Consider the following 56,826-nt stretch of genomic DNA (forward strand, 5'->3'; position numbering starts at 1 on the left):
CATCCACGGTCTGCGCGGCCCCGAAGCGGCCCGGCGCGCCACCGAGTGGCTCGAACGTTTTGGGGCGGCGGGGGGCCCGCCCGTTCGCGGCCGCCGGCCCCGGGCCGCAGCAACGCCCCCCCCCGCCCCCTCAACAGGCGCCGCCCCCACCCCCCTCAGCAAGTCCCGCCCGCCCTCACCTCAGTCGTGCCAGGGCCCCGTCACCGCGAACGTCGTCCCCGGCGTATAGCAGTTCACGTACATCGTCCGGTGGTCGGGCGAGAAGGTCACTCCGGCGAACTCGCCCCACTCCGGCTTCTCCGGGGTGCCGATGTTCTGCCGGCCGCGGGCCATCGCGTAGACCTGTCCGCGCCGGGTGAGGCCGAAGACGTGCTGCGCGCCGTCGCCGTCCTCGCACACCATCAGGCCGCCGCCGGGGGCGAGGCAGATGTTGTCGGGGGACTCACCGGGCAGCTGGAGGTCGGTGTCCGGGCCGAAGACGACGACCTGGGTGAGCCGCCGCCTCTTCGGGTCGTACTTCCAGACCTGGCCGTAGTGGTCGGCCGCCGAGCCGTCCTTGCGGTGCGCGAAGCTGGAGATGAAGTACACGCAGGAGCCGCCCCAGTAGCAGCCCTCCAGTTTCTGGGCGTGGGTGATGCCCTGGGAGCCGAAGTCCTGGAAGCGGATCGGGGTCTCGCGGGCGAGCGGGTCGGGGACGTCCACCCAGGTGACGTGGTCGAAGGTGGTGCCCGGTTGCTGGATGGTGGAGAGGTCGGGCACCCCGGGGACGCGCAGCGCCTGGAGGCGGCCGCCGGCCCGCAGTGAACCGCGGCCCCCCATCGGCTTGTTGGGCAGAAAGCGGTAGAAGAGGCCGAACGGCTTCTCGAAGGCGTCCTCGGTCTCGTAGACGACGCCGGTGCCGGGGTCCACGGCGATCGCCTCGTGCTGGAAGCGGCCCATCGCGGTCAGCGGGACGGCTCCGGTGCGCCGCGGGTCGTACGGGTCGACCTCGAAGATGAAGCCGTGGTCCTTGGTGTAGTTCTCCTCGCCGGCCCGGAACTCGGTCTCCTCGCAGGTCAGCCAGGTGTTCCAAGGGGTGGGGCCGCCCGCGCAGTTGGTGGAGGTACCGGCGATGGCGACCCGCTCCGAGAGCACCTTGTTGTCCCGGTCCAGTTCGAGGGCGGTACAGCCGCCCTCGCCACCGGGGTCGTAGGTCAGCTCGCGGACCCGGGGGACGGCCTGGCGGGAGTTCGTACGGTTCTCGTGGTTGCGGACCAGATGGGTGGTGCCGCGGCGGCCGGGCGAACCGGGGAAGGCCGACATGCCGTCACAGTTGCTGGGCACCTTGCCCTCGCCCGAGCGCAGCGGGTCGCCCTCCCGGGACAGGACCCGGTAGCGGAAGCCCCGGGGGAGGTCGAGCAGGCCGTCCGGGTCGGGGACCAGCGGGCCGTAGCCGCGCTGTCCCATGCTCTGGGCGGTCGCGGTGCCCGTGAACAGTTCCGTGAGGCTTCCGGAGAAGGCGATTCCGGCCCCCAGCGCACCGGTTCTTGCCAGGATCTGACGTCGTGTCGCGGACATGGGCAACTCCCTGTTGGCGGACAGGTGATGTGACCCGCTCGTGTGTACCACGCAGTCGGCCCGCCGGGAACCAGCCGGCGGGCATCAACCGGGTGGTGCCCCGTTTCCGCCTACCGGCCGTCGGTCACCAGGGAGCCCGCGTCACGCGCCAGCGCCGTCAGCCGGGAAATCGCCCGGAAGTACTTCTTGCGGTAGCCGCCGCGCAGCATCTCGTCGCTGAACAGCTCGTCGAAGGCCTTGCCGGAGGTCACCACCGGCACCTCGCGGTCGTAGAGCCGGTCCGCGAGGACGACCAGCCGCAGCGCCGTGGACTGGTCGGGCACCGCCTGGACATCGGTGAGGCAGACCGCCTCGATGCCGTCGCACATGGCGCCGTAGCGGCTGGGGTGCACCTTGGACAGGTGGTCCAGCAGGGAGGGGAAGTCGTCGAGCGAGGCGCCGGGCGTGCGGTACGCGGTGCGGGTGACGGTCTCGTCGTCGTACGGGGGCGGGGCCTCGGGCAGGCCGCGGTGGCGGTAGTCCTCGCCGTCGATCCGCAGCGGGCGGAAGTGGGCGCTCAGCCCCTGGATCTCGCGCAGGAAGTCGGCGGAGGCGAACCGGCCCTCGCCGAGCTTGCCGGGCAGGGTGTTGGAGGTGGCGGCCAGCGCCACCCCGGCGTCCACCAGCTTGCCGAGCAGGGTGGAGACCAGGACCGTGTCACCGGGATCGTCGAGCTCGAACTCGTCGATGCACAGCAGCTTGTGTTCGCCGAGCGTCTTGACGGTCTGCTGGAAGCCGAGCGCGCCGACGAGGTTGGTCAGCTCGACGAAGGTGCCGAAGGCCTTGCGCTCGGCCGGGGCGGGGGTGGCGTGCCACAGGGAGGCGAGCAGATGGGTCTTGCCGACGCCGTAGCCGCCGTCCAGGTAGACCCCGCGCGGGCCGGTGGGGGCCGCCGGCTTCCTGGCGAACCAGCGCCGCTTCCCGCCGCCCGCCGGGGCGCCGCCGATGCCGTCCGCGAAGTCTCTCAGGACCTGTACGGCCTCGGCCTGGCTGGGCTGCTGCGCGTCCGGGATGTAGGTGTCGAAGCGGGCGCCCTGGAAGCGCGGCGGCGGCACCATCTCGGCGACCAGGCGGTCGGCCGGGACCTGCGGGGCGCGGGCGGTGAGCGCGGCGGGCACCGCGTCCCCGTCGGCCGGCGGGCCGGCGGTCGGGTCGGGCTGCGGGGCGGAGGGCTGGGAAGGCGACACAGCCGTCCAGCCTATCTCGTGTGCGGCACCCGCCGGTCCGGTGAGCGAGGCATGTCACACTGCCGCCATGCGACGCCTGTTCCCGCTCCCCGCCCCGTCCGTACCCGCCCCTGACCTCGACAGCGGGGGGACGGGACCGGACGGTTCCACGGACCGCGAGTGGACGCTGGACGAGCTGGCCGACGCCTACGCGTACCCGGCCGAGGACGATCCGGCGCGCTCGGGGCGCAGCGGCTGGCTGCGGGCGAACATGGTGTCCTCGCTGGACGGCGCGGCCCATCACGAGGGCCGCTCGCAGCCGCTGTCCGGCGCCGCCGACATGCGGATCTTCGGGGTGCTGCGGGGGCTCGCGGACGCCGTGGTGGTGGGCGCGGAGACGGTGCGGCAGGAGGGCTACCGGCCGGGCCGTGCCCGGGAGGCGTTCGCCGCCCGCCGGGCCGCCGCCGGCCAGGGCCCGGCCCCCGCCATCGCCGTGGTGACCGCCGGTCTCGGGCTGGACTTCACCCTGCCGCTGTTCACCGAGCCGCTGGTCCCCACCGTGCTGCTGACCGGTGCGGGCGCCCCGGCCGACCGGGTGGCCGAGGCCCGTGCGGCGGGCGCCGAGGTGCTGTTCGCCGGTGAGGGGCTGGGGGTCGACCCGGCCCGGGTGGCCGGGGTGCTGGCCGGGCGGGGGCACCAACGGCTGCTGTCGGAGGGCGGGCCCCGGCTGCTGGGGCAGCTGGCGGCGGCCGACGCGCTGGACGAGATGTGTCTGTCGCTGGCGCCGGTGGTCGCCGTGGGGGACGCGCCGCGGATCATGAACGGTCCGGCCGTCGCGGTGCCGGAGCGGTTCGCCCTGGCCTCGGTGCTGGAAGAGGCCGGGTTCCTGTTCACTCGCTACCGTCGGTCCTGACGATCGGCGGAACTATCTGTTCCGCTTAGCTTCCGTTGGGCACACTAAAAGCCAACAGGTCCCGTGTGGCGACGGGGCAGGATGGTGTCTGTCGGGCGCCGCGGCATGCGGCGCCCCCAAGAGAAGAAGGGCGTCCGTCGTGTTCACGAGCGTATTGATGATCGAGAAGCCTCTGACGCCCGCCGACGTGGAGTTTGTGACCACCCTGCACGGCGATGACCGGATCTCGTTCGTCGTGCTCATGCAGCCGCGGGGCAAGCAGGACGTGCTGCTGCGGGCCATCGACGACGTTGCTCTCGGCGAGTTCGACGACGCCGTACGGGAGGGCGGGGAGCCGGGCGGCGCCCAGGCGGAGGCGCCCGCCGAGCTGGCTCTGGCGCACACCCTGCAGGCGCTGCGCGACGCCGGTTCGGAGGCCGTCGGGCAGGTGGTCGAGGACCATCCGCTGGATCTGCTGCGGTCCATGGTCGACGAGACCGGCGCGGACGAGGTGATCGTGCTGACCACCCCGCACTTCGTCGAGGAGTTCTTCCACCGCGACTGGGCCTCCCGGGCCCGGCACAAGGTCGGCGTCCCGGTCCTCAAACTCTTCTCGCACGCGGCGGACGACCAGCCCCAGGGCTCCGCCGACGGCTGAGGCCCCGCCCGCGGAGCCGGGTCCCGCCCCGTAAGGCCGCGCCGCGACCGGGTGGGTACCCGGCCGCGGCGCGGGTCAGCGGCGGGCGTCCAGGCGCGGGCGGAGCCGGCCGTCCCGCACCTCGGCGACCTCGTCCGCCACGTCCAGATGCGCCGGATCGTGGGTGACCAGCACCGTCGCGGTGGCGCGCTCCCGGGTGAGGGTGCGCAGCAGCGTGAGCACAGCGGCGCCCCGTTCCTGGTCCAGCGCGCTGGTCGGCTCGTCCACCAGCAGCACAGCGGGCTCGTTCATCAGCGCCCGCGCGATGTTGATCCGCTGCCGCTGGCCGCCCGACAGCTGATGTGGCCGCCGGTCCGCCAGCCCCTCCAGGCCGACCGCCGCCAGCAGTTCCCGCGCCCGGGCACGCGCCTTACGGGGCGGACGGCCGTCCAGATGGGCCATCACCTGCAGCTGTTCGGCCGCGGTCAGCGACGGCAGCAGGTTCGGCTGCTGGAAGACCGTGCCGAGGGTGGTGCGGCGCAGCGTCGTCAGCGCGGCGCGGCCGAGGCCGGTGGTGTCCGTGCCGTCGATCACCACCCGTCCGCGGTCCGGGCGGATCAGGGTGGCGGCGACCGCGAGCAGGCTGGACTTGCCGGACCCGGACGGCCCGATCACCGCCGTCAGACCGCCCGCGGGCACGGTCAGCGAGACCCGGTCCAGTGCGGTCAGCCGGGTGTCGCCGTCGGGGTAGGTGAGGGTGACATCGGTCAGTTCGAGGCTCATCGGGCACTTCCCAGGGCGGTCAGCGGGTCCACGGAGGTGAGGCGGCGGACGGCGAGCGCGGCGCCGGCGGCGCCCAGCGCGATCATGATCAGGGCCGGTAGCAGCACGGTCGGCGGATCGAGGACGAACGGCACGGCGCCACCGATCGACGCGCCCACCAGCGCCACCACGGCGGTGCCCAGCCCGGTCCCGGCCACCAGCAGCACGACGGCCTGGCCGAGCGCGTCCCGCAGCAGCGCACCGGTCGAGGCGCCCAGCGCCTTGAGGACCGCGACATCGCCGCTGCGCTGGATCGTCCACACCGTGAAGAACGCGCCGATGACCAGCGCCGAGATGGCGAACAGAAAGCCGCGCATCAGCTGCAGCGAACCGTTCTCGGCGGTGAACGAGCCGATGGCCCGCACGGCGTCGTCGGTGGTGACGGTCTTCGTGCCGAGCTCCTCGTCGGCGGCCGGCAGTGCGGCCGTGCCCGTCGTGGACAGCGCGAGCACCGTCGCTCCCATGGAGCCGTGGTCGGTGCCGCTCCCGCCGGAACCGGGGCCCGCCGCGCCGGCCCGCCCGGAGTCGCCCACGAGCCGCTGCCAGTCGCGCAGCGACGTCCAGACCACCGGCGTGTGGCTGTACATCGCCGGGCCCGACACCGCCGCGACCCGGAACGTCCGGCCGCCCAGCGTCAGCCGCCCGCCGGCCCGTACACCCCCGAGGGACGCGGCGGCCTTCTCGGACAGCACCACCGCACCGTCAGCGACCCCCTCCGGCGCCGGCCCGGACCCGGGCCGCACCCCGAACGCCGAGACCGCGGCGGTCCGGTCCGCCTCGGCCCGGGTCGTCGTGATGCCCAGCGGCTCGGCGTGCCGTACGCCCGGCACCCGCGACCAGGCCCGCACGGTCCGCTCCGGCAGCCGGGAATCGGTGAAGGCGAGCTTGCCGCCCTCGGCGGGCGCCGAGAACACCAGGTGGTCGGCGGGCAGCCCGGTGACCGCCGAGGTGTTCTCCCGGCCCAGGCCCGCCGTCAGGCCCGACAGCAGGCCCACCAGCACCGTGATAAGCACGATGACGGTGCCCATCAGGGCGAACCGCCCCTTGGCGAATCTCAGGTCTCTCCAGGCGACGAACAACGGCTCCGCCCTCTCGTATCGGGGGGCCGGGCCCGCTGCCCGGCGGCTGGTCCCCACCGTCGCCTCCCGTACGGGCCCGCGGCATCGCGCCGGGGAGTGGTCCGCCGGCGCCGAAAGGTGCGCCCCGTGATCAATCCTTCGGTTGATGGCGCGGGGAACGGCGGCCCGTAGCCTGGAGGGGCCGTGACCCAAGAAGACGTGACCGCTCCCTCCCTCACCCCCGTCCTGCGGGCGCTGCGCAGCTGCCTGCATCTGATGGTGGCCGCGCTGCTCGTGCTCGCCGTCGTCCGGGCGGTGGCCGACCGTGATCCGCACGCGCCCGCCGTTTTCGCCGCCGCGGCTGCGCTGTGCGCGCTCTACCTCACCGGCCCCCGGCTGCCCCGTCTGCGCACCTCCACCGGCGCCGCCGGCCTCTGGCTCGCCGCCCTGGCCCTGCTCTGGCTGGTCCTGCTGGCCCTCACCCCGGACGGCGTCTGGGTGGCCTTCCCGCTCTTCTTCGTCCAGCTGCATCTGCTGCCGCCGCGCTGGGGCCTGCCCGCGGTCGCCGCCACCACCCTCGCCGCCGTCACCGGATACGCCTGGCACACCCACGCCCTCAACGTCGGCATGGTGCTGGGCCCCGTGCTGGGCGCCGCCGTCGCGGTCGCCGTCGTCCTCGGCTACGAGGCCCTCTACCGGGAGAGCGAACAGCGCCGCCGCCTCATCGAGGAGCTCACCGCGACCCGCGGCGAACTGGCCGACGCCGAGCACGCCGCCGGAGTGCTCGCCGAACGCGAACGGCTGGCCCGCGAGATCCACGACACCCTCGCCCAGGGCCTGTCCAGCATCCAACTGCTGCTGCGGGCCGCCGAGCGCGCCCTGCCCCAGCGGCCCGGCACCGCCCTCGGTCACGTCCGGCAGGCCCGTACCACCGCCGTCGACAACCTCGCCGAGGCGCGCCGTTTCGTACGGGCGCTCAGCCCGCCCGACCTGGAGGCCGGGTCGCTGCCCGCCGCCCTGGAACGGCTCTGCGCCACCACGGCCCGTGCCTCCGGTCTCGCCGTGCACTGCCAGGTCTCCGGCACGCCCACCGCGCTGCCCACCCCGCACGAGGTCGCCCTGCTGCGCATCGCCCAGTCCGCGCTCGCCAACACGGTCCGGCACGCCGCGGCGGGCCGCGCCGAGCTGACCCTCAGCTACATGGACACCGAGGTCGCGCTGGACATCGTCGACGACGGCGCGGGTTTCGTGCCCACCGAGGTGCCCGCCCCCGGCGCCGCCGCGGTCCCCGGCACCGGCTTCGGCCTCGCCGCGATGCGTGCCCGGGCGCGTGCCCTCCAGGGCACCCTCGCCGTCGAGTCCGCCCCGGGGGAGGGCACCGCGGTCGCCGTCACCCTGCCGTGCGCCGTCGCCGCACCCGAGGCCGCCTCATGACCGGTCCCATGAAGCGCTCGGCCCCGCCCGTCTCCTCCCGGCCGGGCGCACAGCGTGAGCACCGCCACGAGCAGGGCGGCTCCCCGGAAATCCGGCTGCTGCTGGCCGACGACCACCCCGTCGTCCGGGCCGGACTGCGCGCCGTCCTGGAGACCGAGGAGGACTTCGAGATCGTCGCGGACGTCCCCACCGCCGAAGAGGCCGTCGGCCTCGCCGCACGCCTCGACGTGGACGTGGTCCTCATGGACCTCCAGTTCGGTGGCCGGATGCTCGGCTCACAGGCCACCGCCGCGATCACCGCCGCCCCCGGGGCCCCGCGCGTCCTCGTGCTGACCACGTACGACACCGACGCCGACATCCTCGCGGCCATCGAGGCGGGCGCCACCGGCTACCTCCTCAAGGACGCCCCGCCGGAGGAGCTGGCCGCCGCGGTGCGCACCGCCGCCGCCGGGAAGTCGGCGCTCGCCCCCACCGTCGCGCTGCGCCTCATGGACCGGATGCGCGCCCCCGCCACCGCGCTCTCCCGGCGCGAGACCGAGGTCCTCCAGCTCGTCGCCGACGGCCTGTCGAACGCGGCGATCAGCAAACAGCTCTTCCTCAGCCAGGCGACCGTCAAGTCCCACCTCGTCCACATCTACGCCAAGCTGGAGGTGGACTCCCGTACGTCCGCGGTCGCCGCCGCCACCGCACAGGGCCTGATCCGCCGCTGAGCCCCGCGCCGCGCCCGGTGCGGCACCAGGCCGGGGTCCGTGGACCGGCGCTGTCGGTGCCGGGTGCGAGAATCATCCCCAGCACGACGCACGACCAGCACGACCCGCACCACCGCTCGCGACGATCGACATCAGGGAGACCCGCCCATGGCACCCGCCATCCCAGCCTCGATGGACCGGCCGCACTTCATCGGCATCGGCGGAGCCGGTATGTCGGGCATCGCCAAGATCCTCGCGCAGCGCGGCGCGCAGGTGGCGGGCAGCGACGCGAAGGACTCCGCGACCGCCCAGGCCCTGCGCGCCCTCGGCGCCACGGTCCACATCGGCCATGCCGCCGGGCACCTCGCCGAGGACGCCACCGCCGTCGTTGTCTCCTCCGCGATCCGCGAGGACAACCCCGAGCTGGCCGCCGCCCATGAGCGCGGCATCCCCGTCGTGCACCGCTCCGACGCCCTCGCCTCCCTCATGGACGGCCTGCGCCCCATCGCCGTGGCGGGCACCCACGGCAAGACGACGACGACCTCCATGCTCGCCGTCTCCCTCGGCGCCCTCGGCATCGAGCCGTCCTACGCCATCGGCGGCGACCTCGACGCCCCCGGCTCCAACGCGCAGCACGGCACCGGCGAGATCTTCGTCGCCGAGGCCGACGAGAGCGACCGCAGCTTCCACAAGTACGCCCCCGAGGTCGCCATCGTCCTCAACGTGGAGCTGGACCACCACGCCAACTACGCCTCGATGGACGAGATCTACGAGTCCTTCGAGACCTTCGTCGGCCGCATCCGCCCCGGCGGCACCCTGGTCATCGCCGCCGACCAGTCCGGCGCCCGCGAGCTGACCGAGCGGATCTCCGGCCGCTACGACATCGAGGTCGTCACCTACGGCGAGTCCGAGGACGCCGACGTCCGCGTCCTCAAGGTCAACCCCCGCGGCCTGACCAGCGAGGTCACCGTCACCCTGACCAGCGGCAAGATCCTTACCTTCACGGTCTCCGTCCCGGGCCGGCACTACGCCCACAACGCCGTCGCCGCGCTGGCCGCCGGCGTCGCCCTGGGCCTCCCGCCGCACAACCTCGCCTCCGCGCTCGGCAAGTACACCGGCGTCAAGCGCCGCCTCCAGCTCAAGGGCGAGGCGGCCGGTGTGCAGGTCATCGACTCCTACGCCCACCACCCCACGGAGATGACCGCCGACCTGGAGGCCATCCGCGGCGCCGCCGAGGGCGCCCGCGTCCTGGTCGTCTTCCAGCCGCACCTCTTCTCCCGCACCCAGGAGCTGGGCACGGAGATGGGCCAGGCGCTCACCCTCGCCGACGCCTCCGTCGTCCTGGACATCTACCCGGCGCGTGAGGACCCGATCCCGGGCGTCACCAGCGCCCTGATCCTCGACGCGGCGCGTGCCGCGGGCGCCGACGTCACCCCCGAGCACGACCAGGCCGCGGTCCCGGACGTCATCGCCGGAATGGCGAAGCCCGGTGACCTTGTTCTCACCATGGGCGCGGGCGATGTGACCGACCTCGGCCCCGCCATCCTGTCCCGCCTGGGCAGCTGAGCTGAGGAGACCCGGATGCCGTACGAGATCGACAAGCCCGACGAGCAGTGGCGCGCCGAGCTGAGCCCCGCGGAGTACCAGGTGCTCCGCCAGGCCGGCACCGAGCCCGCCTTCGTCGGCGAGTACACCGACACCAAGACGGCGGGCGTCTACTCCTGCCGTGCCTGCGGCGCCGAGCTCTTCCGCTCCGGCACCAAGTTCGAGAGCCACTGCGGCTGGCCGTCCTTCTACGACCCGAAGGACTCCGACGCCGTCGAGCTCATCGAGGACCGCTCCCACGGCATGGCGCGGACCGAAGTGCGGTGCGCCCGCTGCGGCTCGCACCTCGGGCACGTCTTCGAGGGCGAGGGCTACCCCACCCCCACCGACCAGCGCTACTGCATCAACTCGATCTCGCTGCGGCTGGTGGCCGACGAGGAGTGAGCGGCGGGCCGGACGGTCCGCCGCCGGCCCCCGCCCGCGGGCGCCGAGCCGGCGGTCCGTGGGCGGGCGGCCCTGATCCGGCCGCCGCGGGCGGCCGGATCAGCGGCAGGTGAGGACGGGGTTGCCCCAGTCGGCGTGGTCGGAGTCGTTCCCGTTGCCGCCGTCGGTGACCACGAGCCGCAGCCGGCTGCCGCCGGTGAGGTCGGCGGTGAGGCGCTGGGCGGCCTGGTCGACCGTCATCAGCCCGCTGTCGGCGACCTTGGTGCCGTCCCGGTAGACCTGGAAGACCACGGAGCCGTTGGCGCCCACCTCGTCGTCGAGGCCCACGTCCACGTTCAGGGCGGTGCAGTCGCCGCCGAGTTCGTAGGTGATCTCGCTGTAGGCGTGCGCGCCCAGCCCCTGGGAGTAGGGGGTTCCCTGGATGGTGAGGGGGTGTCCGTCGATGCTGCTGTCCGGCCTGATCGGCGCGAAGCTGTACTTCTGGGAGGTCCACGGCCGGGCGGCCAGCGGCACGGCGTGGCCGGCCGGCGGCTTGTCGTCGGGAGCGGGGCGGGTCGGGTGCGACGGCTTCGCCGGTGACGGAGGCCGGGCGCTCGGGTGCTTCGAGGCCTTGCTGTGGCTGGGGGAGGGGGACTCCGAGGGCGAGGCGGAAGCGGTCGCGGAACGCCCGGGGGACGCCGTCGGCGGCTTGCCCGGGGCGGGGGCCGAGGCGTGGCCGGAGCGTCCGGGAGCGCCGTCCGCGGCCTCGTCGCGCGTCGGGCCGAGCAGCGGGCCGACGGTCAGGGCGGTGCCGGCCAGGACGGCCACGCCGGCCGCGAGGAGTCCGACACGGGCGGGGGAGAACCAGGACCGCCGGGCCCCGTCCCCGTCGGCGGCCGGGGCCGTCCCCAACGGGGGTGTGGCGGCGGTGGGTTCGCCACCGGTGGGCCGCTGCGCGCCGTCGGCGGGAAGGGGGATCTCGCCGGGCTGGCGGGCCAGCCAGGACGCGAAGTCGTCGCGCAGCTCGGTGTTACGGGACGTGCGGTGCCAGGCGACGGCGGTGTCGCGGACGGCCGCCAGCAGGCTGTGCCGCCAGACCGGATCGGCACCCCTTCCCGACGCCGGGGAGCCTTCCCCCGGCTCCGAGCCCTCTCGCAGCACCCGGTCGATGGCCTCCTTCGCCAGATCCGCCGAGGCCTGGGAGGAGCGGCAGCAGTTCCGGGCGTAGGCCAGAACCGCCGCGTAGTGCCGCTGGTGGAACTCGTTGAGGGCCTCCTCGGCCACCCGGGCCGGGCCGTCCGGAGCCGGTGTGCCGAACGGGCCGCCCGCCGCCCGGCCACCGCCCGGGGCTGCCGCACGAATGCGCCGCACCAGCTCGGAATCGGACGGTGCGGTCCCACCGACGGTCTCGAATTGCTCTTGCATGGTGGGCTTCAGACCCTTCAACGTCCTGACGGGCCATGAAAATATCGCACGACCCGGACGGTTCCGGCGGCCGGTCCACCGCCGGCCCGCGGGGACGGGCGGCCCCCGCGGGCCCGCCCGTCACCCCGGCACCACGATCGCCGTCACCACCAGCCCCGCCCCGATGAGCCACCGGCCGTTGAAGGAGGTGAGCTCCGTACCGTCCACCACCGGCCCGGGGACCAGGAGTTGGGCGGTGAACGAGGCGTCCGTCGGGTCGAGGGTGAGCAGCGCCTCCTCGAAGTCGAGCCAGCGGTGGGTGAGCGGGTACCACGCCTTGTAGACGCTCTCCTTCGCGCTGAACACCAGACGGTCCCAGCAGACATCGGGCTGCAGGGCGGCCAGCCGGCGGAGCTGGACACGCTCCTCGGGGAGGGTGACGAGATCGACCACCCCGGGGTCGTTCACGGGGAGATGGGGCTCCGCGTCCAGGCCCACCGTCCGTACCTCCGACGCGCGGGCCACCGCCGCCGCGCGGTACCCGGCGCAGTGCGTCATGGCGCCGACCACGCCGGCCGGCCACTGCGGCTCCCGGTGGGGGCCGGGGAGCAGCGGCGCGGGGGCGAAGCCCAGCTCGGCCAGGGCCCGGCGGGCGCAGCCGCGTACGGTACCGAACTCCCGTTGGCGCTTGGGCACGGCGTCGGCCACCTGCGCCCACTCCTCGGGGAACATCTCGGACAGCGGTGCGTCGTCGAAGGCCTCGGCGGTCCGGACCGGGGCCGGCAGCAGCTTGTCGATCATGCGGGGCTCCCGGTGGTGCCGGAGGCGGCGGTGGCCGGCAGGGGGAGGATCTGGACCGGGCGGCCCGGCACGGCGGAACGGCGCTGCCATTCCCGTGGATAGCCGAGCGACACCTCCTGGTGCGGGACGCCGTCCAGCGTCAGCAGCCGCGGGATGTGGAGGTGGCCGTAGACCACGGAGGCGGCACGGAAGCGGCGGGGCCAGTCGGCGGTCGTCTCCGTACCGCACCAGAGCGCGAAATCCGGGTACCAGAGGGGGTCGGTGGGCTCGCGCACCACCGGCCAGTGGTTGATCAGCACGGTCGGCAACTCCTCCGGCAGGGCCGCGAGCCGGGCCTCGGTGGCGGACACCCGGGCCCGGCACCACGCCTCCCGGGTCGGATACGGGTCCGGATGCAGGAAGTGCTCGTCGGTGCACACCACCCCGGCCTTCTCGGCCCGGCGGAGCGCCTCCTCCTTGGACGCCGTCCCCGGCTGCCGGAAGGTGTAGTCGTAGAGGAGGAACAGCGGGGCGATGACGGCCGGACCGCCGGCGCCCTCCCAGACCGGATACGGGTCCTCGGGCGTCAGGACCCCCAACTCCCGGCAGATGTCCACCAGATGCTCATAGCGCTCCACCCCGCGCAGCTGCACCGGGTCCTGGGCCGGGGTCCACAGCTCGTGATTGCCGGGCACCCACACCACCTGGGCGAACCGGCTGCTGAGCAGCGACAGCGCCCAGCGGATGTCGGAGACGAACTCCCCGACGTCCCCGGCGACCAGCAGCCAGTCGTCGTCGGACTCGGGCCGCAGGCCCTCGACGATGTCGCGGTTCTCCTTGTAGCGGACGTGCAGATCGCTGACGGCCACCAGGCGGCCGCGTCCGCCGCCGGACGGGGTGCCGGTGGCGGCGGGTCCGGCGGTGCCGGGCGCGAGGGCGCGGATCTCGTAGCTCATCGTCGAAGTAAAGACGGTGCGGGCGCGAGAGTGAAGCGCGGACCGCGGGCGGAGGTGCGGCGCGTCACCGGCCCGGCGGCGGGGGCGCCGGCCGGCTGTCGGCCCCGGAGGCGGCGCCGCCGCGGCGGATGCGGGTGGCCAGCCACAGGTCGAAGCGGTCGTCGGGGTCGTCGAGGCGGCGGCCGGTGAGGTCCATGGCCTTGTCCAGGCGGTTGCGCACGGTGTGCCGGTGGACGCCGAGCCGACGGCTGGTGGCGTCCCAGGCGCCGCCGGTCTCCAGCCAGGCCGCGAGGGTGGCGAGCAACTCCTCGCCGTGGTCCGCGAGATCGAGCGGGCCGAGCACGGTGTCGGCGTAGCCGTGCAGCGTACGGCGGTCGCCCAGGCCGAGCAGCAGCCGGCTGGCCTGGCTCTGCCGGGCCTCGGCGGGCTCGCCGCTCGACCGGCTGACGGCGAGCAGCCCGGTCGCCTGGCGCAGCGACACCCGTACCGCCTCGGGAGCGGTGGCCGGGCCGATGCCGGCCGGGCGGTGCGGCGCGAAGCGGGCGAGCACATCGCGGATGTCCAGATCCTCGCCGACCACCGCCTCGATCACCGCCTCCGGTGCCCCGTCCACGACCCGGACCAGGCCACCGGGCATCGCCAGCGCCAGATCGGCGGCCATCTCCTGCGCGGCGCCGTCCGCCGCCCCGGCCCCGGTGCCCGGCGCGGCCGAGCCCGTACGGCCGCCCGCGTCGTCCCCCGCCGCCACCACGACGCCCCGCACCCGCTCGGCCGTCAGCCCCACCGCACGCAGCATGTCCCGGGCCGGTTCGGGGGCCGGGTCCTCGTCCGCCAGCAGCTCCGAGAGCAGCACCGACCTGCGGCGGCGCTCCGGTTCGTCGCGGAGGTGCCGGCGCTCCAGTTCCAGGGAGAGCAGCGAGACCAGCCCGGGGACGACCGAACGGGCGGCGTCGTCCGGGCGGCCGGTGAGCAGCAGCAGCCCCCGCAGCCGGCGCGCCCCCAGCGGCTGTACCTCCAGCTGCCGCCCGGCGGCGGTGCTGGAGGCGCTGCCGCGCAGTCCGCGCGCGGCGACCCGTTCCAGCAGGTCCCTGGCGTGGTCCGGCGGCGATTGGGGCGCCCGCTCACTGGCCGCGAGCAGCCGCCCCAGCGGGTCGAACACCGCCGCGCCGACCCCGGTCGCGGCCGTCCACTCCGCCAGCATCGGCCGCAGCCCGTCGCCGGTCGCCGCGGCCGTCAGCCGCCGCTGGGTCGCGAAGGCCCGCTGGAGCAGCTCGCGCTGTTCCTCGGCCCGTGCGTCGAAGACCGCCTTGGTGACGGCGATGAACGGCACCCCGTCCGGCACCGTCAGCAGCGGCAGCCCCGCCTCCTCGGCCGCGGTCACCAGCGGTTCCGGCGCCTCCTGGTAGGGCAGCCCCCGCCCCAGCCCGAGCGCCAGACAGACCGCCCCGCCCTCGGCCACGTCCCGGACGTACGCCCGGCAGGCGGCCGGTTCCTCCGGCAGCAACAGGCCGATGGTCATGAGGAGTTCGCCGCCCTGCAGCCACTTTCCCGGCGACGGCAGATCCGAGACCGTCGCCGCCTCGACCGTGCGGGCCAGCAGCGGCGGCGGCACGTCGTAGGTGGCCGACAGCGCGAGATCGGGCCGGGCGAGCAGGTCGGAGAGGTGCAGGGGCATAGACACAGTGTCCAGCAGATGGTCCCGCGGTGGACGGTCGGGCGAGCGTCGCTGTGCCCCGTTATGGTCGAGGAGTGTGGGAGCGGGGGACCGCCCCGCTCCTCGACCCGACGAAGGGACGTGAGCGCGGTATGCAGGCGGCGTTTCTGGTGGCGTCCGAGGGCACCGAAGAGGTCGAGCTGACCCGGCCGTGGCGGGCGGTGACCGAAGCGGGCGGCGGCCCGACCCTGGTCTCCCCGAGCGCGGGCAAGGTACAGGCGTTCCACCATCTGGACAGGGCGGACACCTTCCCCGTCGATCTGACCGTGGACGAGGCCACCGCCGCGGACTTCGACGGTCTGGTGCTGCCCGGCGGGGTGGCCAACCCGGACGCGCTGCGGCTGGACCGGCGGGCCGTGGCGTTCATCAGGTCCTTCTTCGACGCCGGGAAGCCGGTGGCCGCGATCTGCCACGCGCCGTGGACGCTGATCGAGGCCGGCGTGGTGCGGGGCCGCACGCTGACGTCCTGGCCGAGCCTGCGGACCGACATCCGCAACGCGGGCGGCACCTGGGTCGACGAGCAGGTCCGGATCTGCACCGCCGGACCGAACACCCTGATCACCAGCCGGCGGCCGGGCGACCTGGAGGCGTTCTGCGCGGCCTTCGTCGCGGAGTTCTCGCACTGACGGGGTGACGTCGTGACGCGGTGACGTCGTGACGCCCCCGCGACCGGCGGGCGGACCGGGGACCGAGGCCCCCGGTCCGGGCGACCGCCCCGCGCCGGCCCCCGCGCCGCACACGCTGTCCCTCAGCCCTGCTACGGCCCGAGGACGACCGCCGACTCCGGGGGCAGACGCAGCACCCCGTCGGCATCGGGCAGCGTGGCCGCGGGCCAGCCCGCCAGCGCCGTCAGGTCCGCCCCGCCGTCGACCGGGACCGCGGCCGTGGTGTCGTGCGCGAGGTTGACCGCCACCCGCAGCGGGCCGCGCCGCAGCAGGAGCCAGCGGGCCTCCTCGTCGTAGTGGACGGCGGTGTGCCGCGGGTCCGGATCGGTCAGCGGGGGCAGTTCACGGCGCAGCGCCAGCAGGGTGCGGTGCCAGGCCAGCAGGGCGGTGTGCGGCTCCCGGGCCGGTTCGGTCCAGTCCAGGACGCAGCGGTCGCGGGTCGCCGGGTCCTGCGGGTCGGGCCAGTCACCGGCGTCCCCGGTCCACTCGTGCGCGGCGAACTCCCGCCACCGCCCTTCCCGGACCGCCGCCGCCAGCTCCGGGTCCGGGTGATCGGTGAAGTACTGCCACGGCGTGGTCGCGCCCCACTCCTCGCCCATGAACAGCATCGGGGTGAACGGCGCGCACAGCACCAGCGTGGCGGCGCAGGCGAGCAGACCGGGGGAGAGCCCCGCGGCGAGCCGGTCGCCGAGCGCGCGGTTGCCGATCTGGTCGTGCGTCTGCGCGTAGGCCAGCAGCCGGTACGCGGGGGTCACCCGCAGGTCGAGGGGTGCGCCGTGCCGGCGGCCGCGGAACGCGGAGTGCGTACCGTCATGGAAGAAGCCGCCGGTCAGCGTCTTGGCGAGAGCGGTGAGCGGGGCCCGTGCGAAGTCGCCGTAGTAGCCCTGGGATTCGCCGGTGAGCGCGGTGTGCAGGGCGTGGTGGAAGTCGTCGTTCCACTGGGCGTGCACCCCGTGTCCGTCGTGCGCCCTGGGCGCGGTGGTGCGCGGATCGTTGAGATCGGACTCGGCGACCAGGAACAGCGGGCGCCCCAGTCGCCCGGCCAGCGCGTCGACGGCGGCGGACAGCGCGGCCAGGAAGTGCGGGGAGCGGTCGTCGTGCAGGGTGTGGACGGCGTCCAGCCGTAGTCCGTCGAGCCGGTAGTCGCGCAGCCAGGAGAGCGCACTGCCGAGGAGGTAGCCGCGCACCTCGTCGGAACCGGGGGCGTCGAGATTGACCGCCGCGCCCCACGGGGTGTGATGGGTGTCGGTGAAGTACGGCCCGAACGCCGGGAGATGGTTGCCGGACGGGCCGAGGTGGTTGTGCACCACGTCGAGGACGACGCCCAGCCCGTGCCCGTGCGCCGCGTCCACGAACCGCTTCAGCCCGTCCGGCCCGCCGTACGGTTCGTGCACCGCCCAGGGCGCGACCCCGTCGTACCCCCACCCATGGGTGCCGGGGAACGGGCAGACCGGCATCAGGGAGACATGGGTGACGCCCAGGTCGGCGAGGTGGCGCAGCCGTGCGGCGGCGGCGTCGAAGGTGCCCTCGGGGGTGTAGGTCCCGATGTGCAGTTCGTAGAGGACCGCACCGGGCAGGGGGCGGCCGGGCCACGGATGCCGCCAGGCGAACCGGTCGTGCGCGACGACCGCGCCGGGCCCGCCGGGACCCTCCGGCAGCCGCACGGCCCGCGGATCGGGCAGCGGCGGCCCGCCGTCCAGCCGGAAGGCGTACCGGTCCCCGTCGCGGGCCGGTGCCTCGGCCCGCCACCAGCCCGCGCGCACGGGGTCACGCTCCATCGGGACGGCCGGCTCGGCCGCCCGGCCGCCCGCCCACTGGAGCGCGACCCGCCCGGCCTCCGGCGCCCACACCTCGAACAGCACGGCCGTCCTCCTTCGTTCGGTCCGGTGCCCCGACGAAAGCACGCCGGCGCACCGCCCGACACCCCGACGTGGCGAGTCGGGCCGACATCGCGCCATGCGCTGGGCCGTTCCGGCGAGGCGGCCCACCCGGCCGCGGCGTCCCCGTGCACCCACCTCGCCTGGACAGCGGCTCGCGGTGGCCCGAGAATCACGGCATGACTTCGCTCGAGTTCCCTGCGCGCCCGGCGCGGCCGTCGGACGCCGACCGGGAACGTGCCCTTGATCTGCTGCGCGACGGCGCGGCGCAGGGACGCCTGTCCCAGGACACCTTCCTGCGGCGCCTGGAACTCGTCCTGACCGCCCAGCAGCAGTCCGAACTCGACCTGGTCACCGCTGACTTGGACGACCGCGGCAAGGTCCAGGGCACACTGCTGCGAGTGGTGGGCCGGGTGTCGGCCTTCCACCTCCGGGTGCGCCGCGCCTGGCGTACCGAGCGCCTGCCGAAGCTGCTGCTGCCCGAACCGGGCCCGCTCCCGCTGCTGATAGGGCGGGCCCCCGGCTCCGGCCTGCGCCTCAACCACGAGACGGTCTCCCGCGCCCACGCCGAACTCCGCAGCGCCGGCAACGGCTGGCTGCTGCGCGACCTCGGCTCCACCAACGGGACCTGCGTCAACGGCCGCCGCGTGGTCGGCGAGGTGCCGGTCGGCCCCGGGGACCACATCACCTTCGGACAGGTGGACTACGTCCTGACCCAGCGCTGAGGCGAGCGGCGGGGCCGGGATCTCGGCCCGCCCGGAACCGTGGCCGGATACCGGCGCCCGGACCCGCCCCGCTCAGTGCTGATGCAGCCCCCGCCCCGCCAGCGTCAGAAACGTCTCGCCGACCGCCTCCGACAGGGTGGGGTGGGCGTGGATGTGGTGGGCGACATCGGCGGGTTCGGCGTCCCAGCCCACGATCAGCTGGCTCTCCGCGATCATCTCCGAGACGTGCGGCCCGACGAGATGGACCCCGAGGACCGTGCCGGCTGCCCCGCCGCCCGCGCCGTCCGCCGCCGCGATCACCTTCACCATGCCGCCCTGACCGTGCACCATGCCCTTGGCGGTGGCGGCCAGCGGCAGGGTGTTCACCTTGATGTCCAGGCCGCACGCGCGCGCCTCGGCCTCGGTCCGGCCGACCGAGGCGGTCTGCGGCGAGGAGTACGTCACCCGCGGCACGGTCGCGTAGTCCACCGGCCGCGACGGCAGCCCGGCCAAGGTCTCGGCGACCAACAGGCCCTCCGCGAACGAGGCATGGGCCAGTCCCGGGGAGGGCGGCGGCAGCAGATCGCCGACCACATGGATGCCCGGCACGGCGGTCTCCAGCCGTGACCAGTCCGCCGGGGCGACGAACCCCCGCTCATCCGGCGTCAGCCCGGCCGCCGCCAGGTCCAGCCCGTCCGTCACCGGGGCCCGTCCCACCGCGACCAGTAGCCGCTCGGCCTCGACCACCGTCTCCTCGCCCTTCGGGGTGCGCACGGTGGCCCGCACGCCGTCCGGCAGCAGCTCGGTGCCGGTCAGCGTCGAGCCCGTACGGACCGTGATCCCGCGCTTCTTCAGCCCGCGCGCCAGATGGCGGCCGACGTCCTCGTCCTCCATCGGGAGCAGCCGGCCGGCCGCCTCGACCAGGGTGACCTCCGCCCCCATGGAGCGGTGGAAGGACGCGTACTCGACGCCGATCGCCCCGCCGCCCAGGACCAGGACGGATGCCGGAAGCGCGGCAGCGAACAGCGCGTCGTCGCTGGTCACCACCCGTCGGCCGTCCGCGGCCAGACCCGGCAGCAGCCGCGGCCGGGAGCCGGTGGCCAGCACGATGCCGCGCCGGGCGGTGAACTCCCCGGCGCCCTCGATCCGGACCGTACGGGGCCCGGTCAGCCGCGCCGTGCCCTTGACGACCCGTACGCCCGCCGTCCGCAAGTGCCCGGCCACGCCCTGGTGGTTGCGTTCGACGAGGGTGTCGCGGGTGGCCACCAGGGCCGGCCAGTCCAGGGAGTCGACGGTGGCCTTGACGCCCCACCGTTCACGGGCCTCCGCGATGCCGTCCACCAACTCCGCGGCGTGCAGCATGGCCTTGCTGGGCACGCAGCCGCGGTGCAGACAGGTGCCGCCGATCAGGTCGCGTTCGGCCAGCACCACCCGCAGTCCCAGGGACGCGGCGCGCAGCGCGGTGCTGTAGCCCCCGGTGCCGCCGCCGACGACAAGGACGTCCGTCGTGTTCACGTCTGTCTCGCTCATGCGGTCAGACTCCGCCCACCTGCGGTGATGAGTCCAAGGCAATGTTTCCATGGAGGTGATGAAGAACCTTCATACGGTGAGGTCTGCGGCGATGCCCGGTGGCGTCGCGGCAAGAGGGGGCCGAGTGCGCCGGGAGGGGCGGGCATGAGTCTGCGGCAGATGGAGTACCTCGTGGCGGTCGTCGAGGAGGAGTCCTTCACCCGCGCCGCCGAGGCGCTGCACGTCACCCAGTCCGCGCTCTCGCACCAGATCAAGGCGCTGGAGCGGACGGTCGGCGGCCCGCTGCTGGAGCGGATGGCGCGCGGGGTGCGGCTGACCGCGATGGGCCGCGCCTACTTCCCGCACGCCCAACTCGCCGTCCGCAGCGCCCGGCAGGCCCGCCGGGCCGCCCTCGCGGCGGGCGGCGCGGAGAGCGGAGAACTGCACCTCGCCACGGTGCACGCCCAGGCGGTCGGGGTGCTCCCGGAGGTCTGCGCCCGCTGGGCCCGCGCCCGTCCCGGCGTCCGTCTGGTGCTCCATGAGTACGCCACCACGGAGGAGTTGGAGGACCAGATGGCCCGCGGGGTCGCCGATCTGGCGCTCGGGCCGCGCCCCCGGGACTGGCCGGGGCCGGTCACCGTCGTGGGGGAGGAGCGGATGGTGCTGGTCGTACCGCACGGTGACCCGCTCGCGGCCCGGGAGTCGGTCCGCCTCGCGGAGCTGGCGGACCGCCCGTGGGTGCGGTGCAGCCTGGAACCGGTGGTCGAGGGGCGGCGCTGGCTGGACCGGGAGTGCGAACGGGCCGGTTTCACCCCACGCACCGCGGTCCGCACCCAGCACAGCTCCACGGCCGTCCGGATGGCGGCGGCGGGCGTCGGGGTGCTGCTCACGGCGGCCCATGAACTCCGCGGCGCCGACTGTGCGGCGGTGCCCACCGATCCGCCCTGGCGCCGCGAGATCACGGCCTTCTCCCGGGTCGAACCGACCGGCGCGGCCGCGGAGTTCACCGAGCTGCTGCGCACGGCGGGGAGCGCCGAGCCGAGCCGCGGCACCTGAAACCGGCAGTCCGTCACTCGCGGACGAGCAGTGCCACCGGCGACTCCGCCAGCAGCTCGCTCAGCCGCACCACCGCGCCGCCCGGCAGCTCGCGCCCGGTCAGCCGCTCGTGCCAGGGGCCCTCCGGCGGCAGCCGCAGCCGGGTGTCCCACCAGCCGCCGGTCTCCACCAGCCGCAGCGACAGCCGGGTCACCACCGTCAGCACCCGCCCGCCGCGGCAGAACGCCACACAGTGCTCGGCCGCCGGGCCCTCTCCGTACACCGGCTCGTACGACGCCGTGGCGCCGAACCACCGCGGACGGTCGCGCCGCAGCCGCAGCGCCGCCGCGGTCAGCCGGAGCTTCTCACCGGACAGGTCGCGCGGCGGACTCCCGCCGTCCAGCGCGGTGAGCAGCTCGGGGCGGAAGCGGGCCGGCCGCCGGTTGTCCGGGTCCACCAGCGCGGCATAGCCGGCTTCGGTGCCCTGATAGAGGTCGGGCACGCCCGGCATGGTGAGCTGCAGCAGCGCCGCGCCCAGCACGTTCGCCCGGACGAACGGGGCGAGTTCACCGTCCAGCACGGCCAGCGGCGCGGCCAGGGGACCACAGGGCCCGGTGCGGACGAACTCCTCGACCGACTCCTCGTAGCCCGCGTTCCGCTCCGTCCACGAGGTGCGCAGCCCGGCCTCCCGCGCGGCCTTGAGGACCGCGGGCACCACCCGCTCCGCCGTGTCGCCGCCGTCCGCCGCCCCCAGGCCGAACGCGGTCTGCCAGGCCAGCCACGACACCATCGGGTCCGGCGGGCCGATGCCGTCCGCCCCGCCCGCAGTGGGGCCGCAGACCGCCTCCTCGGCCAGCGCGCCGAGCACGTCCCGCCAGCGGTCCGGGCACTCCGACAGCACCGCGATCCGCGCCCGCACATCGGCGCTGCGCTTGGTGTCGTGGGTGGAGAGCACCGTGCCGGCCAGCGGCCGGTCGCGCTGCAGCCGGGCGCAGTACGCGTGGAACGCCTCCGGGGGGAGCGCCGGTTCCCCCGGGTCACCGCCCACCTCGCAGGCCGACAGCAGCACCGGATAGCGGTAGAAGGCGGTGTCCTCCACGGATTTGGCGTGCAGCGCGGACGCGGTCTGGGCGAACCGCGCGGTGAAGTCCGCGCAGTCCGTGCCGTCGTCGTCCGGGCCGTCGGTCAGCCGGCCGAGCGCCAGGTCGCGGAGCAGATCCACCGCGCGCGCCTCCTCGGGCACCCGGAAGGCGGTACGCGCCTGGGCCGCCGCAGCGTCCAGCATCTCCGCGTCCCGCCCGGCCCGCGCCGGATCGGCGGCGTAGGGACGGTAGACCGGCAGCCGCACCAGCAGCTCACGGAGCGCGTGCCGCAGCGCCCAGGTGGCGTGGTCGCCCGGCTCGGGGGCGCGTGCGCTGATCCGCGCCGCGGTCCGCACCAGCCGCTCGACCTCCGCCGCCAGGTCGTGGGTGACGACCTCGTACGCGGCGCGGCGCACCGTCTCCTCCCAGTCGCCGCCCTCGTCGGCCAGCGGCGTGACGAAGTCCCGGTAGTGGGAGAACAGCCGTGCGGAGCCCTGCGGACAGACGAACAGTCCGTCGATGTGCCGCAGGGCGTCATAGCCGGTGGTGCCCGCGCAGGCCCAGCTGTCCGGGAGCCGCTCGCCGTCGGAGAGGATCTTCTCCACGACCGTCCAGCGGCCGCCGGTCCGCTCGTGCAGCCGGGCCAGATAGCCGCCGGGGTCCACCAGACCGTCCGGGTGGTCGATGCGCAGCCCGTCGATGACGCCCTCACGGATCAGCCGCAGCACCGTGCCATGGGTCGCCTCGAACACCTCGGGGTCCTCGACGCGCACCCCGATCAGCTCCGAAATGGTGAAGAAGCGGCGGTAGTTCAGCTCGCTGCGGGCCAGCCGCCACCAGGCGAGGCGGTACCACTGGGCGTCCAGGAGGCGGGCCGGCGGCAGCTTCTCCGTACCGGGGCGCAGCGGGAAGACGTGCCCGTGATAGCGCAGCACCTCGCCCTCGACACGGAAGTGCCGCATCTCCTCGCCGATCCGCCCGCCGAGCACCGGCAGCAGCAGCCGTCCGCCGTGCCCGGCACCCCAGTCGATGTCGAACCACCGTGCGTACGGGGACGCCGGGCCGTCGCGCAGCACCTGCCACAGCGGCCCGTTCAGCGACAGCGGCTCCGGCACCGCCATGTGGTTCGGCACCAGGTCGACGACGAGCCCGAGGCCGTGCGCACGGGCGGTGGCCGCCAGGGCCCGCAGCCCCGTCTCACCGCCCAGCTCGGCCCGTACCGCCGTGTGATCGACCACGTCGTAGCCGTGGGTGGAGCCCGGCACCGCCTCCAGTACGGGCGAGAGGTGGAGATGGGAGATGCCGAGCGCGGCCAGGTGCGGGACGGCCCGCTCGGCGGCGGCGAACGGGAAGTCCGGCTGGAGTTGCAGCCGGTAGGTGGCGGTCGGTGACGGACTCGAGGGCTGCCTCATGGGAACACCCGTACCCCGCTGACGGCCCGCTCCCGCATGGGTGTGGTGGTTTCCTCCGACGGAGTGGGTTCCGGGCGTGCTGACGTTCGTATGTCCGGCCCGTGGGGCGCGCGGCGGACCGCCGGATAGCGTCGGCCGATGACCGCTGCCACCGCCGCCCTGGGCCGGGTGCTCGCGCTGGGCGGGCCGCTGCTGCCCGTCGTCTCCTTCCTCGGCCGGCTCCCCACCGCCATGTGCCAGTTCGGCAGTCTGCTGCTGGTGGCGGAGACCAGTGGCTCGCTGACCACAGCGGGCCTGGTGGGCGGTGCGCTGGCGGCGGGTCAGACGGCGGGCGGCCCGCTGCTGGGCCGGCTCGCCGACCGGCACGGACAGCGGACGGTGGTGCTGGCCGCCTGCTGGTTCGACGCCCTCGCCGTGACCGCACTGGTGCTCGCCGCCCTCGCCAGGACCGGGACGCTGCCGCTCGCCCTGATCGCGCTGCTCGCCGGTGCCGGGGTGCCGCAGATCGGGCCGCTGGCCCGCACCCGGCTGGTGGCGCTCGCCCGTCGCGCACGGGCCGACGACCGCCTGGTCCACACCGCGCTGTCCTTCGAAGGCACTCTGGACGAGGTGTCGTTCGTGCTCGGTCCGGCGCTGGTCGGGCTGTCCGCAACGGTGGCCCACCCGGCCGTGGCGCTCGCCTTGGCCGCGCTGCTGCTCGCGGTCTGCGGTTCGGCCTTCGCGCTGCATCCCACGGCCGTGGCGGCGCGGCCCACGGATGCCGGGGCCGGGCCGTCCCCGGACCCGTCCGTTCCGGCCGCCGTCCCCGAGGGCCGCCGTGGCCGCCGCCGCGTCACCGGGCGCGCCCGGCTGCCCCGCGCGGTGCACGCCATGCGCGCCTCGATGGCGTTGCAGGGCGCCCTCTTCGGCGCCTGCCAGTCCGGCATCACCGCGCTGACCGCGGACCTCCACCGGCCCGCCCAGGCCGGGCTGGTCTATGCCGCGATGGGGGTGATGAGCGCGGCCGCCGGGCTGTCGCTGGCGCTGGTGCCCGCCCGGATCGGGCTGCCCGCACGCTGGCGGGCGGCCGCCGTGGCGCTGATCGTGCTCTCCGTGCCGCTGCTGTTCGTCCGGTCCCTGGGGGCGCTCTACCTGGCCGTCGTGGTCCTGGGCGCGGCCTTCGCCCCGCATCTGATCACCCTGTTCGGCCTCACCGAACGGCTGGTGCCGGCCGGCCGGCTCGCCGAGTCGATGGCCTTCCTGACGAGCGCGGTGGTCGGCGGCCAGGCGCTGTCCCTGGCCGCCTCCGGCCGCCTCGCCGAGGCGTACGGCCCGTCCGCCGCCTTCGCGGTGGCGGTCGGCGCCGCCGTCCTGATCCTCGGCCTCGCCCTGACCACCCGGCGCACGGAGCCCTCGTCCGCGCCGCTCAGGCCGGCCGCTGCAACACCATGAGGCTCCGCCCGATGAGCGTCAGCCGGTCGCCGGCCTTCACCTTGGCGCCGCCGCCGTCCGCCACCGCCCGCGGCCGGTCGGTGTCCACCACGACCTGCCACTGCCGGCCGAGGTGCTCGGGAACCCTGAACTCCTTCTCCTGGTCGTGGGCGTTGAACATCAGCAGGAACGAGTCGTCGGTGACCGGCTCGCCCCGCGGGCCCGGCTCGGAGATCGAGCTGCCGTTGAGGAACACCGTCAGCGAGTTGGCGTGCACCGACTGCCAGTCGCGCGGCCCCATCTCCTCGCCGCCCGCGGTGAACCAGGCGATGTCGGACAGCTCGTCACGGGCGCCCTCCACCGGGTGCCCCTGGAAGAACCGCCGCCGCCGGAACACCGGATGGTCGCGCCGCAGCCACACCATCTGCCGGACGAACGCCAGCAGCGCCCGCTGCTCCGCGTCCTCGTCCGCCGCCGCGTCCGCACCGTCCGGCCCGTCCGCTTCCGTGCCGTCGGGCTCCCCGGCGCCCCCGCCCCGCCCCGGCTCCGGCCAGCGCACCCACGACAGCTCGTTGTCCTGGCAGTAGGCGTTGTTGTTGCCGCCCTGGCTGCGCCCGAACTCGTCCCCGTGGCTGAGCATCGGCACGCCCTGCGACAGCATCAGCGTGGCCACGAAGTTGCGCATCTGCCGGGCCCGCAGCCGCCGCACCCCGGGATCGTCGGTCGGCCCCTCGGCACCGCAGTTCCAGGACCGGTTGTGGCGCTCACCGTCCCGGTTGTCCTCGCCGTTGGCCTCGTTGTGCTTGTCGTTGTACGCCACGAGATCGCCCAGCGTGAAGCCGTCGTGGCAGGTCACGAAGTTCACCGACGCCAGCGGCCGGCGCCCGTCCTCCTGGTAGAGGTCCGAGGAACCCGTCAGCCGGGACCCGAACTCCGCCAGGGTGCGCGGCTCGCCCCGCCACAGGTCCCGCACGGTGTCCCGGTACTTCCCGTTCCACTCGGTCCACAGCGGCGGGAAGTTCCCCACCTGGTAGCCGCCCTCACCGACGTCCCACGGCTCGGCGATCAGCTTCACCTGGCTGACCACCGGGTCCTGGTGCACCAGGTCGAAGAACGACGACAGCCGGTCCACCTCGTGGAACTGCCGGGCCAGCGTCGCCGCCAGATCGAAGCGGAAGCCGTCCACCCGCATCTCCTGCACCCAGTAGCGCAGCGAGTCCATCACCAGCTGGAGCACATGGGGGCTGCGCATCAGCAGCGAGTTCCCGGTGCCGGTGGTGTCCATGTAGTACTGCCGGTCCTCCGACAGCCGGTAGTAGGAGGCGTTGTCCAGCCCCCGGAACGACAGCGTCGGGCCCAGATGGCTGCCCTCGGCCGTGTGGTTGTAGACCACGTCGAGGATCACCTCGATCCCGGCCTGGTGCAGCGCCCGCACCGCCGTCTTGAACTCCAGCACCTGCTGCCCGCGGTCACCCCAGGACGCGTAGGCGTTGTGCGGGGCGAAGAAGCCGATGGTGTTGTAGCCCCAGTAGTTCGTCAGCCCCGCGTCCACCAGCCGGTGGTCCTGGACGAACTGATGCACCGGCATCAGCTCCAGCGCGGTCACCCCGAGCTTGGTGAGGTGGTCGATGACCGCCGGGTGCGCCAGCGCCGCATAGGTGCCGCGCAGCTCCTCGGGAAGCTCCGGGTGGCGCATCGTCAGGCCCTTCACATGGGCCTCGTAGAGCACCGTCTCGTGGTACGCGGTGCGCGGCGGGCGGTCGTCGCCCCAGTCGAAGTACGGGTTGACCACCACCGACGCCATGGTGTGCGGCGCCGAGTCCAGGTCGTTGCGGACCTCGGGGCGCCCGAAGTGGTAGCCGTAGACGGCCTCGTTCCAGTCGATCCGGCCGCTCATGGCGCGGGCGTACGGGTCGAGCAGCAGCTTCGCCGAATTGCAGCGCTGCCCCTGCTCCGGCTCGTACGGACCGTGCGCCCGGAAGCCGTAGCGCTGCCCCGGCATCACCCCCGGAAGATACGCGTGCCGCACAAAGGCGTCGCTCTCGCGCAGCTCGACGGCGGTCTCCGAACCGTCGTCGTGCAGCAGACACAGTTCGATGCGGTGCGCGGCTTCGGAGAACACCGCGAAGTTGGTGCCCGCCCCGTCATAGGTGGCACCCAGCGGATACATCTGTCCCGGCCAGACCTGCATGGGTAGACTCTTCCACTTTCTCGTCGGGCGCTGCGGCGACTCCACGGCACACATCCGCGGAACGGCTTCGACATCCTTCCCCCCGTTCGCCGTAACGTGTCGCACACCCAGGGTTTTACGCGAGATTGCCGCTGAATGGTGGCAACTGTCGCGATGTCGGATCGTCCTACCGGTCGTGCCGCCGGGTCCCCGGCGCCGGTGCGTCACCGGCACAGGCACCGGGCGCAAATACACCACACATGACGCCTATGTGCCCGAGTACAACAAATGCGCCCGGTTCGCCAGCGACAACCCGGCCAACCACGGAGCCCGAGGCCGTCGGCACCCGTCGGCACCCGGGTCAACGGCCGGCCGCCGGAACACCCCATCGCGTGGGCCGGCCCCGGGGTCCCTCACCCCGCCCCGGACGAGGACCGGGAGGCGGCGCCCCCGCGCGGCGGGGTCTCCCGCTGGTCCGAGGCGGTGTCATGGCTATGAATCCGCTCACTCCGCCCGCGCGCTCCGGCGACAACCGGCAGTATGGACAAGGGGAGTTGGCAACCGACTCGATCCATCCTGCTGCACCGCCTCCCGCGCCGCAGTAGTCTGCCTTGATCGTTGGCACGGGGGTTCGGAAGGCGGTGGCAGGTGAGCGGCGGGCTGGAGTTGCCCCCTGGTGACGAGAGTCATGAGGGCCATGAGGGCGGCTCCGTCGACGCACCGCCCGGCGCGGTGTCCCTGGCACGGCCGCTGGAGATCGGTGCTGAGCTGGACTGGGGCGCCGATGCCTGGAGCGAGGTGCGCACCCGCGCCCGCCGGGCCGGCCGCGCCTACATCTGGCTGAATCTCGTCGAGCAGCGGCTGCGGGCCGTCGTCGCCGCCGTCCTGCGGCCCATCTACGAGCCGGTGCACGGCGACGAATGGGTGGTCGCGGCGGCCGGCCCGGCCGGTCAGGAGTGGGTGCAGCGCGCGGTCGCCGTCCGCGAGGTCAGCCGCCGCAAGGGCTACCTCCTCGATCCCGCCGACGACAACATCGTCAGCTTTCTGACCCTTCCGCAGCTGCGCGAACTGATGGTCCAGCACTGGCCCTGCTTCGAGCCGTACTTCGACGACCGCCGCGACGTCGAGCTGGCCCTCGACGAACTGGAGGTCGCCCGCAACATCGTCTCCCGCAACCGCGCCCTGTCCGAGACGGTGCTCGCCCAGGCCGAGCGGGCCTCCGCCCGCCTCCTGGACATACTCGGCTCCGGCGTCGGCACCCGGATCTCCGGGCGGCTGCCCATCGACGCGGTGGAGGACCTGGTCGGCGACCGCTACGCCGACGTCATCGGGGTGCACTCCGACCGGGTGCGCCTGCAGCGCCAGCTCCCCGCCGAGGACCTCTTCGGCGACGCCCGCCGGCTCGACGCCGTGGGGATAGGGCTCAACCTCCTGGTGCAGAACTACTCGGGCCGCCGCCTGGTCCGGCTCGCCGAGTCCGGCTGCCGCGTCCGGCTGCTCTTCCTCAACCCGGCCAGCAGCGCGGTCCGCCGCAGGGAGCGCGAGATCGGCCTGAAGAAGGGCGAGATGAGCCGCTCCATCGAGATGAACATCCTCCATATGCGGCGGGTGCGGGCCCGGCTGCGCGACCCCGGCGCCTTCGAGATCCAGGTCTTCGACGAGACCCCCCGCTTCACCGCCTACCTCGTCGACGGCGACGGCCCCGACGGCGTGGCCGTCATCCAGCCCTACCTGCGCAAGAGCCGCGGGATGGAGTCGCCCGTCCTCGTCCTCCGCGGCGGCGGCCGGGAGATCGTCCGCCAGGACGCCCGGGACACCCGTGACGGTGACCACGGTCTCTTCGAGACCTACCGGGAGGAGTTCGAGAGCATGTGGGCGGATTCGCGGCCGGTGTCCTGAACGGGGCGCCGTCCCCACTCCGTCCACGGGGCGCCGCCCCCGCCCGGGACCGTGCGGACCGTGCGGCCGGTCGATTGTCAGTGGTGCGTGCGACAGTGGGCGGGCAACGGGGAAGTACCACCGAAGGAGGCCGCATGAGCGGGCGGAGCGAGTTCCTCACCGAGAGGTGCGCGCCGGGCGAGTGCGAGGCCGAGCGAAGCGAGGTATCGGCATGAGCTGGCATCAGGAGCTGCTGGTCAGCTTTGACCTGGAGACGACGGGCACCGACGTCGAGCGGGACCGCATCGTCACCGCGGCGCTGCTCCGTCTGGAGGGGGACGGCCGCGCCGCGGCGAAGCTGACCTGGCTGCTCGACCCGGGGGTGTCGATCCCTGACGAGGCGGCGGCCATTCACGGCATTTCCACCGCATATGTCCGGGAGCACGGCCGTCCGCCGGCGACCGCGATAGAGGAGATCACCGAGGCGCTGGCCGATGCCCTGCGCGCGGAGATCCCGCTGGTGGTGATGAACGCGCGCTATGACCTCTCGCTCCTGGACCGCGAGTGCCGGCGCCACGGCCTGCGGACCCTGACCGAACGCCTCGGACACGCCCCCGCGCCGGTCCTCGACCCCCTCGTCCTGGACAAGCACGTGGACCGCTACCGCAAGGGGAAGCGCGCCCTCCAGGCGCTCTGCGCCCACTACGGCGTCCGGCTGGACGGCGCCCACGAGGCGGGCGCCGACGCGGCGGCCGCGGCCGGGGTCGTCCGGCGCATAGGGGAGAAGTATCCGTCCGTCGCCCTCCCGTCGCCCCGCGCGCTGCACGCCCTCCAGGAGCAGGCGGCCGCCGAGCAAGCCGCGTCGTTCCAGGAGTATTTGCGGCGCTCCGGCGACCCGCGGGCGATAGTCGAGCCGGCCTGGCCGCTGATCCCGCACCAGGCCGGCGCCTGAGCGGGAGCGAGCCGGTCCGGCCCGTTGGGGCCCGGTCCGTCAGGCCGCCCCGTTCAGAAGGGATACCACCGCACCGTCGCGTCCTTGTCGCGCAGTGAGGCGATCCTCCGCCGGAACTCCCTGAGTGCCGCCGGGTTTCCGGGCGCGTGCTGGGACACCCAGGCGCAGCTCGCCGTCTCCCGGGACCCGCGCAGCACGGCGCAGCCCTCCCAGTCCCGTACGTCCCAGCCGTAGACCGACACGAAGCTGTCGTAGGCGGCGGCGGGCAGCCCGTAGCGGTCGCGGCTCAGCGCCATCACGACCAGGTCGTGTTCGCGCAGATCGGAGGAGAAGGTCTCCAGGTCGACCAGCACCGGTCCGTCCGGCCCGACATGCACGTTACGGGCCAGCGCGTCGCCGTGGACGGGACCGCGCGGCAGATGCGGCTCCAGGGCCGTCGCGGCCGCCGCGAAGGCGTCCCGCCGCCCGCGCAGATACTCCGCGTCGGGCGCCGACACGGCGTCGCCCGCCAGCCGCAGCCAGCGCTCGACGCCGCCGAGCAGTTCGCGCCGGGGGAGTGCGAACGGCGGCTCGGGCAGTGCGTGCACGAGCTTCAGCAGCGCGGCGAGATCCTCCGGCCCCGCGGGGCGGACGGCCTCCGGCAGCCGGCGCCAGTAGGTCACGGGATGGCCGTCCGCCAGCGTCGCCACGGGCTCCGCGGCCCGTACGGCCGGCACGCCCTCGGCGGCCAGCCACTGTGCCACGCGCAGTTCCCGCTCGGCCCGCTCCAGGAGTTCGGCGCTGCGGCCCACCCGTACGACCGGCCCGTGGTCGCCGAGGGCGAAGACGGCGTTCTCGCCGAGTGAGAGCAGCGCGGCCTCGGCCGCCGCCTCCGGGTGCCCGGCCGCGGCCAGCACGTCCCGGGCGCGCGCCTCCGTGAAGGCGGCGGGGCTCGGTTCGGTCATCGGAGTGCCTCCTGCGGTGCCGGTGAGCGACCAGTGTCGCAGGTCGGCCCCGGGGGCCCGGCGGCGTTCCCGGGGCGGGAACGCCGCCGCGGAATCGGCCGGGGACCTTGACGGGGATGCCGGTCGTCACCACGATGACGGCGGCCGGGCACGGCCGGCCGGGGGAGAGGGGGAGCGATGGCAGCAGTGCCGACGGCGGGGACCCACGGCGCCAGACCGTCCGGAACGCGTCGCGGGGAACGTCTCCGATGACCCTGGCGACCGCACCCCGGCGGTCCACCGCACCGGCCGCCGGCCGCCCGGCCCGGCCGCGGCGTGACCTGGGCGCCTGGTTCCTCGTGCTGCCCGCGCTGCTGCCGATCCTGCTGCTGAGCGTGGGCCCGCTGCTGTACGGGATCGGGCTGGCGTTCACCGACGCCCAGTCGGGCCGGACCCAGGCCACGCGGTTCGTGGGGCTGCTGAACTTCTCCGACCTCTTCCAGGACGCGCTGTTCTGGGACTCGTTCCGGATCGGCCTCCTCTGGGCCTTCGGTGTCACCGTCCCGCAGTTCCTGCTCGCCCTCGGCCTGGCCCTGCTGCTCCATCTCGATCTGCGGCTGCGCTGGCTGGCCCGGGCGCTGGCGATCATCCCGTGGGCGATGCCCGAGGTCGTCGTCGGCATCATGTGGCGGCTGGTCTACCACCCCGACGCCGGTGTCCTGAACGAGACCCTGCGCGGCCTGGGCCTGTCCGGGGCCGGTGACGGCCGGGACTGGCTGAGCGGACTGGCGACCGCCCTGCCCGCGGTCATCGTCGTCGGCGTCTGGGCCGGGATGCCGCAGACCACGGTCACCCTGCTGGCCGGTCTCCAGAACGTGCCGCGCGAACTGCACGAGGCCGCGTCCATGGACGGCGCGGGCGCCTGGCGCCGCTTCCGCACCGTCACCTGGCCCGCCCTCCGCCCGGTCGCCCTCGCCGTCACCGCCCTCAACTTCATCTGGAACTTCAACTCCTTCGCCCTGGTCTTCGTGCTGACCGACGGCGGCCCCGGCGGCCGGACCAGACTGCCGATGCTGTTCGCCTACGAAGAGGCCTTCCGCTACGGGCAGTTCGGATACGCCGCCACGATGGGCCTGGCGATGGTCGCGGTGATCTCGGTGCTGCTGGCCGTCTATCTGGCCGGCCGGCTGAAGGGGGACGACGACCGGTGAACGCCATCCACGGGGCCGGCGGTGGCCGGCACGGCACCGCCCCACACGGCGCGGAGAGCACCGGCCGCCCCCGCAGCAGGCCACGGCGCACGGCCACCCCACGGCGCACCGCCACCCGCGCCGCCCAGTACGCCGCGCTCCTCGGCTATCTCGTCTTCCTCGCGTTCCCCTTCCTGTGGCTGCTCTCCACCGCCTTCAAGCCACCACGGGAACTGGGCAGCATCCACCCCACCTGGATTCCCGAGGCGCCGACCCTGGAGAACTTCCGGCAGGCCTTCGCCCAGCAGCCACTGCCGGCGGCCGCGGCCAACAGCCTGCTGGCCGCGGCGGTCTCCGCGCTGCTCGCGGTCCTGCTGGCGACCCCTCTGGCGTATGTCCTGGCCCGCTTCCGCGGCCGCCTCGCACGGGCGGCCACCGGCTGGGTCGTGGTCAGCCAGGCCTTCCCGCTGGTGCTGGTGATCATCCCGTTGTTCCTGATCCTGAAGGGGCTGCACCTGGTGGACTCCCGGACCGGTTTGATCATGGTCTATGTGGTGTGGTCGCTGCCCTTCGCCCTGTGGATGCTGACCGGCTACGTCCGCGCCGTGCCAAGGGAGTTGGAGGAGGCGGCGGCGGTGGACGGCGCGGGCAGGCTCCGTACGCTCGTCTCGGTCACCGCTCCGCTGCTCGCGCCCGGCATCGTCGCCACCGCGCTGTTCGCCTTCATCACCGCCTGGAACGAGTTCTTCTTCGCCCTGGTCCTGCTCAAGTCCCCCGAGAAGCAGACGCTGCCGGTCGTGCTGACCCACTTCCTCGGTGCCGAGGGCGCCGCCGACCTCGGTCCGCTCGCCGCCGCCGCGCTCCTCGCCACCCTCCCGAGCCTGCTGCTCTTCGCCGTCATCCAGCGGCGCATCACCGGCGGGATGCTCGCCGGGGCGGTGAAGGGCTGATGCGCCACGACCACGGGAACGGGCGCCGCCTGACCCGGCGGGGGCTGCTCACGGCGGCGGCCGCGCTGCCGGCCGGGGCCCTGCTGCCGGGCTGTTCCGGCCCCCGCCGCCGGACGGCCGGCGGCCCGGTCACCCTGCGCTTCCAGTCGCCGGCCTGGCAGCAGGACTCCGTCAGGGCCAACAAGCAGCTGGTCGCCGCCTGGAACGGACAACACCCCGACGTCCGGGTGCGGTACGTCCAGGGCGCCTGGCCCACCGTCCACGACCAGCTGCTGACCTCCTTCGAGGGCGGCGAGGCCCCGGACATCATCCACGACGCCTCCGACGACCTCGCGGACTTCGCCTACGGCGGCGACCTCGCCGACCTCACCGCCCTCCTGCCGGCGCGGCTCCGGCGCGACATCCCGCAGCGGAGCTGGGAGACCGGCACCTTCGACGGCCGGATCTACGGCATCCCGTTCCTCCAGGAGCCCCGGGTGCTGATCGCCAACCGCGCGAAGCTGCACCGGTCCGGCGTCCGCGTCCCCACCCCCGAACACCCCTGGACCTGGGACGAGTTCGCGGAGGCCGCCCAGCGGCTGACCCGCGGCAGCACCTACGGGGTCGCCTGGCCGCTCAAGGAACCCGTCTCCGCCACCCTCAACCTCGCCCTGTCCACGGGCGGCCGGATCTTCCACCGCCGCCGCGACGGCAGGGTGGAGGTGCGCTTCGACGCCGCCGACCAGGTGGTCCCGCGCACCCTCCACGACCAGGTCAACGTCGACCGCAGCGCCTCCCGTACGACCCTGGGCATGGGCGGCTCCGACCTCCTCCCGGGCTTCTTCGCCGGGCGCAGCGCGATGGTGCCGCTCGGCTTCTCCTACCGCCAGCAGATCGCCCAGCAGGCGCCCAGGGGCTTCGACTGGACGGTGCTGCCCGCTCCCCGGGGCACCGTTCTGGAGCAGGGGGTGAGCCCGCAGACCCTGTCGATCGCCGCGGACTGCCCGTACAAGGACGAGGCGATGGCCTTCATCGACTTCTTCCTCAGCCCGCCGAACATGGTCCGGCTCGCTCTGGGCGACTGGATGCTGCCGACGGGCCGGGAGGCGCTGCGGGACCCGGCGCTGCGGACCGCCGGACACGACTGGGCGACGGGCACCGCATTGGCCGGCACGCTGCGTTCCGCCCCGGCCCGGTCCGTCCGCGGATACCCGGAGTGGAAGGACAAGATCGCCACCCCGGGTCTCCAGGAGTACTACAGCGGGGCCATTGGCCTGGACACCTTGCGGAAGCGGCTCGTCGAGGACGGCAATCTGGTCCTGGCCCGCTATCAGCGCTGAAGCGCACGGCATGCAGGGGGCGGCCGAGAACGGCGGGCCCGCCTTCCGGGACGTTATGGGATGCCTCTTCGGTATACCCAACTGGCCCTGTTTCCTTGCTTATTGAAGGCAGCCGAACACGTTGCGCGACCGGAAGTGCGAGGCCGGACGCTTCCCTCGTCCGGCCCCTCGTTCACCGTCGCATCACCGTCCATTGCGGGTGTGTAAACGGAGTTGAGTCACCCGGGTTCAACTCCGGGGTCGCTTTGACCACTTCTGAAACATTTCCCATTTCAGGGGCCTTGTTGCTTATCTCACACGACCGGGCTGGCCTTGAATTGAACTCATCAATCAGACAGGGTTTCGAGCCAGCCCGACGCAGATCTTCCGGTCTGTGCGGGCTATTGCGCAACGCTTTCCCCCCACACCACGAACGAGGAGAATCCTCGCAATGGCTCACAAGCGTTCCAGCAAGAAGCGGCTCATCACGGCGATATCCGCCGCCGTCGCCGCCACTGGTATCGCCGCCGTCACCGCGGTCACCGCGGGCGCGTCCCCGGCCGCCGAAGGCAAGATCTACGGAGCCGAGGCCAAGGGCGCCGTCAACGGCAGCTACATCGTCATGATGAAGAAGTCGATCCGTACGACGCAGAGCGGCGACCTGGCCGACAAGTACGGCGGCGAGGTCAAGCGGAACTACTCCTCCGCCATCGACGGCTTCTCGGCGACCGGCCTGAGCACCGAGGAGGCCAAGCAGCTCGCGGCCGACCCGGCCGTCGACAAGGTCGTCCAGAACAAGAAGTTCCACATCAGTGAGGCCCAGGCCAACCCGCCGTCGTGGGGCCTGGACCGCATTGACCAGGAAGACACCAAGGGCGACAAGAAGTACAACTACCCCGCCAGCGCGGGTGAGGGTGTCACCACCTACGTCATCGACACCGGTGTCCACATCAAGCACAAGGACTTCGGCGGCCGCGCGTCGTACGGCTTCAACGCCATCGACGGCAGTGACAAGGCCGAGGACGACAACGGTCACGGCACGCACGTCGCGGGCACCATCGGCGGTACCGAGCACGGTGTCGCCAAGAAGGCCAAGATCGTCGGCGTGAAGGTCCTCGACGGTGAGGGCTCCGGCACCACCGAGCAGGTCGTCGCGGGCATCGACTGGGTCACCAAGAACCACAAGGGCCCCTCGGTCGCCAACATGTCGCTCGGCGGCGGCGCGGACGAGGCCCTCGACGCGGCCGTGAAGAAGGCCATCGACGCCGGCGTCACCTTCGCCGTCGCGGCGGGCAACGAGTCCTCCGACGCGGGCCAGGGCTCCCCGTCGCGGGTCAAGGAAGCCATCACCGTGGCCTCCAGCACCGAGGACGACAAGCAGTCCGACTTCTCCAACTTCGGCAAGGTCGTGGACCTCTACGCCCCCGGCTCCGAGATCACCTCGGACTGGAACGACGGCGCCACCAAGACCATCTCCGGTACGTCCATGGCCACCCCGCATGTCGTCGGTGCCGCCGCGGTCTACCTGGCCGGTCACAAGGACGCCAAGCCGGCCGAGGTCGCCAAGGCCCTGACCGACGGTGCCACGCCCGACAAGATCTCGAACCCGAGCGAGGGCACGCCCAACAAGCTGCTGAAGGTCGTCGAGTAAGCACCTCACGTCCTCAGCTTTACCCGCCGGCCGCCGCGCTCGCCCCCACGGGGCGCGGCGGCCGGCGTCGTTGTGCGCTCTGCGCCCCGTCCGCATTCCTTGTCCGCGGCCGGCGGGCGGCCACGCGTAGACACTGTCTACTCCCATGCGGTAGACAGGGTCCATGAGCGATCAAGAGGCGGGCCTGCGCGCCCGTTTGGTCCAGGCCGGCATCGACCTGCTGACCGAAGAGGGCGTACAGGCACTGTCGTTGCGGGAGATCGCCCGCCGGGCCGGGGTCTCCCACGGCGCTCCGCGGCGCCACTTCCCCACCCATCTGTCCCTGCTGTCCGCCATCGCCCGCCAGGGGTTCGCCGACCTGTCCGACACGGTCGCGGCGCACCTCGACGACCACCGGGACGACCCCCGCGCCCAGCTGATGGCGCTGGGCCGCGGCTACCTCGACTTCGCGCTGAACCACCCCGGCATGTTCGAGCTGATGTTCCGTCACGACCTGCTGGAGAGCAACCAGCTCGGCCTGCGGGAGACCAGCCTGCCGCTCTTCCGGGTACTCGTCGGTCTCGTCTCCCGGGTGCGGCCGGGGTCCGACGTGCCGCCACCGGTCGTCGCGGGCGCCCTGTGGAGCAACCTGCACGGCATCGCCCAGCTGTGGCGCTGGGGCAGCCTGCAACTCGCCACCGGGACCGACGAGGTCGAGCCGCTGCTCCGGGCCGCGCTGGACGCCCATCTCGGACCGGAGGGCCGATGACCACCCGACGCCGCCAACGCCTCGTCCTCACCGGCAGTGTCACCGGGGCCGTGATCGTCGCCCTGGACGGCACCGTGCTGACCGTGGCGCAGCCCGCCCTCCAGCGGGACCTGCACGCCTCGTTCGGGCAGGTCCAGTGGACCAGCACCGGCTATCTCATCGCCGTGGCCAGTCTGTTGGTGTTCGCCGGACGGCTCGGTGACCGCTACGGGCACCAACGGCTCTTCGCCCTCGGCATCCTGGGCTTCGGCGCCACGTCGGCGGGCATCGGCCTGGCCTCCGGCGCCGGCTGGGTGATCGGACTGCGGGTGGCCCAGGGCGTCTTCGGCGCGCTGCTGCAGCCGGCCACCCTGGGGATGCTGCGCGCCGCCTATCCTCCCGACCGGCTCGGTATGCCGCTCGCCCTGCGGACCAGCGCCATCGGGCTGGCGGCCGCGGCCGGCCCGGTACTCGGCGGCGCGCTGGTCGCCCAGTGGGGCTGGCGGTCCGTCTTCTTCCTCAACGTGGTGCCCGCATGCCTGACCGGCGTACTGGCACTGGCCGTTCGCCTCCCCGCCCCGGAATCACCGACGACCTCCGCGAGCACGGCCGGCGCCACCGGCACCGACGCGACCACGGGGACCACCGGCGGCAGTCGTATCACCACCACCCGACTCGACCTGCCGGGCGCCTGCCTCCTGGCGCTGACCCTGGTGGGTCTCGTCCACACCCTCGTCGCCCTCCCGGAAGCGGGCTGGACACCGGCGACCGCACTGGGCGCGGTGGCGGCCGTGGTCGCCTGCGGGGTCTTCGTCCGGCACGAACGCCGCACCACGAGTCCGCTGCTCCCGCCCTCCGTGATCGGCTCGACGGCCCTCGCCCCGGCCCTCGCCGTGCTCCTCTCCGCATCGGCGGCCCTGTTCGGCGCGCTGTTCATCAGCACCTACTTCCTCCAGGACGTCCTCGCGATGGACCCGTTGCAGTGTGGTCTGCGCGTGCTGCCCCTGGCCGTGCTGATGGTGCTGAGCGCCCCGGCCTCGGCCGTACTGCAGCGCCGGTTCGGCCCCCGCCGGACGACCGTCGTGGCGATGGCCCTCCTCGCCCTCGGTGTCCTCGTGCTGTCCCAGCTCGACCGGACCTCGACGGCACCGGCCATCAGCGGCGGATTCCTCCTGCTGGGCGCCGGCTTCGGCACGGTCATGGTCACGGCGACCGCGGTCATCGTGCGCCACGCCGCCGCGGAGCACGCCGGAGTGGCGGGCGGCCTCCAGCAGACCGCCATGAACGTCGGCCCGACCCTGGGCGTCGCGATGGCCACCATGCTCATGACCCTCATGGCCCCCACCTCCGGCGGCCACGCACCTGGCGGCGGACCGCACTGGAACGGCGCTGCCTTCCTCTCCGCGATGAGCCCCACCCTCCTGACCCTCGCGGCCCTCGCCGCGACGGGCGCCCTGGCCGCGGCCGCGCTCCCCGGCCGCACGGCCGACACCGGCTCACCACGGCAACGGGTGACGGGCGGCCACGACCCCGAAACCACCGAAGCGGGGGCCGGGAAGGCCTCCTGACGGGCACTCCGGAAGGGAGCTGCACGTGCGAGTCGCCGCATGCGTGCGTCACCTCAGGTGTTCGTCATCCCGGGCGCGAGCCATCCCATGCGCGAGTCGAGCCACCCGCATTCGAGTTATCCACAGGAGGAATCCTCCGGAACCACGCCGGGCGCCACCTCCCCTACCGTCGGCGACATGCACGGAGGACTGCCGTTCATCGGCATCAGCACCATCGTCTACGGCCTGATCGGACTGCTCACCGTCATGGTCAGCGCCATCCGCAAGACAGGGGGAGACCGACTTGCACACCATCACCGTCATCGTGCCCGCACACAACGAGGAGGAGGGACTGCCGGCGACACTGGAGTCCCTCGCCTCTCAAACGGTCCGGCCTGACCGGATTCTGGTCGTGGACGACGCCTCCACCGACCGTACGGGGGAGGTGGCGGCGGCACACGGAGTGACCGTGCTCCGCCCGCCCCGCAACCTCGGCAGCAAGGCCAAGGCGCAGAACTACGCCCTGCCCCGGTGCACCACCGACCTCGTCCTGGCCGTCGACGCGGACACCGTCCTCGCGCCGGACTACATCGAGACCGTCCTGCCCGTCTTCGACGACCCCGGCGTCGCGGTCGCCGCGGGCACGGTCCGCACCCGCCACACCCGCACACTGTGGGAACGCGGCCGCTCCACCGAGTACCTCTTCGGCTTCCACTGGCACCGCCCCATCCAGGCCCGCGCCAACAGCCCCATGGTGTGCTCGGGTTGCTGCTCGGTCTTCCGCCGAGACGACCTGATGGCCTTCGGCGGCTTTCCCGAACGGACCATCGTCGAGGACATGGACTACACCTGGTCCCAGCAGATCGCGGGCAGACGCGCGGTCTACGTCTCGGACGCCGTCGCCCTGGCCGCCGACCCGGAAGACCTCACCTACCTCCGCAAACAGGTCTGGCGCTGGATGGCCGGCTTCTGCCAGAACGTCCGCCTCCACCTCGGACAACTCATCCTCCACAAACCCCTGCTGGCGCTCTGGGTCCTCCTCGCCCTCCTGGAGATCCTCACCGCGCCCCTGTGGTGGGCGACGCCCTTCCTGGTCGCCGCCACCACCGGCGCCTCACCTGCCCTCGCCGTCGCCTGGTGGGCCGGCGCCGAACTCCTGCTGACCCTGCCACCCCTCCTCTACGCCGCCCACCGCCGCAAACTCCCGCTGCCCACCGTCCTGTTGAACATCCCCTGCGTCTACGCCACCAAGGCCGTCAACCTCGTCTACGCCTGGAAGGCCCTCATCGTCGAACTGCTTCTGGTCCCTCTCCACCTGGCACGGGGACTCACGGTGTACGAGAAGGGCCGGGCCGATACCGCGCCGGCCCGGACGGCGCTCGCAGGCGGCTGACACACCACACGACCAGGACGGACGTTCCGGAGCGGCCCCACCCGGCATCCCGCCGTGGCAGGAGGGGAGGGGCCGCCTCGCCCGGCAGCGCCGCTGTCACCGCGACCCTGATCAGCCTCCGTCGTCCACGCAGGAGTCGATCCAGGTGCACAGTTCGTCGAGGGCGGCCTCGGCGCGTTCCCTGTCCCCGGTGATGAGGTAGTCGCTCTGCAGGCTTGAGAAGCCGCTGTTGAGCAGCGTCGCCTTGATCAGGGCGCTGCCTTCGGGCAGGCCGCGGCGGACCAGGCACGAGGCGACGAATTCGGCACGGCCTCGTACGAACGCTGCCCCGGGAAGCGGCAGACGGCCCGCGGCGCCGAGCCCTTCGATCTCCCGGAAGAGCCGGGTCATGGCCATCTCGTCGGGGCCGAGGGTGCGTTCCCACGCCGACCGCACGAGGTGGCCGACCCTGACGCCGGGGTCATGCCAGCCCGGCGTCGACCGCAGTGCCACCTGCTGGCGTTCGTCGAGCCGCTCGAGTACGGCCGTGAGAAGGGTGTTCTTGTCGGCGAAGTGATGGGTCAGTACGCGGGTGCTCTGCCCGATCCCCGCTGACAGCGTGCGCAGCGAGAAGCTCCCGATCCCCGTGGCCGCGAGCTGGTCGATCACGGCATCGGTCACCTCGCGCCGACGCTCCGGGCTGGCCGGTCTGGGCACTCCCACGCACCTCCCTCTCCACGTCGTCACACTCTGACACACCATTAGGGAAACGAATGTTACCTTCATTCCATGGAGTTCTTACCCCGAGCCGGGCCGGTGTGGCTGTGGGCTCTGACGCTCGCGGCCTTCGCCGTGCAGACGGACGACTACATCGTCATCGGCGTTCTCCCCGCGGTATCGCACACCCTCCAACTGTCCGAGACCGCCACCGGCCAGCTGGTGACGGTGTACTCGCTCGCCTACGCGCTCGCCGCCCCGATATGGGCGCTGCTGCCGCTCCGGATGCCCCGCAGGCGCGCCCTGTGCGGCGGGCTCGCCGTGTTCGGAGCCGCGAACTTCGCGGTCCTGTTCGTGGACGGGTACCTGCCACTCATGGCCCTGCGCGTCCTGGCCGCGCTTGCCGCCGCCCTCGTCCTTCCCACCGCCCTGGCCGTGGCCGGCGCCGAGGCGCCACCGCAGCGTCAGGGCCGCTGTCTGGCAACCGTCATGACCGGCCTGACCGGTGCGGTCCTGCTGGGTGTGCCCGCCGGCACATGGATCGGTGCACTCTTCGGCTGGCGGGCGACCTTCCTGTTCGGTGGGCTGCTGGGGGTGGGCGCGCTTCTCCTGCTCCTCCGCACCCTCCCGCGCGCCGAGGCGCACGCGGTCTCGGTGCACAGAAGCCTTCGGGGCATGGTTCGTCCGCTGCTGAACGGTGCCGTAGCGGTGCTCCTCGCCGTCACGGTCCTGACCGTCGCGGGCAATCTGGCGTTCCAGACGTACCTCGCGCCCTTCCTCTCCGGCGTCTCCGGGGTGTCACCGACGGACCTCGCCGTGCTGCTGGTCTGCGCGGGGATCGGGGGCCTGCTCGGTACGCAGGCTTCCGGACGCCTCATCGACCGCTGCACACCGGGGCGGGTCTTCACCCTCGTGAGCGTGGTGTTCTGCGGGACGATGCTCGCCTTCGCGGGCCTCTGGCTCGTCAGGCCGGTCCCCGTCGCGCTCACCGCCGTGCTGCTGGTTGTCTGGTCGGCCGCCGCGTGGGCGGTGCCGCCCAGCATCCAGTCCCTGATGCTCACCCGGGCGGGGACGGAGGCGGCCGCGCAGGCGATGGCCGTCCAGAGCAGTGCCGTCTATGTCGGTGCGGCACTCGGTGGGGCGGTGGGCGGCGGTTTCCTCGCTGCCGACCGGGGCTTGATTCCGGCCGCCGCCGCGGGGCCGGCACTCCTGAGCCTCGTGATCATGGTCCCGGCCATGCGGCGCCATACTCCCGACCTGAGGTCGAAAGCGAACCGGGAGGTGGAGGCGGAAACGACGTAGACGGCTCACTGAACTCCGGCGGCCCCGCCCCTCCCCGCAGACAGACGAGGCGATCGCCTTCGCTGCGGTCGGGCGCGCCTCGACGCGGGGCCGCGGCATCGTAGGACCGAGACGATGGCGAGGCCGCGGGCGCATGGGCGCGCCGACCGTTCGTCCCCGGGGCACGGTGAGGTGGTGGAGCGGGGGTGAGCGCGCGCCGCCGGAATCGGCGGTCGGCGAACCTTCCGGGGCCAGGCCAGGCCAGGCCAGGCCAGGCCAGGCCAAGGCGTGGGCACCCCTCCGTAACCAGCCTGCCGGAAGGGAAAGGTGCCTGGAACAACTCTCTGTCCCTGGCTCGCCGAACGTCGGACAGCACATCGAGACGATCCACAAGCATCAACGGAGGCCGCTGTGACGCAACTTGAACCGCCGCCGCACCTCCCCCCCCCGGGACTTCTGCCCCTCTCCAGGAAAGGAAGCATCCGAGCCCGGAGCCGCCCGCCGCGGCACTCCCGAAGAGACACGGAACCGGCAGGGCGGCATCGCGCCCGCCGCTGACCGGAGCCGCGACGCACACCGCTGGTGAGCGCCGGGGCCGTGTACCCCGGCTCGTGCCCCGGCGCCCGCCCGCCCGGCCGTCGGCCCGTAGGCCACTCCCGTTGCGTTCCTACACCGGCGGGCCGGTCGATCCGCGAACTACCAGGGAGACGGGAACGGGGGCCGGGCCACGGGGCCGGCCGCCGTCCAGTACCGAGAGGAGTGCGCCCATTCCCTGCTCGCCGACCTCCTCGGCGGGAAGCCGCACCGTGGTCAGTTCGGGCTCCACCGCCATCGCGATGGTCAGATCATCGAAGCCGGTCACCGAGACGTCCTCCGGGACCCGCAGACCCAGCCGGCGAGCGGCCTTGAGGGCTCCGACGGCCAGGAAGTCGAAGTCGCACACCAGCGCCGTGGGCCGGTCCGCTCCGCCGCGCAGCGCCCGCTCAGCGGCCCGCCATCCCGCGTCCATGGTGAGCTCCGCGTACTCCGTGCGGAGTTCCGCACCCGTCCCGTCCAGAGCGGCCGCCAGCGCCCGGGACCGCATGGAGAAGGTCCAGGAGTCCAACCCGGCCGCGATATGACCGATGCGGCGGTGGCCGAGCGACAGCAGATGCGACGCCACCTGGTGGATGCCGTCCACGACATCGAGGTTGACGACCGCGGCGGCCCGGGAGTTCGCGGGATCGCTGTCGAGCATCACCAGCGGCAGCCCGTCCCCGTCGAAGGCGGCCAGCACCTCCGAGGCCATCGACGAGGCGATCACTCCGTCCAGAGTGGCGCGTGCCGAGACGAAGGGGTCGCGCGCCGGCCCGCCGTCCGACGGGGAGGAGTACAGCACCACGCCGAAGCCGTGCTCGGCCGCCACCCGTGCGACACCGCTGTGCAGGCGGGCGAAGTACTCGTTCGTGAGGGCCGGGACGACGAGCATCACGGTCTTCGTCCGCCCCGTCCGCAGGGTCCTGGCCGCGGGGTTCGGCTGGTACCCGAGCCTCAGTGCGGCGTCCCGCACCGTCTCGACGACCCGCTCCGACACCCGGCCGTGCCACTTCCCGCCGAACACGAGCGACACCGTCGACTGGGACACGCCCGCTTCCCTGGCCACGTCCCGTGAGGTGGGCCGTGCTCTGTTCGCCACGGAGGCGCATCCTCTCTCGGAGCCTTGGCGGTGGACCCGCTTGCTCCCAACATGGTAGACATCACTGGAGAGTTATACGTACTACGGTCGCGGGTCCGACTGCCGGCCGAGGGGTGGGGAACATGGCGAACGGCTACAGGAGCCTGCTGGGCACCCGGCATGCCGCTCGATTACTCGGCGGCACCCTCATCGGACGGTTGCCGCACGGGATGTCCGCGCTGGGCATCATGATGTTCCTCCGTTCGGAGGGTGCCGGATACGGGCTCTCCGGGGCGCTGACCGCGCTCTTCGGTGCCTCGGTCGCGGTAGGGCAGCCGCTGCTCGGCAGGGCCGTCGACCGGCGTGGTCAGACCTGGGTGATGACCCTCGGGGCGCTGCTCTCCGGCGCGGGCTTCGCACTGCTCGCGGTCGTCGGACGCGAACCGGTGCCCCTCGCCGCCGCCGCGGTCGTCCTGGCCGGTCTGGCGGCGCCGCCGCTCGAAGGCGGGATGCGTGCCCTGTGGCCGGAACTGCTCCGGAGCGAGGAGCGGCTGCAGGCGGCCTACGCACTCGACGCCGCGGCTCAGCAAATCCTCTTCGCCTCCGGCCCCTTGCTGGTGACGTTCCTGATCGCGGTGGGTTCCGAGGAGGTCGCCCTGATCGCCACCGGACTCATCGGGGTGGCCGGAACGCTCGTCATGGTGACCGCCGCGCCCTCCCGCCGCTGGCGCGCGGCCCCCCGTACCGCCCACTGGCTCGGGGCACTGCGCTCGCCCCCGCTGCTGGTTCTGCTCGGGGTCATCCTCTTCGTCGGTGTGTCCCTGGGCAGTGTGTCCCTCTCCGCGGTCGCCTACGGGGACGAGCACGGCGCCGGCCCGGTGTCCGCCTGGGTCCTGGCGGCGAACTCCCTCGGTGCGCTCATGGGTGGCCTCCTCTATGGGGCGCGGGTCTGGCCCGGTGCCCCGGAACAGCGGCTGCGTCCGCTGACCACCGGACTGGCCCTCTGCTACCTGCCGTTGATGCTGACGCCCGGCCTCCCCTGGATGATCCTCCTCGCCGCGCTCTCCGGGATGTTCTTCGCCCCGGTGCTGGCCTGCGGCTTCGTCGTGGTCGACCGGGTCGCGCCGTCCGGGACCGTGACGGAGGCCTTCTCGTGGCTGGTGACCGCCCTGGGCGTGGGCGTCGCGGCCGGCACGGCCATGGCCGGTTCCGCCGCGCAGTACGGCGCCAGCGGGACGGGCTTCGCCGTCGCGGGCGGCGGGGGGTTACTCGCTCTCGCCGTGCTTCTGCTGTGTGGCCGATTCTTCGTGGTCACAAACCGACCGCTAGGCCCGCAAAGCGAGACCGTGGGTCCTTCCATGTCTGATGTCACCGCGGTTTCGGAGGTGTGAGTTTCGTGCCCGGAACGCCGCGGGGATGAGGGGGCCGCACCGAGCCGTGCCGGCGTCTCGGCGCAGTCGGCCTCCGGGGCACGCGCCGACCCGGAGGAGGCGCGGGTCGGACCGGTTGATACGGGGGCTGAGCTTCCGGGGCGTGGGTGCGGCGTGGTCGAGCGGCCTCTCCTCACATACGTGAGGGAACCCGAACCGGGGGCAGGGAAAGGAAGTTGGGCACGGCGGCTCCCGGGGGCGGGTGCGGGGGTCCGGGGGCGGGTGGAGCGGAACGTCTGCCGCCGACGGGGGGTGTCGTTCTGCCGATCGCGGCGAACCGCTGGTTCCGGACAAACCCGGATCGCACCATGTCCACCTGCGCACAGGTGTGATCAAATACGAATATGACGCCGCCATAGCTGGCGTAAACGTGACCGAGTATTTGCCGAACCCGGTGGCCGGTGTAGGTCTGCCGCCGAGGCTCGCCCAGAGGAGAAGGGAAGCCGGCTTCTTTCCATCTTCATGCGCTTTTTGATGTCTAAAACTGTCCGGCATGACTGCTAGCCGGATATTTTTCCTGTGCAAGGCGGGATGGTGACCCAGGCGGTTATGTTCTGAGCGCAGTGCACAGAGTCCCGGCGCGACTCCTCCATGGAATTTCTAGCTGCCATGAAGATTCATCGGCATGGAGAAGGCGAATGACGAAGCGAATAACTTCTGTGGGTGCCTCGTTCGGATCGTCTCTGCGGGCCTTACGCAAAGAACGCGGATTGTCGCTGGGGGACTTGGCCCGACTCGTGAATTATAGCAGAAGTCACTTGAGTCGGGTGGAAACCGGGAAGAAGCAGCCGGCTGAGGGGCTGGTCAGGCTGTGTGACGAGGCGTTGGGTGCAAAAGGGAGTCTTCTCGCCCTGGCCGTGCGTTCTCCGCGGCGCCGGAGTGGACGCACCAGCCCCGTTCAACTTCCCCGCAGTATTGCCGACTTCACCGGTCGTGAGGAAACCCTGGAGCAGCTGGATGCCATGCTCGCCGAGGTCCATCGGCAGCGCGACGGACAGGCCGTCGCCACGGTGGTCGAAGGGGCGGCCGGGGTGGGGAAGACCGCCGCTGTCGTGCACTGGAGCCATGGCGTCCGGAGTCATTTTCCCGACGGTGTGCTGTTTGCCGATCTCCAGGGGTTCAGTACGGCCGGGCGGCCCGTCGGCAGTCGCCAGGTGCTGCGGAGTTTCATGACCGCGTTGGGCGCAGACCCCGGTTATCTGGCGGGTGAGTTACACGATCTGGCCGCGAGTTACCGCAGTTTGCTGACGGGAAAGCGGGTGCTGATCGTCCTCGACAACGCCGCCGGTGCGGAACAGGTCAGGCCGCTCCTGCCGGCCTCGCCCCAGTGCATGGCCGTGATCACCAGCCGCAGTCGTCTGACCGGGCTGGTCACCCGGGACGGCGCCTACCGCATCACGGTGCCGTACCTGTCCGAGGGCGAGTGCACCCGGCTGCTGTCCCGTCTCGCGGGGGCGCCTTTGCCGCTGGAAAGGAATGCCTGCTGTGCGTGCCGGTATCTTCCCCTGACCGTGCGTATCGCCGTGGAGCAGCGGGAGATGATGGACGGTCTGGAGTTGTGCGAACGGTGTGGTTCGGAAGCGCTGCTCAAGTACCTGTGCACCACGCATGACGAGACCAGCGACATGTATACGGCGCTTTCCGGCTCCTACCGACACCTCCAGCCGGAGGCCGCCCGCGGGCTGCGGCTCCTCGGGGGGTGCGCGGGGTACGTCGTCACGGTTTCCGAGGCGGCACACATACTGGGATCGGATATCGTGCGGGCGCAGCGGGTCCTCGACGCACTGGCCGATATCCATCTGCTGCACCGCAGTTCACGCGAGGAATACCGCTTCGAGAAGACCGTGAAGGGCTTCGCACGTGAGCTTGCCGGGCATGACACCCACCTCGTGACCTACGCGGGGCAGGGCGCCGGGGCCTGCTGATTCCCGGGTGCCGGGACGGGCCGGAAGCCACAGGATCAGAATTCCGCCGAATCCTCCGTCATACGGAGCGGTACACCGGGGCGGCACCGGCGCCTGATCCGCGCGGCGGCCCGTGGATACCGCGCACTCAGTTCCCCGGCGTCTCCGCCCTCGTAGTCGGAGAGGACGAAACCGGGCGCCATCGTGCAGCCGAACAAGGACCACTGACCCCCGTCACATACCCGGCCGCCCATCCAGGTGCCTTTGGGGACACAGAGCTGCACCTGCTGTCCGGCCAGGACGTCGTGCCCGAGCACGACCGTGCGGTCCGTTCCGTCCGGAGCGAGCAGCAGAAGTTCGATCGGGTCGCCGAGATGGAAATGCCATATCTCGTCGACCGGTAAGCGGTGCATCGCCGAGAACTGCTCGCCTTCGGCGGTGAGCAGGGCGAGGATCGCGGTGCTCTCGGGCCGTCCGCCCTGTTCTTTCGCCGCGGTCCAGGTGGGCCGGAAGAAACCCCCTTCGAGTGGCAGGGGCTCCAGGCCGAAATGGTCGATCAGCTCCGTGGCCGTGACAGCGGGGCGCGACATCTCGTACCTCCTTCGTGAGGCAGCGGTGCGGTGGGGGATCGGGGGCGAGCCGCCGGCCCCGGCGGCCGGAAGCCGGCCGCCGGGGACCGGCGGTGCGCGCTCAGTAGCGGTAGTTGTCCGGCTTGTAGGGCCCGCCGACGGGCACTCCGAGCTGGACGGCCTGTGCGGCGGTGAGCGTGGTCAGTTCGGCGCCCAGCGTGGGGAGGTGCAGCCTCGCCACCTTCTCGTCGAGGATCTTCGGCAGGTGGTGGACCCCGGGCGGGTAGGCGTCGGCGTTCGTATACAGCTCGAGCTGTGCCAGCGCCTGGTTCGAGAGCGAACTCGACATCACGAAGCTGGGGTGGTCGGGCGCGTTGCCGAGGTTCATCAGCCTGCCCTCGGACAGCACGATCACCGTATGGCCGTCGGGGAAGGCCCACTCGTGGACCTGTGGCCTGGCCGGCACCTTGCGGATGCCGGGAGTCCGGGCCAGGGAGTCGACGTCGATCTCGGTGTCCAGGTGCCCCATGTTCCCCACGATCGCCCGGTGCTTCATCCGGGCCATGTGCTCCGCGGTGATGACACCCGCACAGCCCGTCGTCGTGATGACGATGTCCGCCTCGCCGATCACCTGCTCCAGGGGCGCGACCAGGAAGCCGTCCATGGCCGCCTGAAAGGCGCAGATGGGATCGATCTCGGTGACGACGACCCGGGCGAGCTGCGCCCGCAGCGCGTCGGCACAGCCCTTTCCGACGTCGCCGTAACCGCACACCACGGCCAGTTTGCCGCCGATCTGGGTGGCCGTCGCCGCCTTGAGCGCCTCGACCACCGACTGCCGGCACTGGTAGCGGTTGTCGAACTTGGACTTGGTGACCGAGTCGTTGACGCTGATCGCCGGGAACAGCAGGGAGTTCACCTCGTCGAGCCGCCGCAGCACGGCGGTGCCCGTGGTGGTCTGCTCGCTGGCTCCCCGCACGTGCGCGGCGAGTGTGCTCCAGTACGACGCGTCGTGCTCCGCGGCGCGCTTCACCACGTCCAGCATCGCGAGCTCGTTCGGGTCCGCCGGCTCCTCGCCGGCCGGGACGCTTCCCGTCTTCTCGTACTCCACTCCCTGGTGCAGCAGCAGGGTGAGACTCCCGCCGTCGTCCATCAGCATGGTGGGGCCACCCCCGTCCGGCCAGGCCAGCACCCGCTGCGCGCACCGCCAGAAGTCCTCCAGGCTCTGGCCCTTCCACGCGAACACCGGGACCGGCCGGCCTCCGGCGGGGCCGACGGCCACGGCCGCTGCGGCACGGTCCTGGGTCGAGAGACGGTTGGAGCCGGCCCAGCGGACCTCCGCGCCCAGGGCCACAAGGGTCTCGATCAGCACGGCGGTCTGAATCGTCAGATGGAGGAAACCACTGATCCGGGCACCGGCGAGCGGCCGCCGGCCCGCGTACTCGGCTCTCAGCGCCATCAGGCCGGTCATCTCGTGCTCGGCCAGGGCGATGTCCTGCCGCCCCGCTGCTGCCAGGGCGATATCGGCGATCTCGAGGTCGGTGACTTCTGTGCTCGTCAAGGAACTTCCTTCGGTGTGTGGGGACCCGGAGGACGCGCAGCCTTCGCCGGGACGGCGATCCGCGGAGCCGTCGGAGGACGGGACGGGCGTCAGACCGGGGTGCCGGATTGTGGGGGCCGGCGCACTCAAGGGCGCGGCACGGGCGCGAGCGCGGTGCCGGCACGCGGACGGGCCCTGCGGCGGGCCGCGTGTTCGTGGCACCGAGTCTCCGGCAACTCCCTCTCGATGAACAGTGGTTGACCGGTGTCTCCTTCCGGAGGCAACGGGCGACACACCACTCCTGGGACTTCTCCTCCGTCGTGGGCCCCTTGGGCAAGGCGCGGGTGGGCCTTCCCGTGTCTCCGCACCGCCGGCCTCGTACCGCCGCCTCCGTCCCACCGCGTGCGGCATCACCGTGTGCGGGGCGCGCCGCACGGCGCTGATTCGGTGTCCCGTCCGCTCTTTCTCGGTATGCCCCGGCCCGGGTCACGGTCCTGGCCGTGATGTGCGGGTGCGGGGCCGAACACACCATGGGACCGGCGCTTCCGATAGGCGTCCACCACGGCGTGACGTGCGGCGCGGTCCTACCTGAGCAGGAGGGTGCACATGGCTTTTCGGATCACCAAGGAGTTCCATTTCTCGGCCAGTCATCAGTTGGCCGAGTTGCCGGAGGGCCATCCCTGTGGCCGGATGCACGGCCACAACTATGTGGTGGAGCTGGAGCTCTCGGCGCCGGCGGACGGCCTGGACAAGGCGGGGTTCGTACGGGACTACGGCGACCTCAAGCAGTTCAGCAGGTGGCTGGACACCGAGGTCGATCACCGGCACCTGAACGACGTGCTGACCGACCGCAACCCCTCGGCCGAGAACCTGTCGCAGTGGCTGTACGAGCGCTGGCTGCCGCAGTATCCGCAGCTGAGTTCGGTACGGGTCTCCGAGACCGCCAAGACCTGGGCGGAGTACCGGCCGTGACGGGCGAGCAGGCCCTGGCGGCACCGGCCCGGGGAGGTGATGCCAAGGTGGAACCGAAGCTCGTGGTCAACGAGATCTTCGGCCCCACTTGAGGACCGTGCAGGGTGAAGGCCCCTCGGCGGGCCGGCGTTGCGCCTTCGTGCGGCTGGGCGGCTGCAATCTGTCCTGCCGTTGGTGCGACACGCCGTACACCTGGGACTGGACCGGTACGGGCGACACCGGGGTCGCCTACGACCCGCGTCAGGAACTGACCCCCATGCCCTGGTCCGAGGTGCTGCGCAGACTCCTCGACTACGACGTACCCCTGATCGTGATCTCCGGCGGGGAACCCCTCAGCCAGCAGCGCCGGATGCTTCCCCTGGTCCGTGAACTGGCCGCCGCGGGCCGGAAGATCGAAATCGAGACGAACGGCACCGTGGTCCCGCGGGACGACCTGGTGAGCCTGGGCGTCCGGTTCAACGTCTCGCCCAAGCTGGCGCACTCGGGCGACCCGGAATCACGACGGCTGGTCCCGGAGGCACTGCGCGCCCTCGCCGCGGTGCCCGGAACGGCCTTCAAGTTCGTCTGCCGTCACACGAGCGATCTCGACGAAGTGGCCTCCGTCGTCGAGCGGTACGGCACGGACCCCGTCTGGATCATGCCCGAGGGGCAGTTGCCCGCAGAGGTCGGCCGGCATCTGGCCGCTCTGGGCGACGAGGTCGTGGCGCGAGGCTGGAACCTGACCACTCGACTGCATGTCGCCGTCTGGGGCGACAGGAGAGGTGTGTGAGCACAGTGAGCGGAGCCATGGAACTGGACGTCCTGAACGAGCCGCGCGGGGAGGCACCGTCACCGGACCCGCTGGAGGACATCGCGCGCCGGCTGCTGGTCGAGATCGGTGAGGACCCCGAACGCGACGGGCTCAAGGAGACGCCGGCGCGATTCGCCCGCTGGTGGCGGGAGTTCTCGCGGTACGACGCCGGAGTCGTCGACACCCTGTTCCCGTTGAGGACGGAGGGACAGATGGTGATGGTGTCGGACATCAACGTGTGGTCCCTGTGCGAGCACCATCTGCTGCCGTTCTCCTGCGCGGTCACCATCGCCTACCGGCCGCACGGCGACGTGCTCGGGCTGTCGAAGTTCGCGCGGATCGCGCAGCGGCACGCACACCGGCTGCAGGTGCAGGAACGGCTGGTGCGCGACATCGCGGACGAGGTCACGAAGGTGACGGGTTCGGTGGACGTGGCGGTCATCGCCACGGGTGAGCACCTGTGCATGAGCATGCGGGGCATCCGCACCCCGGCGGCCATGACGTCCTCGGCCTACTCGGGGATCTTCGAGGAGTACGGGCCGGCCCGCCAGGAGCTCGTGGCGACGGTTTTCCAGGGACGCAAGTGAGCGGTTACCGCCGTCCACGATCGGAGGAGCAGACACGTGGCGATTCGTGAGATCCGTACCGGGCTGAGCCTGGACGATGTCCTGCTGGTACCGCAGCGGACCTCGGTGGTGAGCCGTTCGGTCACCGACACCAGTACGGAACTGGTGGCCGGAATCCCGTTGCGGGTACCCGTCCTGTCCGCCAACACGCCGTGGTGCACGGGCCGGCGCATGGCGGTGGCCATGGCGGTGTCCGGAGGCCTGGGTGTCGTGCACCGTATGCAGACCGCGGAGGACCAGGCCGCCGAGGTCGCCGCGGTCAAGGCGTCGCCGGTGCCCGAGGGGGCGGAGCACGCCACCGTCGACGGGCAGGGGCGCCTGCGCACCGGTGCCGCCGTCGGCGTGACCGACGACTATCTGGAGCGGGCGGCACTGCTCGTCGAGGCGGGCGTGGACGTGCTGGTCACCGACGTGGCACACGGCCATGCGGACTATGTGCTCGACACCGTGGAGAAGCTGCGGGCCCAGTTCCCCGGGACACCCCTGATCGCGGGGAACGTCGCCACCGCCGCCGCCACCCGCGACCTGATCGGCGCCGGTGCCGACGCGGTGAAGGTGGGCATCGGCCCCGGTGGCATCTGCACCACCCGGATCGTCGCGGGCAGCGGGGTGCCACAGCTGACCGCCGTCCTCGACTGTGCGGAGGAGGCGGCCCGCACGGGGACCCCGGTGATCGCGGACGGCGGCATCAAGGCTCCCGGCGACGTGGTCAAGGCGCTGGCAGCGGGCGGCCATGCGGTGATGCTCGGCAGCGCCCTGGCCGGGGCCGACGAGAGCGAGGCGCGGCTGGTGGAACGGGACGGCCGGCCCGTCAAGGTCAGCACCGGCTTCGTCACCTTCGGCATGCGGCTCACCCTCAAGCGGGCCCGCGGCGAGGCGGTCAGCCGTGCGGAACTGGAGGAGTACACCCCCGAGGGGGTCGAGGCCACCTTCGCGCACACCGGGCCGCTGGCCTCGACGCTGCGGCCGTTCCTCGGCGGTCTGCGGTCGGGCATGAGCTATTCCGGCGCGCACACCCTGGCCGAGCTCCGGGAGAAGGCCGAGTTCATCCGTGTGACGCCCGCCGGGCTGTCGGAGAGCCGGCCGCACGCCCTGGGGCGGACGGAGCAGGTGGCCCTGGACTACGCCAAGGAGGCCACCGGATGACGAGCCCCTTGGAGACCGGTCGCTACGGCAGCGAGGAGATGCGTCGGCTGCTCGGCGACCACCAGCGCTACCAGCTGTTCGTGCGGGTGGAAGGCGCGCTGGCCACCGTCCAGGGACGGCTGGGCGTGATCCCGGCCGAGGCGGCCGAGGTGATCGGGGAGCGCGCCCGGACCCACCGCTGCGACCTGGACCGCATCGCCGCGATCGAGGCGATGAGCCGGCACGAACTCTATGCGGTCGTCCAGGAGTTCGCGGAGGGCTGCGCCCCCTACGGCCGCTATGTCCACCACGGCGTGACCAGCAGCGATGTGATCGACACCGCCCTCGCCCTGCAGCTCGACGAGGCGATCGGCATCCTCGGCGAACGGCTCCGCACCGTGCTGGGGGCACTGAACCGGCAGATCGGCAAGGAGGGGCAGCGGGTGATGATCGGCCGTACCCACGGCCAGCACGCCCAGCCCATCACCCTCGGCTTCAAACTCGCCGTCATCCTCGACCAGTTGACCCGCTGCCTGGAACGGCTGGAGCAGCTGCGCGGACGCGCCGTGATGGGCAAGATCGCCGGCGCCGTCGGCTCACTGGGCGGCCTGGGGCCACAGGGCCTCCAGGTGCAGCGTGAGGTGCTGGCCCACCTGAACCTCCCCGAGCCCGAGATCTGCGCCCAGGCGGTGGCCCGGGACCGCATGGCGGAGTTCGTCTGCTGGGCGGCGCTCACCGCGGCGTGCCTGGAGAACCTCGCGACGGAGATCCGCAACCTGCAGCGGACCGAGATAGGCGAGCTGGCCGAGTCCTTCGCCGAGGGCGACCAGATCGGCAGTTCCGCGATGCCGCACAAGCGCAATCCGGTGCGCAGCGAGCGCCTGTGCAGCCTGGCCCGGCTGATGCGGTCGCTGGTCGGGCCGGCGCTGGAGAACGTGGTGACCTGGCACGAGCGGGATCTGGCCAACTCCGCCAACGAGCGCTTCACGCTGCCGCAGGCATGTGTGCTGCTCGACGAGATGCTCCTCACCACGACCGCCGTGCTGGAGGACCTCCGGGTCTTCCCGCACCGGATGCAGGAGAACCTCGCCCGTTCCCGCAACAGCCATCTCAGCGAGGCGGTGCTGCTGGCCATGATCGGCCGTGGCACGGACCGGCTCGACGCCTACCGGCTGCTGCAGCGGGCCAGCGCGACCGCCGCCCGGGAGGAGCGCGACCTGGTGGCGGTGCTGTCGGACGACGCGTCGGTGACCGCGGTACTGCCCGCGGACGAGATCGTGTCGCTGGCCGGAGCGTCCGCGGACGTCGGCTTCTGCGAGAGCCTGACGGACGAGACCGTACGCCGGGCCGAAGAGGCACTCGGAAAGTCTTCGGAAGGAGCGGTGACATGCCCGGCACGGTGATCGTGGGCGGCCAGTGGGGTGACGAGGCCAAGGGGAAGATCTCCAGCTATCTGGCCGTCCGGGACGAACCCGCGGTCGCGGTCCGCGCCGGCCTGGGGCCGGGAGCGGGGCACACGGTGGTGCACGGCGGGCGCACCCTCAAGCTGCGCCAGCTGCCCAGCGCGGTGATCCACCCGGGCACCCGCCTGCTGCTGGGTGCGGGGGTGCTCGTCCGGCCCGACGTACTGCTGCGGGAGATCGAGGAGTTCGGCGCACAGGGCCGCGTGGGAGTGGACTTCCGCGCCACCGTCATCGACCCCGGCCATGTGCGTGCCGAGGAGGCCGACGAGGTCCTCCGCGAGCGGGTGCGCAGCACGGGCAGCGGGCACGGACCGGCACTGGCGGCCCGTGCCATGCGCTCGGCGCGCCGGGCCGAGGACATCCCGGCGCTGGCCCCCTATCTGGCGGACACCGTGCGGGAGGTGAACGACGCGGTCGACGCGGGGGACCGGGTGCATGTCGAAGGCACCAACGGCTTTGGTCTCTCGGTGCTGTACGGCACCTATCCGTACACCGTCGGGAAGGACAGCACGGCGAGCACCGCGGCCGCGGACGCCGGGCTGGGCCCGACCGCGATCGACGAGGTGGTGCTGGTCTTCCGCGCCTACCCGACCCGTGTCGGCGCGGGGCCGTTCCCCACGGAGATGAGCGAGGAGGAGGCCGAACAGCTGGGGATCGTGGAGTACGGCACGGTCACCGGGCGGCGGCGCCGGGCCGGCACCTTCGACCTGGACCAGGCCCGGGACGCCGTACGGGTCAACCGCCCGACGCGGATCGCGCTCACCTTCCTCGACCAGGTGGACGCGTCGTGCCGCGCGCTGCGCACCGGGGCGCTGCCCGAGGCCGCGGCGGCGTTCGTGGCGCGGGTCGAGGAGGGCCTGGGGCTTCCCGTGGACCTGATCGGCACCGGACCCGGCACCGCCGATGTCCTCGACCGGTGGAACGAACGGCCCGCCGCGGGCAGGGCGCTGGCGGCCGGTGTGGGAGGCGACCGATGAGCGGTACTCCGATGTGGCGCCGGGACCGGCTGCTGACCATCAGCTGGGAGACCATGGGCCGGATGCTGGACAGGATGGCCGACGACATCAGGGCCGACGGCTTCGTGCCCTCGGTGGTGGCGGGCATCGCACGCGGTGGGCTGCCACCGGCCATCGCCCTGTCGAACCTGCTGGGCGTCGAGGACTTCCGCATCCTGGGCATCCCCCGTAACTCCTCCAACTCCCGCTACAGCGGGCGTGGCGAGGCGGTGTTGCAGTACGTGGTGCCGGAGCGTCCGCTGCACGGCTCCCGGGTGCTGCTGGTCGACGACATCATGGGCGACGGGGGCACCATGGCCCTGGCGAAGCAGACCATGCTGGACCTCGGTGCGGCGGAGGTCCGCACCGCCGTCGTCGTCCGCAACCTGGGAGCGGCCACCACCGCCGACTTCCAGGCCACCGAGGTGGACGACTGGACGGTCTTCCCCTGGGAGACACCGCCCGGAACCCATGAACTCGCCGTACCGCTGAGGGCGTGAGGCAGATGTCCGATCGGGCGGATCGCGCGGCGTCGGCCACGGTCGTGCTGGACCGGGACGGCACGCTGCTGGATTTCTATGACATGTTCCACCGCTTCGTGCTGGATCTGCACCGTCACGAGGGGGTGACACCGCCACCCCGCGAGGAGATCCTCGGGTTCGCCTACTGGTCCGCGATCACGAGCGGAGCCCTGCGCATCGGCTCCGTTCGTGTCAAGGACCGGGTGGACGAGGTGGTGCGCCGGTACATGCCGTACGGGCGGCTGTACCCGGGAGTGGTGCCGATGCTGTCGGCGCTGTCCGGCGCGGGCGTGCGGCTCGCGCTGGTCAGTTCCTGGGTCGGCACCGGCCCCACGGTGACCCTGCTCCGGCGCAACGAGGTGCGGGACTGCTTCGGTCCGGTGCTGACCCGGGACGATCTGGGGGCCCGGGACGGCACGACCACCGACGCCGACTGCAAGACCGAGCTGGCGGGGCGTGCGCTGGACGAGCTGGGCCATGAGCCCGGCCACCGGCTCTACGTCGTGGGGGACACGCCCTCCGATGTCGCCCTGGGCCGCCGCCTGGACGCCGTGGTCGTCGGGGTGCGCACGGGCAACGGGGGGACACTGCCTCCCCAGGGACATCCGGAAGGGCCGGACGTGCTGCTGGAGTCGGCCGCGGACCTGGGCACGCTGGTGCTCGGGCGGGAGCGGGTGACCTGAGGCGCGCGGCGGGCCGGGAACGACGACGGGCCGGACTCCTCCGGGGAGTCCGGCCCGTCCCGTGTGCCGCCGTTCGGGGACGCGGCGGTGTCAGGGCACCGGGTACGCGGTCACGTCATCGAGGTAGTCGGTCGGATCGGGCAGTGCGGCGTTGCGGAACGCCTCCCGGCGTTCGTAGCAGGTCCCGCAGGTCCCGCAGTGCCGGTCACCCCCCTTGTAGCAGGACCAGCTCAGCTCCAGAGGAGCGCCGAGCCGGGTGCCGTGCGTGGCGATGTCGGTCTTGGACCAGTCGATGAACGGCGCCTCCACGCGGGGAATGGCGAAGCCCTCGTTGGCGACCGCGACCAGGTCACGCAGCCCGTCGACGAACGCCGGCCGGCAGTCCGGGTAGATGAAGTGGTCCCCGGCGTGCATGCCCAGGGCCACGATCGCCGCGCGGTGCGCGACACCTATCGAGACCGCGACGTTCGCCAGCACCGCGTTGCGGTTGGGCACGACGGTGGCGCGCATGGACTGCTCCGCGTAGTGCCCGTCGGGCACCGTGACCTGCTCGTCGGTCAGCGCCGATCCGGTCAGCAGCGAGCCGAAGCTCCGCAGGTCGACGACGTGGTGCCGGGCTCCGTAGTGGGCCGCCACCGCACGGGCCGACTCGATCTCCCGGTGGTGCCGCTGCCCGTAGTCGACGGTCACGGCGATCAGGGAGTGGTGCAGGGCGGCGTAGTGAGCCATGAGCGTCGTGGAGTCCATGCCTCCCGACAGCACCACCACGGCCGTGAACGGGTCCGAGCGGGTCTCGTCTTGGTCCATCGGAAAACCTCCGGAAGGAGAAGGAAGGCGGCACGGCCGGGACACGGCCGTGCGGCCGGTTACCTCGGAACATCGTGGTGGCGGCCGGGGCGCGGGGCATCACGGCGCGGGCCGTAGCGCGTCCGGGCGGATACCGAGGGGTGCCGGAAGTTCTCCGAGAGAGCCGGGCCGGGACGGCGGCGTGGCCGGGTCCCGCAGCCCGGGGGAGCGGCGCGGCGCTGCCGGTCAGCCGAAGGTGGCGGAGTCGACCAGCAGGGGCCACAGGCCGGTGGTGCGGAACAGGT

The 56,826-nt window shown here is 72.8% G+C and carries 49 protein-coding genes (1 of these 49 only partly in view); 30 read left to right on the top strand and 19 right to left on the bottom strand.

Features of this window, described 5'->3' with window-relative positions; all coding sequences use genetic code 11:
- Positions 1–180: 180 nt before the first annotated feature.
- Together ACWC9R_RS09345 and zapE are read right to left on the bottom strand one after the other, a co-directional pair.
- Complete coding sequence (locus ACWC9R_RS09345) at positions 181–1,557, bottom strand: PhoX family protein (RefSeq protein WP_450729899.1); 1,377 nt, start codon at positions 1,555–1,557, stop codon at positions 181–183.
- Between the two features lie 110 nt (positions 1,558–1,667).
- Positions 1,668–2,783, bottom strand: a complete 1,116-nt coding sequence (zapE, locus tag ACWC9R_RS09350; RefSeq protein ID WP_450729901.1) for a cell division protein ZapE — start codon at positions 2,781–2,783, stop codon at positions 1,668–1,670.
- Between the two features lie 67 nt (positions 2,784–2,850).
- On the opposite strand from zapE, the gene ACWC9R_RS09355 reads away from it, so the two are divergent.
- Together ACWC9R_RS09355 and ACWC9R_RS09360 are read left to right on the top strand one after the other, a co-directional pair.
- Positions 2,851–3,675 carry a pyrimidine reductase family protein gene (locus ACWC9R_RS09355; RefSeq protein WP_450729903.1) on the top strand — a complete coding sequence of 275 codons (825 nt, stop codon included), beginning with the start codon at positions 2,851–2,853 and terminating at the stop codon, positions 3,673–3,675.
- A gap of 139 nt (positions 3,676–3,814) precedes the next feature.
- Positions 3,815–4,312, top strand: a complete 498-nt coding sequence (locus ACWC9R_RS09360; RefSeq protein ID WP_450729905.1) for an indole-3-glycerol phosphate synthase — start codon at positions 3,815–3,817, stop codon at positions 4,310–4,312.
- 75 nt (positions 4,313–4,387) lie between these two features.
- Here the strand turns inward: ACWC9R_RS09360 and ACWC9R_RS09365 are convergent, their stop codons facing one another.
- Positions 4,388–5,074, bottom strand: coding sequence for an ABC transporter ATP-binding protein (locus ACWC9R_RS09365; protein WP_450729907.1), 687 nt, complete (start codon positions 5,072–5,074; stop codon positions 4,388–4,390).
- Positions 5,071–6,192 (bottom strand): ABC transporter permease, encoded by a 1,122-nt coding sequence (locus ACWC9R_RS09370; RefSeq protein WP_450730149.1) that lies wholly within the window; start codon positions 6,190–6,192, stop codon positions 5,071–5,073. Before ACWC9R_RS09370 ends, ACWC9R_RS09365 begins: the two co-directional genes overlap by 4 nt.
- A 255-nt stretch (positions 6,193–6,447) precedes the next feature.
- Here ACWC9R_RS09370 and ACWC9R_RS09375 point away from each other — a divergent pair, with 255 nt between their 5' ends.
- The 4 genes from ACWC9R_RS09375 (at position 6,448) to msrB (ending at position 10,283) form a co-directional block, all read left to right on the top strand.
- Positions 6,448–7,605, top strand: coding sequence for a sensor histidine kinase (locus tag ACWC9R_RS09375; protein ID WP_450730151.1), 1,158 nt, complete (start codon positions 6,448–6,450; stop codon positions 7,603–7,605).
- Positions 7,602–8,315 carry a response regulator gene (locus ACWC9R_RS09380; RefSeq protein ID WP_450729909.1) on the top strand — a complete coding sequence of 238 codons (714 nt, stop codon included), beginning with the start codon at positions 7,602–7,604 and terminating at the stop codon, positions 8,313–8,315. Before ACWC9R_RS09375 ends, ACWC9R_RS09380 begins: the two co-directional genes overlap by 4 nt.
- 147 nt (positions 8,316–8,462) lie before the next feature.
- Complete coding sequence (murC, locus tag ACWC9R_RS09385) at positions 8,463–9,860, top strand: UDP-N-acetylmuramate--L-alanine ligase (protein WP_450729911.1); 1,398 nt, start codon at positions 8,463–8,465, stop codon at positions 9,858–9,860.
- Between the two features lie 15 nt (positions 9,861–9,875).
- Entirely contained in the window at positions 9,876–10,283 is a 408-nt protein-coding gene (msrB, locus tag ACWC9R_RS09390; protein WP_450729913.1) for a peptide-methionine (R)-S-oxide reductase MsrB, read from the top strand.
- 99 nt (positions 10,284–10,382) lie between these two features.
- Here the strand turns inward: msrB and ACWC9R_RS09395 are convergent, their stop codons facing one another.
- The 4 genes from ACWC9R_RS09395 to ACWC9R_RS09410 form a co-directional block, all read right to left on the bottom strand.
- Complete coding sequence (locus tag ACWC9R_RS09395) at positions 10,383–11,687, bottom strand: NPCBM/NEW2 domain-containing protein (protein WP_450729915.1); 1,305 nt, start codon at positions 11,685–11,687, stop codon at positions 10,383–10,385.
- Between the two features lie 120 nt (positions 11,688–11,807).
- Entirely contained in the window at positions 11,808–12,467 is a 660-nt protein-coding gene (locus tag ACWC9R_RS09400; RefSeq protein ID WP_450729917.1) for a 4'-phosphopantetheinyl transferase family protein, read from the bottom strand.
- Positions 12,464–13,402 (bottom strand): metallophosphoesterase family protein, encoded by a 939-nt coding sequence (locus tag ACWC9R_RS09405; protein WP_450729919.1) that lies wholly within the window; start codon positions 13,400–13,402, stop codon positions 12,464–12,466. Before ACWC9R_RS09405 ends, ACWC9R_RS09400 begins: the two co-directional genes overlap by 4 nt.
- A gap of 64 nt (positions 13,403–13,466) precedes the next feature.
- Entirely contained in the window at positions 13,467–15,077 is a 1,611-nt protein-coding gene (locus ACWC9R_RS09410) for a PucR family transcriptional regulator (RefSeq protein ID WP_450729921.1), read from the bottom strand.
- 131 nt (positions 15,078–15,208) lie between these two features.
- On the opposite strand from ACWC9R_RS09410, the gene ACWC9R_RS09415 reads away from it, so the two are divergent.
- Positions 15,209–15,742, top strand: coding sequence for a type 1 glutamine amidotransferase domain-containing protein (locus ACWC9R_RS09415; protein ID WP_450730153.1), 534 nt, complete (start codon positions 15,209–15,211; stop codon positions 15,740–15,742).
- Between the two features lie 131 nt (positions 15,743–15,873).
- Here ACWC9R_RS09415 and treZ read toward each other — a convergent pair whose 3' ends face one another.
- On the bottom strand, positions 15,874–17,643 hold the full coding sequence (gene treZ, locus ACWC9R_RS09420) for a malto-oligosyltrehalose trehalohydrolase (protein WP_450729923.1): 1,770 nt from the start codon (positions 17,641–17,643) through the stop codon (positions 15,874–15,876).
- Positions 17,644–17,837: 194 nt separating this feature from the next.
- On the opposite strand from treZ, the gene ACWC9R_RS09425 reads away from it, so the two are divergent.
- Complete coding sequence (locus ACWC9R_RS09425) at positions 17,838–18,383, top strand: DUF1707 and FHA domain-containing protein (protein WP_362604806.1); 546 nt, start codon at positions 17,838–17,840, stop codon at positions 18,381–18,383.
- A 72-nt stretch (positions 18,384–18,455) separates the two neighbouring features.
- Here the strand turns inward: ACWC9R_RS09425 and lpdA are convergent, their stop codons facing one another.
- Positions 18,456–19,892, bottom strand: a complete 1,437-nt coding sequence (gene lpdA, locus ACWC9R_RS09430; RefSeq protein ID WP_450729926.1) for a dihydrolipoyl dehydrogenase — start codon at positions 19,890–19,892, stop codon at positions 18,456–18,458.
- A 144-nt stretch (positions 19,893–20,036) separates the two neighbouring features.
- Here lpdA and ACWC9R_RS09435 point away from each other — a divergent pair, with 144 nt between their 5' ends.
- Positions 20,037–20,927, top strand: coding sequence for a LysR family transcriptional regulator (locus tag ACWC9R_RS09435; protein WP_450729928.1), 891 nt, complete (start codon positions 20,037–20,039; stop codon positions 20,925–20,927).
- Positions 20,928–20,940: 13 nt separating this feature from the next.
- Here the strand turns inward: ACWC9R_RS09435 and treY are convergent, their stop codons facing one another.
- Positions 20,941–23,400, bottom strand: coding sequence for a malto-oligosyltrehalose synthase (treY, locus tag ACWC9R_RS09440; protein ID WP_450729930.1), 2,460 nt, complete (start codon positions 23,398–23,400; stop codon positions 20,941–20,943).
- A gap of 138 nt (positions 23,401–23,538) precedes the next feature.
- Between treY and ACWC9R_RS09445 the strand changes: the two genes are divergently transcribed.
- On the top strand, positions 23,539–24,831 hold the full coding sequence (locus tag ACWC9R_RS09445; RefSeq protein ID WP_450729932.1) for an MFS transporter: 1,293 nt from the start codon (positions 23,539–23,541) through the stop codon (positions 24,829–24,831).
- On the opposite strand, the gene glgX is transcribed toward ACWC9R_RS09445, so the two are convergent.
- The gene (gene glgX, locus ACWC9R_RS09450) at positions 24,806–27,001 is read right to left on the bottom strand and encodes a glycogen debranching protein GlgX (protein WP_450729934.1); all 2,196 of its coding nucleotides are present in this window, start codon (positions 26,999–27,001) and stop codon (positions 24,806–24,808) included. The two genes, ACWC9R_RS09445 and glgX, sit on opposite strands and share 26 nt — an antisense overlap.
- A 627-nt stretch (positions 27,002–27,628) precedes the next feature.
- Here glgX and ACWC9R_RS09455 point away from each other — a divergent pair.
- Together ACWC9R_RS09455 and ACWC9R_RS09460 are read left to right on the top strand one after the other, a co-directional pair.
- Positions 27,629–28,879, top strand: coding sequence for an SAV2148 family HEPN domain-containing protein (locus tag ACWC9R_RS09455; RefSeq protein WP_450729936.1), 1,251 nt, complete (start codon positions 27,629–27,631; stop codon positions 28,877–28,879).
- A gap of 211 nt (positions 28,880–29,090) precedes the next feature.
- Positions 29,091–29,810 carry an exonuclease domain-containing protein gene (locus ACWC9R_RS09460; RefSeq protein WP_450729938.1) on the top strand — a complete coding sequence of 240 codons (720 nt, stop codon included), beginning with the start codon at positions 29,091–29,093 and terminating at the stop codon, positions 29,808–29,810.
- Between the two features lie 53 nt (positions 29,811–29,863).
- On the opposite strand, the gene ACWC9R_RS09465 is transcribed toward ACWC9R_RS09460, so the two are convergent.
- On the bottom strand, positions 29,864–30,754 hold the full coding sequence (locus tag ACWC9R_RS09465; RefSeq protein WP_450729940.1) for an aminoglycoside phosphotransferase family protein: 891 nt from the start codon (positions 30,752–30,754) through the stop codon (positions 29,864–29,866).
- A 248-nt stretch (positions 30,755–31,002) separates the two neighbouring features.
- Between ACWC9R_RS09465 and ACWC9R_RS09470 the strand changes: the two genes are divergently transcribed.
- The 7 genes from ACWC9R_RS09470 to ACWC9R_RS09500 all read left to right on the top strand — a co-directional run bounded on the left by ACWC9R_RS09470 (position 31,003) and on the right by ACWC9R_RS09500 (position 39,489).
- Positions 31,003–31,944, top strand: a complete 942-nt coding sequence (locus ACWC9R_RS09470; protein WP_450729942.1) for a carbohydrate ABC transporter permease — start codon at positions 31,003–31,005, stop codon at positions 31,942–31,944.
- On the top strand, positions 31,941–32,873 hold the full coding sequence (locus tag ACWC9R_RS09475; protein WP_450729944.1) for a carbohydrate ABC transporter permease: 933 nt from the start codon (positions 31,941–31,943) through the stop codon (positions 32,871–32,873). Before ACWC9R_RS09470 ends, ACWC9R_RS09475 begins: the two co-directional genes overlap by 4 nt.
- Positions 32,873–34,192, top strand: coding sequence for an ABC transporter substrate-binding protein (locus ACWC9R_RS09480; protein ID WP_450729946.1), 1,320 nt, complete (start codon positions 32,873–32,875; stop codon positions 34,190–34,192). Before ACWC9R_RS09475 ends, ACWC9R_RS09480 begins: the two co-directional genes overlap by 1 nt.
- A 430-nt stretch (positions 34,193–34,622) precedes the next feature.
- Positions 34,623–35,822: a S8 family serine peptidase gene (locus tag ACWC9R_RS09485; RefSeq protein ID WP_450729948.1), complete on the top strand. Its 1,200-nt coding sequence runs from the start codon at positions 34,623–34,625 to the stop codon at positions 35,820–35,822.
- A gap of 163 nt (positions 35,823–35,985) precedes the next feature.
- Entirely contained in the window at positions 35,986–36,570 is a 585-nt protein-coding gene (locus ACWC9R_RS09490) for a TetR/AcrR family transcriptional regulator (RefSeq protein WP_450729950.1), read from the top strand.
- Positions 36,567–38,117, top strand: a complete 1,551-nt coding sequence (locus ACWC9R_RS09495) for an MFS transporter (protein WP_450729952.1) — start codon at positions 36,567–36,569, stop codon at positions 38,115–38,117. The genes ACWC9R_RS09490 and ACWC9R_RS09495 overlap by 4 nt, the downstream gene beginning before the upstream one ends.
- 283 nt (positions 38,118–38,400) lie before the next feature.
- On the top strand, positions 38,401–39,489 hold the full coding sequence (locus ACWC9R_RS09500) for a glycosyltransferase family 2 protein (RefSeq protein ID WP_450729954.1): 1,089 nt from the start codon (positions 38,401–38,403) through the stop codon (positions 39,487–39,489).
- A gap of 111 nt (positions 39,490–39,600) precedes the next feature.
- Here the strand turns inward: ACWC9R_RS09500 and ACWC9R_RS09505 are convergent, their stop codons facing one another.
- The gene (locus ACWC9R_RS09505) at positions 39,601–40,185 is read right to left on the bottom strand and encodes a TetR/AcrR family transcriptional regulator (protein WP_450729956.1); all 585 of its coding nucleotides are present in this window, start codon (positions 40,183–40,185) and stop codon (positions 39,601–39,603) included.
- 72 nt (positions 40,186–40,257) lie between these two features.
- Between ACWC9R_RS09505 and ACWC9R_RS09510 the strand changes: the two genes are divergently transcribed.
- Positions 40,258–41,487, top strand: coding sequence for an MFS transporter (locus tag ACWC9R_RS09510; RefSeq protein ID WP_450729958.1), 1,230 nt, complete (start codon positions 40,258–40,260; stop codon positions 41,485–41,487).
- Between the two features lie 646 nt (positions 41,488–42,133).
- On the opposite strand, the gene ACWC9R_RS09515 is transcribed toward ACWC9R_RS09510, so the two are convergent.
- The gene (locus tag ACWC9R_RS09515; RefSeq protein WP_450729960.1) at positions 42,134–43,141 is read right to left on the bottom strand and encodes a LacI family DNA-binding transcriptional regulator; all 1,008 of its coding nucleotides are present in this window, start codon (positions 43,139–43,141) and stop codon (positions 42,134–42,136) included.
- Between the two features lie 122 nt (positions 43,142–43,263).
- On the opposite strand from ACWC9R_RS09515, the gene ACWC9R_RS09520 reads away from it, so the two are divergent.
- Positions 43,264–44,511 carry an MFS transporter gene (locus ACWC9R_RS09520; protein ID WP_450729962.1) on the top strand — a complete coding sequence of 416 codons (1,248 nt, stop codon included), beginning with the start codon at positions 43,264–43,266 and terminating at the stop codon, positions 44,509–44,511.
- Between the two features lie 677 nt (positions 44,512–45,188).
- The gene (locus ACWC9R_RS09525; protein WP_450729964.1) at positions 45,189–46,475 is read left to right on the top strand and encodes a helix-turn-helix domain-containing protein; all 1,287 of its coding nucleotides are present in this window, start codon (positions 45,189–45,191) and stop codon (positions 46,473–46,475) included.
- A 35-nt stretch (positions 46,476–46,510) separates the two neighbouring features.
- Here the strand turns inward: ACWC9R_RS09525 and ACWC9R_RS09530 are convergent, their stop codons facing one another.
- Positions 46,511–47,044, bottom strand: coding sequence for a cupin domain-containing protein (locus ACWC9R_RS09530; RefSeq protein ID WP_450729966.1), 534 nt, complete (start codon positions 47,042–47,044; stop codon positions 46,511–46,513).
- A 100-nt stretch (positions 47,045–47,144) separates the two neighbouring features.
- Positions 47,145–48,581: an adenosylhomocysteinase gene (ahcY, locus tag ACWC9R_RS09535; RefSeq protein WP_450729968.1), complete on the bottom strand. Its 1,437-nt coding sequence runs from the start codon at positions 48,579–48,581 to the stop codon at positions 47,145–47,147.
- A 585-nt stretch (positions 48,582–49,166) separates the two neighbouring features.
- On the opposite strand from ahcY, the gene ACWC9R_RS09540 reads away from it, so the two are divergent.
- The 8 genes from ACWC9R_RS09540 to ACWC9R_RS09575 all read left to right on the top strand — a co-directional run bounded on the left by ACWC9R_RS09540 (position 49,167) and on the right by ACWC9R_RS09575 (position 55,735).
- The gene (locus ACWC9R_RS09540; RefSeq protein ID WP_450729970.1) at positions 49,167–49,532 is read left to right on the top strand and encodes a 6-pyruvoyl trahydropterin synthase family protein; all 366 of its coding nucleotides are present in this window, start codon (positions 49,167–49,169) and stop codon (positions 49,530–49,532) included.
- A 97-nt stretch (positions 49,533–49,629) separates the two neighbouring features.
- Positions 49,630–50,301 carry a 7-carboxy-7-deazaguanine synthase QueE gene (locus tag ACWC9R_RS09545; RefSeq protein ID WP_450730155.1) on the top strand — a complete coding sequence of 224 codons (672 nt, stop codon included), beginning with the start codon at positions 49,630–49,632 and terminating at the stop codon, positions 50,299–50,301.
- Positions 50,302–50,306: 5 nt separating this feature from the next.
- Complete coding sequence (gene folE, locus ACWC9R_RS09550; protein ID WP_450730157.1) at positions 50,307–50,909, top strand: GTP cyclohydrolase I; 603 nt, start codon at positions 50,307–50,309, stop codon at positions 50,907–50,909.
- A gap of 36 nt (positions 50,910–50,945) precedes the next feature.
- Complete coding sequence (gene guaB, locus ACWC9R_RS09555; RefSeq protein ID WP_450729972.1) at positions 50,946–52,094, top strand: IMP dehydrogenase; 1,149 nt, start codon at positions 50,946–50,948, stop codon at positions 52,092–52,094.
- Complete coding sequence (purB, locus tag ACWC9R_RS09560) at positions 52,091–53,476, top strand: adenylosuccinate lyase (RefSeq protein WP_450729973.1); 1,386 nt, start codon at positions 52,091–52,093, stop codon at positions 53,474–53,476. The genes guaB and purB overlap by 4 nt, the downstream gene beginning before the upstream one ends.
- Positions 53,461–54,513 carry an adenylosuccinate synthetase gene (locus tag ACWC9R_RS09565; RefSeq protein WP_450729975.1) on the top strand — a complete coding sequence of 351 codons (1,053 nt, stop codon included), beginning with the start codon at positions 53,461–53,463 and terminating at the stop codon, positions 54,511–54,513. Before purB ends, ACWC9R_RS09565 begins: the two co-directional genes overlap by 16 nt.
- Positions 54,510–55,031: a phosphoribosyltransferase gene (locus ACWC9R_RS09570; RefSeq protein ID WP_450729976.1), complete on the top strand. Its 522-nt coding sequence runs from the start codon at positions 54,510–54,512 to the stop codon at positions 55,029–55,031. The genes ACWC9R_RS09565 and ACWC9R_RS09570 overlap by 4 nt, the downstream gene beginning before the upstream one ends.
- Before the next feature lie 5 nt (positions 55,032–55,036).
- The gene (locus tag ACWC9R_RS09575; protein WP_450729978.1) at positions 55,037–55,735 is read left to right on the top strand and encodes an HAD family hydrolase; all 699 of its coding nucleotides are present in this window, start codon (positions 55,037–55,039) and stop codon (positions 55,733–55,735) included.
- A gap of 90 nt (positions 55,736–55,825) precedes the next feature.
- Here ACWC9R_RS09575 and queC read toward each other — a convergent pair whose 3' ends face one another.
- Both queC and ACWC9R_RS09585 read right to left on the bottom strand, forming a co-directional pair.
- Positions 55,826–56,542, bottom strand: coding sequence for a 7-cyano-7-deazaguanine synthase QueC (gene queC / locus ACWC9R_RS09580; protein ID WP_450729980.1), 717 nt, complete (start codon positions 56,540–56,542; stop codon positions 55,826–55,828).
- A gap of 225 nt (positions 56,543–56,767) precedes the next feature.
- On the bottom strand, positions 56,768–56,826 hold the 3' end of the coding sequence (locus ACWC9R_RS09585) for a helix-turn-helix transcriptional regulator (protein ID WP_450729982.1). It continues 2,791 nt past the right edge of the window; the window shows 59 of its 2,850 coding nt (coding positions 2,792–2,850); the start codon falls outside the window, past its right edge; it ends in the stop codon at positions 56,768–56,770.

Source organism: Streptomyces sp. NPDC001219 (assembly GCF_053597915.1).

Coding starts and splice junctions, on each gene's coding strand:
- ACWC9R_RS09345 (WP_450729899.1), bottom strand. CDS start 1,557: ATGTCCGCGACACGACGTCAGATCCTGGCAAGAACCGGTGCGCTGGGG.
- ACWC9R_RS09355 (WP_450729903.1), top strand. CDS start 2,851: ATGCGACGCCTGTTCCCGCTCCCCGCCCCGTCCGTACCCGCCCCTGAC.
- ACWC9R_RS09365 (WP_450729907.1), bottom strand. CDS start 5,074: ATGAGCCTCGAACTGACCGATGTCACCCTCACCTACCCCGACGGCGAC.
- ACWC9R_RS09375 (WP_450730151.1), top strand. CDS start 6,448: ATGGTGGCCGCGCTGCTCGTGCTCGCCGTCGTCCGGGCGGTGGCCGAC.
- ACWC9R_RS09380 (WP_450729909.1), top strand. CDS start 7,602: ATGACCGGTCCCATGAAGCGCTCGGCCCCGCCCGTCTCCTCCCGGCCG.
- murC (WP_450729911.1), top strand. CDS start 8,463: ATGGCACCCGCCATCCCAGCCTCGATGGACCGGCCGCACTTCATCGGC.
- msrB (WP_450729913.1), top strand. CDS start 9,876: ATGCCGTACGAGATCGACAAGCCCGACGAGCAGTGGCGCGCCGAGCTG.
- ACWC9R_RS09395 (WP_450729915.1), bottom strand. CDS start 11,687: ATGCAAGAGCAATTCGAGACCGTCGGTGGGACCGCACCGTCCGATTCC.
- ACWC9R_RS09400 (WP_450729917.1), bottom strand. CDS start 12,467: ATGATCGACAAGCTGCTGCCGGCCCCGGTCCGGACCGCCGAGGCCTTC.
- ACWC9R_RS09405 (WP_450729919.1), bottom strand. CDS start 13,402: ATGAGCTACGAGATCCGCGCCCTCGCGCCCGGCACCGCCGGACCCGCC.
- ACWC9R_RS09410 (WP_450729921.1), bottom strand. CDS start 15,077: ATGCCCCTGCACCTCTCCGACCTGCTCGCCCGGCCCGATCTCGCGCTG.
- ACWC9R_RS09415 (WP_450730153.1), top strand. CDS start 15,209: ATGCAGGCGGCGTTTCTGGTGGCGTCCGAGGGCACCGAAGAGGTCGAG.
- ACWC9R_RS09425 (WP_362604806.1), top strand. CDS start 17,838: ATGACTTCGCTCGAGTTCCCTGCGCGCCCGGCGCGGCCGTCGGACGCC.
- lpdA (WP_450729926.1), bottom strand. CDS start 19,892: ATGAGCGAGACAGACGTGAACACGACGGACGTCCTTGTCGTCGGCGGC.
- ACWC9R_RS09435 (WP_450729928.1), top strand. CDS start 20,037: ATGAGTCTGCGGCAGATGGAGTACCTCGTGGCGGTCGTCGAGGAGGAG.
- treY (WP_450729930.1), bottom strand. CDS start 23,400: ATGAGGCAGCCCTCGAGTCCGTCACCGACCGCCACCTACCGGCTGCAA.
- ACWC9R_RS09445 (WP_450729932.1), top strand. CDS start 23,539: ATGACCGCTGCCACCGCCGCCCTGGGCCGGGTGCTCGCGCTGGGCGGG.
- glgX (WP_450729934.1), bottom strand. CDS start 27,001: ATGCAGGTCTGGCCGGGACAGATGTATCCGCTGGGTGCCACCTATGAC.
- ACWC9R_RS09460 (WP_450729938.1), top strand. CDS start 29,091: ATGAGCTGGCATCAGGAGCTGCTGGTCAGCTTTGACCTGGAGACGACG.
- ACWC9R_RS09465 (WP_450729940.1), bottom strand. CDS start 30,754: ATGACCGAACCGAGCCCCGCCGCCTTCACGGAGGCGCGCGCCCGGGAC.
- ACWC9R_RS09470 (WP_450729942.1), top strand. CDS start 31,003: ATGACCCTGGCGACCGCACCCCGGCGGTCCACCGCACCGGCCGCCGGC.
- ACWC9R_RS09480 (WP_450729946.1), top strand. CDS start 32,873: ATGCGCCACGACCACGGGAACGGGCGCCGCCTGACCCGGCGGGGGCTG.
- ACWC9R_RS09485 (WP_450729948.1), top strand. CDS start 34,623: ATGGCTCACAAGCGTTCCAGCAAGAAGCGGCTCATCACGGCGATATCC.
- ACWC9R_RS09490 (WP_450729950.1), top strand. CDS start 35,986: ATGAGCGATCAAGAGGCGGGCCTGCGCGCCCGTTTGGTCCAGGCCGGC.
- ACWC9R_RS09495 (WP_450729952.1), top strand. CDS start 36,567: ATGACCACCCGACGCCGCCAACGCCTCGTCCTCACCGGCAGTGTCACC.
- ACWC9R_RS09510 (WP_450729958.1), top strand. CDS start 40,258: ATGGAGTTCTTACCCCGAGCCGGGCCGGTGTGGCTGTGGGCTCTGACG.
- ACWC9R_RS09520 (WP_450729962.1), top strand. CDS start 43,264: ATGGCGAACGGCTACAGGAGCCTGCTGGGCACCCGGCATGCCGCTCGA.
- ACWC9R_RS09525 (WP_450729964.1), top strand. CDS start 45,189: ATGACGAAGCGAATAACTTCTGTGGGTGCCTCGTTCGGATCGTCTCTG.
- ACWC9R_RS09530 (WP_450729966.1), bottom strand. CDS start 47,044: ATGTCGCGCCCCGCTGTCACGGCCACGGAGCTGATCGACCATTTCGGC.
- ACWC9R_RS09540 (WP_450729970.1), top strand. CDS start 49,167: ATGGCTTTTCGGATCACCAAGGAGTTCCATTTCTCGGCCAGTCATCAG.
- purB (WP_450729973.1), top strand. CDS start 52,091: ATGACGAGCCCCTTGGAGACCGGTCGCTACGGCAGCGAGGAGATGCGT.
- ACWC9R_RS09565 (WP_450729975.1), top strand. CDS start 53,461: ATGCCCGGCACGGTGATCGTGGGCGGCCAGTGGGGTGACGAGGCCAAG.
- ACWC9R_RS09570 (WP_450729976.1), top strand. CDS start 54,510: ATGAGCGGTACTCCGATGTGGCGCCGGGACCGGCTGCTGACCATCAGC.
- ACWC9R_RS09575 (WP_450729978.1), top strand. CDS start 55,037: ATGTCCGATCGGGCGGATCGCGCGGCGTCGGCCACGGTCGTGCTGGAC.
- queC (WP_450729980.1), bottom strand. CDS start 56,542: ATGGACCAAGACGAGACCCGCTCGGACCCGTTCACGGCCGTGGTGGTG.